The 57,671-nt window shown below is 50.6% G+C and carries 53 protein-coding genes, 1 pseudogene and 1 riboswitch (1 of these 55 running past the window's edge); of the genes and pseudogenes, 38 read left to right on the forward strand and 16 right to left on the reverse strand.

Annotation, left to right across the window (positions count from 1 at the left end):
- Positions 1–856, forward strand: a pseudogene (locus AC50X8_RS29350) (hypothetical protein); the annotation flags it as partial.
- 78 nt (positions 857–934) lie between these two features.
- On the opposite strand, the gene AC50X8_RS29355 reads toward AC50X8_RS29350, so the two are convergent.
- On the reverse strand, positions 935–1,966 hold the full coding sequence (locus AC50X8_RS29355) for a hypothetical protein (protein WP_494883083.1): 1,032 nt from the start codon (positions 1,964–1,966) through the stop codon (positions 935–937).
- Between the two features lie 225 nt (positions 1,967–2,191).
- Positions 2,192–2,454: riboswitch (cobalamin riboswitch) on the forward strand.
- A 282-nt stretch (positions 2,455–2,736) separates the two neighbouring features.
- On the opposite strand from AC50X8_RS29355, the gene AC50X8_RS29360 reads away from it, so the two are divergent.
- The 14 genes from AC50X8_RS29360 (at position 2,737) to yajC (ending at position 16,011) form a co-directional block, all read left to right on the forward strand.
- Positions 2,737–4,311: an ABC transporter substrate-binding protein gene (locus AC50X8_RS29360; RefSeq protein WP_494883085.1), complete on the forward strand. Its 1,575-nt coding sequence runs from the start codon at positions 2,737–2,739 to the stop codon at positions 4,309–4,311.
- A 19-nt stretch (positions 4,312–4,330) separates the two neighbouring features.
- Complete coding sequence (nikB, locus tag AC50X8_RS29365; protein WP_056039947.1) at positions 4,331–5,260, forward strand: nickel ABC transporter permease; 930 nt, start codon at positions 4,331–4,333, stop codon at positions 5,258–5,260.
- A gap of 15 nt (positions 5,261–5,275) precedes the next feature.
- Complete coding sequence (gene nikC / locus AC50X8_RS29370) at positions 5,276–6,103, forward strand: nickel transporter permease (protein WP_494883087.1); 828 nt, start codon at positions 5,276–5,278, stop codon at positions 6,101–6,103.
- Between the two features lies 1 nt (position 6,104).
- Complete coding sequence (locus tag AC50X8_RS29375; RefSeq protein WP_494883089.1) at positions 6,105–6,881, forward strand: ATP-binding cassette domain-containing protein; 777 nt, start codon at positions 6,105–6,107, stop codon at positions 6,879–6,881.
- Entirely contained in the window at positions 6,878–7,732 is an 855-nt protein-coding gene (locus tag AC50X8_RS29380; protein ID WP_494883091.1) for an ABC transporter ATP-binding protein, read from the forward strand. Before AC50X8_RS29375 ends, AC50X8_RS29380 begins: the two co-directional genes overlap by 4 nt.
- An 85-nt stretch (positions 7,733–7,817) precedes the next feature.
- Positions 7,818–8,534 carry a BofC C-terminal domain-containing protein gene (locus tag AC50X8_RS29385; protein WP_494865644.1) on the forward strand — a complete coding sequence of 239 codons (717 nt, stop codon included), beginning with the start codon at positions 7,818–7,820 and terminating at the stop codon, positions 8,532–8,534.
- A gap of 178 nt (positions 8,535–8,712) precedes the next feature.
- Positions 8,713–9,216: a crossover junction endodeoxyribonuclease RuvC gene (gene ruvC, locus AC50X8_RS29390; protein WP_494883093.1), complete on the forward strand. Its 504-nt coding sequence runs from the start codon at positions 8,713–8,715 to the stop codon at positions 9,214–9,216.
- On the forward strand, positions 9,213–9,851 hold the full coding sequence (gene ruvA / locus AC50X8_RS29395) for a Holliday junction branch migration protein RuvA (RefSeq protein ID WP_056039954.1): 639 nt from the start codon (positions 9,213–9,215) through the stop codon (positions 9,849–9,851). Before ruvC ends, ruvA begins: the two co-directional genes overlap by 4 nt.
- Before the next feature lie 20 nt (positions 9,852–9,871).
- Positions 9,872–10,876 carry a Holliday junction branch migration DNA helicase RuvB gene (gene ruvB / locus AC50X8_RS29400; protein ID WP_056039956.1) on the forward strand — a complete coding sequence of 335 codons (1,005 nt, stop codon included), beginning with the start codon at positions 9,872–9,874 and terminating at the stop codon, positions 10,874–10,876.
- A gap of 1 nt (position 10,877) precedes the next feature.
- Entirely contained in the window at positions 10,878–11,345 is a 468-nt protein-coding gene (locus tag AC50X8_RS29405) for a thiol-disulfide oxidoreductase DCC family protein (RefSeq protein ID WP_494883099.1), read from the forward strand.
- Position 11,346: 1 nt separating this feature from the next.
- Positions 11,347–13,443 carry a SpoIID/LytB domain-containing protein gene (locus AC50X8_RS29410; RefSeq protein WP_494865640.1) on the forward strand — a complete coding sequence of 699 codons (2,097 nt, stop codon included), beginning with the start codon at positions 11,347–11,349 and terminating at the stop codon, positions 13,441–13,443.
- Positions 13,444–13,453: 10 nt separating this feature from the next.
- Positions 13,454–14,500 (forward strand): tRNA preQ1(34) S-adenosylmethionine ribosyltransferase-isomerase QueA, encoded by a 1,047-nt coding sequence (gene queA / locus AC50X8_RS29415; protein WP_494865638.1) that lies wholly within the window; start codon positions 13,454–13,456, stop codon positions 14,498–14,500.
- 38 nt (positions 14,501–14,538) lie between these two features.
- A complete protein-coding gene (tgt, locus tag AC50X8_RS29420) occupies positions 14,539–15,675 on the forward strand; it encodes a tRNA guanosine(34) transglycosylase Tgt (RefSeq protein ID WP_494865652.1) in 1,137 nt (378 codons plus the stop codon).
- A gap of 15 nt (positions 15,676–15,690) precedes the next feature.
- A complete protein-coding gene (yajC, locus tag AC50X8_RS29425; protein WP_056039968.1) occupies positions 15,691–16,011 on the forward strand; it encodes a preprotein translocase subunit YajC in 321 nt (106 codons plus the stop codon).
- 155 nt (positions 16,012–16,166) lie between these two features.
- Here the strand turns inward: yajC and AC50X8_RS29430 are convergent, their stop codons facing one another.
- Complete coding sequence (locus AC50X8_RS29430; RefSeq protein ID WP_056039970.1) at positions 16,167–16,559, reverse strand: TIGR04086 family membrane protein; 393 nt, start codon at positions 16,557–16,559, stop codon at positions 16,167–16,169.
- Positions 16,560–16,692: 133 nt separating this feature from the next.
- Here AC50X8_RS29430 and AC50X8_RS29435 point away from each other — a divergent pair, with 133 nt between their 5' ends.
- Positions 16,693–18,030: an ArsB/NhaD family transporter gene (locus AC50X8_RS29435; RefSeq protein ID WP_494883103.1), complete on the forward strand. Its 1,338-nt coding sequence runs from the start codon at positions 16,693–16,695 to the stop codon at positions 18,028–18,030.
- A 197-nt stretch (positions 18,031–18,227) separates the two neighbouring features.
- The gene (locus AC50X8_RS29440; protein ID WP_494883171.1) at positions 18,228–18,992 is read left to right on the forward strand and encodes a DUF421 domain-containing protein; all 765 of its coding nucleotides are present in this window, start codon (positions 18,228–18,230) and stop codon (positions 18,990–18,992) included.
- Positions 18,993–19,073: 81 nt separating this feature from the next.
- Here AC50X8_RS29440 and spoVB read toward each other — a convergent pair whose 3' ends face one another.
- A complete protein-coding gene (gene spoVB / locus AC50X8_RS29445; protein ID WP_056039972.1) occupies positions 19,074–20,639 on the reverse strand; it encodes a stage V sporulation protein B in 1,566 nt (521 codons plus the stop codon).
- A 160-nt stretch (positions 20,640–20,799) separates the two neighbouring features.
- On the opposite strand from spoVB, the gene AC50X8_RS29450 reads away from it, so the two are divergent.
- From AC50X8_RS29450 to dtd, 8 genes are all read left to right on the forward strand, one after another.
- The gene (locus AC50X8_RS29450) at positions 20,800–21,039 is read left to right on the forward strand and encodes a post-transcriptional regulator (RefSeq protein ID WP_494883105.1); all 240 of its coding nucleotides are present in this window, start codon (positions 20,800–20,802) and stop codon (positions 21,037–21,039) included.
- A gap of 82 nt (positions 21,040–21,121) precedes the next feature.
- Positions 21,122–22,354 (forward strand): protein translocase subunit SecD, encoded by a 1,233-nt coding sequence (gene secD, locus AC50X8_RS29455; RefSeq protein ID WP_046229348.1) that lies wholly within the window; start codon positions 21,122–21,124, stop codon positions 22,352–22,354.
- Positions 22,344–23,264 carry a protein translocase subunit SecF gene (gene secF, locus AC50X8_RS29460; protein WP_074904695.1) on the forward strand — a complete coding sequence of 307 codons (921 nt, stop codon included), beginning with the start codon at positions 22,344–22,346 and terminating at the stop codon, positions 23,262–23,264. Before secD ends, secF begins: the two co-directional genes overlap by 11 nt.
- Before the next feature lie 26 nt (positions 23,265–23,290).
- On the forward strand, positions 23,291–24,214 hold the full coding sequence (locus AC50X8_RS29465) for a cation diffusion facilitator family transporter (protein ID WP_494883107.1): 924 nt from the start codon (positions 23,291–23,293) through the stop codon (positions 24,212–24,214).
- Between the two features lie 31 nt (positions 24,215–24,245).
- A complete protein-coding gene (gene recJ, locus AC50X8_RS29470; RefSeq protein ID WP_494883109.1) occupies positions 24,246–26,279 on the forward strand; it encodes a single-stranded-DNA-specific exonuclease RecJ in 2,034 nt (677 codons plus the stop codon).
- Between the two features lie 55 nt (positions 26,280–26,334).
- Positions 26,335–26,847 carry an adenine phosphoribosyltransferase gene (locus AC50X8_RS29475; protein WP_056040144.1) on the forward strand — a complete coding sequence of 171 codons (513 nt, stop codon included), beginning with the start codon at positions 26,335–26,337 and terminating at the stop codon, positions 26,845–26,847.
- A 242-nt stretch (positions 26,848–27,089) separates the two neighbouring features.
- Positions 27,090–29,270: a RelA/SpoT family protein gene (locus AC50X8_RS29480; RefSeq protein WP_056040147.1), complete on the forward strand. Its 2,181-nt coding sequence runs from the start codon at positions 27,090–27,092 to the stop codon at positions 29,268–29,270.
- 415 nt (positions 29,271–29,685) lie between these two features.
- Positions 29,686–30,132, forward strand: coding sequence for a D-aminoacyl-tRNA deacylase (gene dtd, locus AC50X8_RS29485; protein ID WP_494865630.1), 447 nt, complete (start codon positions 29,686–29,688; stop codon positions 30,130–30,132).
- Between the two features lie 149 nt (positions 30,133–30,281).
- Here dtd and AC50X8_RS29490 read toward each other — a convergent pair whose 3' ends face one another.
- Genes AC50X8_RS29490 through AC50X8_RS29500 form a run of 3 tightly spaced genes read right to left on the reverse strand, consistent with a single transcriptional unit; the run spans position 30,282 to position 31,896 of the window.
- Positions 30,282–30,548, reverse strand: a complete 267-nt coding sequence (locus AC50X8_RS29490) for a hypothetical protein (protein ID WP_494883111.1) — start codon at positions 30,546–30,548, stop codon at positions 30,282–30,284.
- A 49-nt stretch (positions 30,549–30,597) separates the two neighbouring features.
- The gene (locus tag AC50X8_RS29495) at positions 30,598–31,278 is read right to left on the reverse strand and encodes a hypothetical protein (RefSeq protein WP_494883113.1); all 681 of its coding nucleotides are present in this window, start codon (positions 31,276–31,278) and stop codon (positions 30,598–30,600) included.
- 18 nt (positions 31,279–31,296) lie between these two features.
- Positions 31,297–31,896 (reverse strand): M57 family metalloprotease, encoded by a 600-nt coding sequence (locus AC50X8_RS29500; RefSeq protein WP_494883115.1) that lies wholly within the window; start codon positions 31,894–31,896, stop codon positions 31,297–31,299.
- 250 nt (positions 31,897–32,146) lie between these two features.
- Here AC50X8_RS29500 and AC50X8_RS29505 point away from each other — a divergent pair, with 250 nt between their 5' ends.
- The 4 genes from AC50X8_RS29505 to AC50X8_RS29520 all read left to right on the forward strand — a co-directional run bounded on the left by AC50X8_RS29505 (position 32,147) and on the right by AC50X8_RS29520 (position 37,075).
- Positions 32,147–32,320: a hypothetical protein gene (locus AC50X8_RS29505; RefSeq protein WP_200931660.1), complete on the forward strand. Its 174-nt coding sequence runs from the start codon at positions 32,147–32,149 to the stop codon at positions 32,318–32,320.
- 776 nt (positions 32,321–33,096) lie between these two features.
- Entirely contained in the window at positions 33,097–34,347 is a 1,251-nt protein-coding gene (gene hisS / locus AC50X8_RS29510) for a histidine--tRNA ligase (RefSeq protein ID WP_494883121.1), read from the forward strand.
- A gap of 84 nt (positions 34,348–34,431) precedes the next feature.
- Positions 34,432–36,243: an aspartate--tRNA ligase gene (gene aspS / locus AC50X8_RS29515; RefSeq protein WP_200931661.1), complete on the forward strand. Its 1,812-nt coding sequence runs from the start codon at positions 34,432–34,434 to the stop codon at positions 36,241–36,243.
- Positions 36,244–36,319: 76 nt separating this feature from the next.
- Positions 36,320–37,075 (forward strand): tRNA threonylcarbamoyladenosine dehydratase, encoded by a 756-nt coding sequence (locus AC50X8_RS29520; protein WP_056039991.1) that lies wholly within the window; start codon positions 36,320–36,322, stop codon positions 37,073–37,075.
- Between the two features lie 83 nt (positions 37,076–37,158).
- Here AC50X8_RS29520 and AC50X8_RS29525 read toward each other — a convergent pair whose 3' ends face one another.
- Both AC50X8_RS29525 and AC50X8_RS29530 read right to left on the reverse strand, forming a co-directional pair.
- The gene (locus AC50X8_RS29525; protein ID WP_494883123.1) at positions 37,159–37,917 is read right to left on the reverse strand and encodes a response regulator transcription factor; all 759 of its coding nucleotides are present in this window, start codon (positions 37,915–37,917) and stop codon (positions 37,159–37,161) included.
- A 24-nt stretch (positions 37,918–37,941) separates the two neighbouring features.
- Positions 37,942–39,873, reverse strand: a complete 1,932-nt coding sequence (locus AC50X8_RS29530; RefSeq protein ID WP_494865616.1) for a cache domain-containing sensor histidine kinase — start codon at positions 39,871–39,873, stop codon at positions 37,942–37,944.
- 184 nt (positions 39,874–40,057) lie between these two features.
- Here AC50X8_RS29530 and AC50X8_RS29535 point away from each other — a divergent pair, with 184 nt between their 5' ends.
- From AC50X8_RS29535 to AC50X8_RS29555, 5 genes are all read left to right on the forward strand, one after another.
- Positions 40,058–41,464, forward strand: coding sequence for an ABC transporter substrate-binding protein (locus AC50X8_RS29535; RefSeq protein WP_494883127.1), 1,407 nt, complete (start codon positions 40,058–40,060; stop codon positions 41,462–41,464).
- 54 nt (positions 41,465–41,518) lie between these two features.
- On the forward strand, positions 41,519–42,394 hold the full coding sequence (locus tag AC50X8_RS29540; protein ID WP_056039999.1) for a carbohydrate ABC transporter permease: 876 nt from the start codon (positions 41,519–41,521) through the stop codon (positions 42,392–42,394).
- Entirely contained in the window at positions 42,391–43,212 is an 822-nt protein-coding gene (locus AC50X8_RS29545; protein ID WP_056040001.1) for a carbohydrate ABC transporter permease, read from the forward strand. Before AC50X8_RS29540 ends, AC50X8_RS29545 begins: the two co-directional genes overlap by 4 nt.
- 74 nt (positions 43,213–43,286) lie before the next feature.
- A complete protein-coding gene (locus AC50X8_RS29550) occupies positions 43,287–44,129 on the forward strand; it encodes an AraC family transcriptional regulator (RefSeq protein ID WP_494865609.1) in 843 nt (280 codons plus the stop codon).
- A gap of 77 nt (positions 44,130–44,206) precedes the next feature.
- Positions 44,207–45,559, forward strand: a complete 1,353-nt coding sequence (locus AC50X8_RS29555; protein ID WP_494883129.1) for an alpha-L-fucosidase — start codon at positions 44,207–44,209, stop codon at positions 45,557–45,559.
- Here the strand turns inward: AC50X8_RS29555 and AC50X8_RS29560 are convergent.
- From AC50X8_RS29560 to AC50X8_RS29570, 3 genes are all read right to left on the reverse strand, one after another.
- Complete coding sequence (locus AC50X8_RS29560; protein ID WP_494883131.1) at positions 45,537–45,707, reverse strand: hypothetical protein; 171 nt, start codon at positions 45,705–45,707, stop codon at positions 45,537–45,539. The two genes, AC50X8_RS29555 and AC50X8_RS29560, sit on opposite strands and share 23 nt — an antisense overlap.
- Positions 45,708–45,735: 28 nt before the next feature.
- Positions 45,736–46,389: a FusB/FusC family EF-G-binding protein gene (locus tag AC50X8_RS29565; protein ID WP_494865603.1), complete on the reverse strand. Its 654-nt coding sequence runs from the start codon at positions 46,387–46,389 to the stop codon at positions 45,736–45,738.
- A gap of 285 nt (positions 46,390–46,674) precedes the next feature.
- Positions 46,675–48,369: a hypothetical protein gene (locus AC50X8_RS29570; protein ID WP_494883133.1), complete on the reverse strand. Its 1,695-nt coding sequence runs from the start codon at positions 48,367–48,369 to the stop codon at positions 46,675–46,677.
- Positions 48,370–48,681: 312 nt separating this feature from the next.
- Here AC50X8_RS29570 and AC50X8_RS29575 point away from each other — a divergent pair, with 312 nt between their 5' ends.
- Together AC50X8_RS29575 and AC50X8_RS29580 are read left to right on the forward strand one after the other, a co-directional pair.
- Entirely contained in the window at positions 48,682–49,770 is a 1,089-nt protein-coding gene (locus tag AC50X8_RS29575) for a Gfo/Idh/MocA family protein (RefSeq protein ID WP_494883135.1), read from the forward strand.
- Positions 49,751–52,330, forward strand: coding sequence for a glycoside hydrolase family 95 protein (locus tag AC50X8_RS29580; protein WP_494883137.1), 2,580 nt, complete (start codon positions 49,751–49,753; stop codon positions 52,328–52,330). Before AC50X8_RS29575 ends, AC50X8_RS29580 begins: the two co-directional genes overlap by 20 nt.
- A gap of 199 nt (positions 52,331–52,529) precedes the next feature.
- Here AC50X8_RS29580 and AC50X8_RS29585 read toward each other — a convergent pair whose 3' ends face one another.
- The 3 genes from AC50X8_RS29585 to AC50X8_RS29595 all read right to left on the reverse strand — a co-directional run bounded on the left by AC50X8_RS29585 (position 52,530) and on the right by AC50X8_RS29595 (position 53,768).
- Complete coding sequence (locus AC50X8_RS29585) at positions 52,530–52,943, reverse strand: cupin domain-containing protein (RefSeq protein WP_494883139.1); 414 nt, start codon at positions 52,941–52,943, stop codon at positions 52,530–52,532.
- A gap of 60 nt (positions 52,944–53,003) precedes the next feature.
- The gene (locus tag AC50X8_RS29590) at positions 53,004–53,273 is read right to left on the reverse strand and encodes a carboxymuconolactone decarboxylase family protein (RefSeq protein WP_494883173.1); all 270 of its coding nucleotides are present in this window, start codon (positions 53,271–53,273) and stop codon (positions 53,004–53,006) included.
- Between the two features lie 291 nt (positions 53,274–53,564).
- Positions 53,565–53,768, reverse strand: a complete 204-nt coding sequence (locus AC50X8_RS29595; RefSeq protein WP_494883141.1) for a DUF2188 domain-containing protein — start codon at positions 53,766–53,768, stop codon at positions 53,565–53,567.
- 126 nt (positions 53,769–53,894) lie between these two features.
- Here AC50X8_RS29595 and AC50X8_RS29600 point away from each other — a divergent pair, with 126 nt between their 5' ends.
- Both AC50X8_RS29600 and AC50X8_RS29605 read left to right on the forward strand, forming a co-directional pair.
- Positions 53,895–55,214 carry a replication-associated recombination protein A gene (locus AC50X8_RS29600; RefSeq protein ID WP_056040013.1) on the forward strand — a complete coding sequence of 440 codons (1,320 nt, stop codon included), beginning with the start codon at positions 53,895–53,897 and terminating at the stop codon, positions 55,212–55,214.
- A 153-nt stretch (positions 55,215–55,367) separates the two neighbouring features.
- Complete coding sequence (locus AC50X8_RS29605; RefSeq protein ID WP_494883143.1) at positions 55,368–56,273, forward strand: fumarylacetoacetate hydrolase family protein; 906 nt, start codon at positions 55,368–55,370, stop codon at positions 56,271–56,273.
- A 97-nt stretch (positions 56,274–56,370) separates the two neighbouring features.
- On the opposite strand, the gene AC50X8_RS29610 is transcribed toward AC50X8_RS29605, so the two are convergent.
- Both AC50X8_RS29610 and AC50X8_RS29615 read right to left on the reverse strand, forming a co-directional pair.
- Complete coding sequence (locus AC50X8_RS29610; protein WP_494883145.1) at positions 56,371–57,456, reverse strand: copper resistance D family protein; 1,086 nt, start codon at positions 57,454–57,456, stop codon at positions 56,371–56,373.
- Positions 57,453–57,671 carry the final stretch of a copper resistance CopC family protein gene (locus AC50X8_RS29615; protein ID WP_494883147.1) on the reverse strand. The gene runs 384 nt beyond the window's last position, so the window shows 219 of its 603 coding nt (coding positions 385–603); its start codon lies beyond the right edge, outside the window; the stop codon is at positions 57,453–57,455. The genes AC50X8_RS29610 and AC50X8_RS29615 overlap by 4 nt, the downstream gene beginning before the upstream one ends.

Below are 57,671 nucleotides of genomic sequence, written 5' to 3' on the forward strand. Positions count from 1 at the left end.
GGCAGAGACGCAAGGCTACGGCTATGGCGGAATGGTATCGCCGGCAGAGACGCAAGGCTACGGCTATGGCGGAATGGTATCGCCAGCAGAGACGCAAGGCTACGGCTATGGTGGAGCCGTATCGCCAGCAAGCACGCAAGGCTATGGCGGAATGGTATCGCCAGCAGAAACGCAAGGCTACGGCTATGGTGGAGCCGTATCGCCGGCAAGCACGCAAGGCTATGGCGGAATGGTATCGCCAGCAGAAACGCAAGGCTACGGCTATGGTGGAGCCGTATCGCCGGCAGAAACACAAGGCTACGGCTATGGTGGAGCCGTATCGCCGGCAGAAACACAAGGCTACGGCTATGGTGGAGCCGTATCGCCAGCAGAAACGCAAGGCTACGGCTATGGTGGAGCCGTATCGCCAGCAGAAACGCAAGGCTACGGCTATGGTGGAGCCGTATCGCCAGCAAGCACGCAAGGCTATGGCGGAATGGTATCGCCGGCAGAAACGCAAGGCTACGGCTATGGTGGAGCCGTATCGCCAGCAAACACACAAGGCTACGGTTATGGCGGAATGGTGTCGCCAATCGGCAACAACTGCAACGGCTATCCCGTCTCAGCATTTCCTCCGTTCCCGCCTTACGGATATTATCCTATGCAAACCGCAGGAGTTGAGTCACAAAAGCCATGCAATTGCGGCTGCAAGGATAAGCGCGAAGAGGATGAGCAAGTAAAAGAAACAACGACAATCAATGTGAAAAACGGCAAAAACAATGCGCAGCGCAAATCCAATAAAAAAGCGGTAATTCGCACCGTTGCCCCTCGTTCTAGAACGAGCAAGCAAAACAGCAGCCCTTGGATTAGCCGCTAGTTTTTAAATTAATAAGTTAATAGCAAAGCACCTTTTCTTCATAACGGAGAAGAGGTGCTCTCTGATTTGTTAATAAATCTAACCATCCTTCAACTGATCTACAATCTCCTGCAGCAAAATCTTTTCCGTCTCCTTCAATTTTTGCAGCTGCTCCATTTGCTTGTACAACGTATCCGAGCTTCGAGTAAGCCAATATTTTAAGATGGAATTTCTTACAGCCAGTGCAGCAGCCTCCAGCTTTTTCCATCTGCTTAAAATTAGATTATCATCAATCAAATGATGGTTATTAATCATGTAGTCTAATCGCATAGTCATGCATTTCTTATGGTCGTAAAGCAGGTGGAACGATCTAATATCAAATACTACCTCTTCTTGAGCCAAATATTTTAAATATTCGGAGGCCTTGTCGTATACATTAATACCGAAGGTTAGCCCGGGGGTGCCTAAAGCTTGGTTATAATGTTCATCCGTATGTGCCCTAGACGAGAGGTAGGCGTTCATCGTATTTTTCACATAGGTTAGTGAAAAAGTATAATTGTTATTTTCGAGCGGCTTCAATAAATAAAGATGGTCTTTAAAATCATGGGCATCGATTTCTAATATATGAAATGCTCTATGAAAAGCTTCGTAATCACAGGTGATATTCGTTGAATATTTTCCGTTGGCATTATTGTCACAAAAGTACAGCTTTTTATTTGCATCATCATACCCATTTATCATGACTTCATGTGGGGATTTTGCCGAAATTTCATACTCTTTAATATGAAAACGATCGATCATAACGATTACATAATAGCCGCCATCAATCGATGCTTTAATAAAATCAAACAGCTCGTTATTTAAAATCGTTGAGCTTTGCCTGTCTAACGCTATCCGCTGAAAATCAATAAAAGGGCAGTCATAAAACTCAACCATTTTATCTCTATAATAACCGTTGAAGAAAAAGGTATATAATTGGTTTGGATCAGGAATATCGAATAAATTAATATAATTATTCATAAACCATAATTTTTTCGAGTCCACACGCGAGATAATAGAATAAAAATCACTGTAAAACCAATATGAATCAATAATTTGCTTTTCTTCAACTGGAAGGATTTTCACCGTCACTGTGATCATTCCTTTTCTATTTGATTAGGTTATCTATTGGATTAATTTAATAAATAAGCTCATCATGCGTGAAGTAATTTCAATATAACATTACTGGAAAAAATATGAAAGTTTTATGTTGAAAACACTTTCATTTTCGAATTAAAGCCATTGACAGATTCCCGCTTCCTCCCTATGATTAAGAATGGATTACGGACAGGACGGGCTTATGAGCCTGCAAAACTTCATACTTGAATGAAAATAGGTGCGAAATGTTGGCTGGAACTTATACGTCTTCGTTCGCTTAAAAGGGAAGTTCGGTTAAAGGCCGACACGGACCCGCCACTGTAAAGGGCAGCAGCTTACACAGGCTGCGCTCCCCTCACAAATAAGCCACTGGCTGATGAGCTTCTTTTCGTCGCAAGACGAATAGCAGATGCTTACCCTAGCTGGGAAGGGAAGAGAGGGAGGCCCCAAGTCAGGAGACCTGCCTGTTTTAACATCACTGTTTGACCTACGGTGCTTAGGGAGGTGGTTGGTTATGCCCATTTATTGCAAAATGTCTAACGATTATTTGTTGCTTCATGGCGAGCAGACGCAGATAAGGTTTAGTTATTTAACATAAAAGCATTTCTGACTGCTTTTTAAGGGTCGGGGATGCTTTTTTTAAATATAGAGAAAAGATATGATTTTTCTATCCTTTCTCTATATTTCTACGCGAAACGGTAGCTTTGCCGCCACAGGACGGCTTTCGGCCGTTTACGCTTACTAGAAGGGGAGACAAAAGAAAAATGAACCACACGAAGAAGCCACTTAGCTTGTCACTTGGAATGATGATCGTTTGCTTGATGCTGGTCCTTGCAGGATGCAGCACGAATGCTGGCCAAAACGCAGAGCAGGGCACGGATGCTGCCTCGGGAAACAACGCTGCTGCCGCTAAAAAAACACTAACAATGGCGTACACTTGGAACCCTGCAGGCGTTGATCCGCATGGCGACGATAGCTGGGATGTTATGCGCTCGGGCGCAGGGGAAACGCTGATTAAATTGAATGAGCAGCTGCAGCCATCCGCTTGGCTCGCGAAGGAATGGAAGCAGGAGGATGCTAATACGTGGACGTTCAAGCTGGAAACGGGCGTAACGTTCCACAACGGCAAAAAAATGGATGCTGAAAGCGTAAAAGCATCGCTGCTGCGTTCCATTGCGAACAGCCATTTGGCGAAGGATTTGCTTCTGGTTAAAGATATTGAAGTGCTTGCGCCTGACGAGCTGAAAATGATTACGACACAGCCGAACTCGGCGATCATTTCCAGCTTGGCTGATCCAAGCACGATTATTCTTGATGTTGACAGCATGAAGGAAGCGGGCAGCTACCCGGCCATGACGGGAGCTTTCAAAATCAAGCAATTTACGAAAGACGTATCGCTTGTTGTTGAGCGTTATGATGGCTATTGGGGGGAACCCGCAAAGCTTTCAGAAGTGACGATGAAGTTTGTAACCGATGGCAACACGCGTCTGATGGCGCTGCAGGCTGGTGAAGTAGATGTCGCAACGGACATTCCGATTGACAGCATTGAGCTGGTAGAGAAGGACAGCAAGCTGGAAGTGCTGTCTGCCCCATCGGTTCGTACACATATGGTATTATTTAATATGAATTCTGCTTTGTTTAAAGAAAAATCGAACCGCGAGGTTGTAGATCAAGCGATTCCGCGCGAGGCGATTATTGAATCGGTTATGCGTGGTTACGGCACGAAAGCGAAAAGCCCGTTCCCGGAAATTTTGCCATTCGGCAAAGTGGCGGAGCAAGCAGCAGGGGAAACGACGGAGCAATTGCTGACCGCTGGCGGCTGGCAGAAAAATGAGGAAGGCATGTGGGAGAAGGAAGGCAAGCCGTTCGAGGCGACGCTCCTTACGTTCCCGCACCGCCCAGAGCTGTCGGTTATGGCAGAGGTTATTCAAAATCAACTGCTTAATGAAGGAATTACCGTGAAAATACGCAAGGTTGAAAATATTGACGCTGAGCTTGCGAAGTCCGATTGGGACCTTGCGATGTACAGCATGCTGACGGCGCAGACGGGCGATCCGCAATATTTCTTGAACATTTTCTATCAAGCTGCTAGCGAATCGAATGTCAGCCATTATGAATCGAAGCCGCTTGAGACGGTAATCGATAAGCTTAACGATACGGCGGATACCGATGCGCGCAATGCGCTTGCGATACAGGCCCAAGATATTATTAATGCTGATTTGCCGCAGTCGTTTATCGTACATCCTGACAATGTATTTGGCGTGAAAAAAGGGGTAACGGGCTTCATACCGCATCCGATCGAATATTATTATGTGACGGCTGAAGTCGATATCCCTTAAGTAAAGGGTGAACTTAAGTATGCTTCGTTTTTGGCTAGAACGCGTCGCGCAAATGCTGCTCGTCATTTTTTGCGTAGCGACGCTTACCTTCATATTAATGCGGGTATCTCCAGGCGATCCGGCGAGAATTTTGCTGACCACGCATAATATCCCGGCCTCGCAGGAGGCGATTGACGCGCTCCGGGAGGAAATGGGACTGACGGATTCCTTGTGGAGTCAATATATAGGCTGGCTAGGCGATGTATTTACATGGCAGTGGGGGACATCTTATATGTCCAAGGAGCCGGTTGCCGGGGAACTGCTCAAAAGGCTGCCCGCCACACTGGAGCTTGCTTCTGCTGGCGCATTGGTCATGCTGCTGGCAACGTGCCTTATAGGCATGGTGACCGCAATCTTTTCAACAGGGCTGCTGGACCGGATAGGCCGAATCCTTGCGCTGCTGGGCGCCTCGATCCCCTCCTTTTGGCTCGGTTTTTTATTGATTTATTTTTTCTCGGTCCGGCTAGGCTGGCTGCCTTCCATGGGACGCGGGGGCTTTGCTCATCTCCTCATGCCGGCGGTTACGCTTGGCCTAGGGCTTGGCGCGGTCTATGCCCGGGTTTTGCGGACGAATATGCTGGAGATGAACAACCAGAACTTCGTCAAAGCATCGCGTGCGAGAGGCTTATCCAAAGGAAGAATATTCATTTTTCAAGTGTTCAAGCATGCCTTTTTGCCGATCTTATCGATGCTGGGGACAAGCTTTGCTTTTATGCTGGGAGGCAATGTGATCGTTGAGACGATCTTTTCCTGGCCCGGTGTAGGCAAATATATTATTGAAGCGATAACGGCGCGGGATTATCCGGTCATTCAAGGTTATGTCGTATTCACCTCCTTCTTGTTTGTCGCAATCCATTTGGCGGTGGAAGTTTTTTATGTGCGCTTGGACCCGCGGCTGCGGGCAAGCTAGGAGGAACTCTTTTTTATGCGGACCCTTTTTCAAAAAAAGAATACAAGCTTGCTGCTTGGCATCGGCCTGTTTGCAAGTATTGTGCTGCTGGGCTTGCTGGCCCCGTGGCTCGCGCCTCATAATCCGCTTCAGGTGAATCTGCCGAATCGGCTTCTGGCGCCGAGCGGCGAATATCCTTTTGGCACCGATCATTTGGGGCGCTGCATTTTATCGCGCATTTTATATGGGATTCGGACGACGGTTACGATTGCTTTTGTCATTTTGGGATTGAGCTTATGCATTAGCTTGCCGATTGGGCTGTTAACAGGCTATTTTGGCGGGCGCACCGATCATTTTTTTATGCGGCTGATGGATGGCACGCTCGCTTTTCCTGATTTTGTACTGACAATTGCCATTGTGGGCATACTCGGACCCGGGTTTGCGAATATGATCATCGCGATTGTCATCGTGAGGTGGGCCAATTATGTCCGGCTCATTCGCGGGCTCGTGCTTAAGGTGAGCAAGGAGGATTATTTAATAACAGCCCGCATGTCCGGCAATTCGCATCTGCGGATTATGCGCCGTTATATTTTGCCGCAGATTGCAGCGCCGATCGCTGTGTTCAGTACGCTTGACATTGGAAAAATCGTGCTGCTCATCGCCGGGCTATCCTTCCTCGGGCTGGGCGTTCAGCCGCCTACTCCTGAATGGGGCGTCATGCTGCATGATGCTACACGTTATTTTCAGCTGGCGCCGCATGTTATGATTTATCCGGGGCTTGCCATCGTAAGCTTCGTATTATCGTGCCAATTAATTGGCGACCGGTTTAAAGAGCAGAACGCTGACGTTCCGAAGGAGGTGTAAGATGGCGGCGAACACTACCAACATTAACAACAGCGCCAACCTTAACGATACCCCGCTGCTCTGCGTTCAAAATATAGAAATTTCCCGGCAGGAAGCTGGAAAATGGCTGCCTATTATCCAAAATGTATCCTTGGAGCTTCATGCCGGTGAAATGGCTGCGCTTGTAGGGCCGAGCGGCTGCGGCAAAAGCATGACTGCCCATGCGCTTGTCGGGCTGCTGGAAACCGGGCTGCGCCTGACAGGCGGGCATATTTTTTATAAGGAGGATGATATTTCCCGTTATGATGAGCGTCGCTTGCAGAAGCTTCGCCGTGAGGAAATCGCCCTTCTTATTCAGCATTCGCTGAGCGGCCTAGATCCGATCCGCACGGTGCGCAGGCAAATGGTCGAGACGTTGAAGCTGCAAGCGAAGCGTTCGCGCAAAGAAATGGAAGCGTATTTGGGCACGATGCTGGAACGGATTGGCTTTGCGGACCCGGCAGCGATTTTGGACGCATACCCTTTTGAACTGAGCGGAGGCATGCGGCAAAGGGTGCTGCTTGCAATGATGCTGAGCACGGAGCCGGCATTGTTTATTGCCGATGAGCCGACGACGGCGCTGGATGCACTCAATCGCGACCGAGTGTTAGCTTTGCTGAAGCAGCTGCAGGCGGATTTCGGCTTGACGGTGCTGCTCATTTCGCATGACGAGCAAAGCGTCCGCAAATTCGCGGATCGTGTCATCACGATGCAGCCGGGCGGGATGGCTTCAGTCCAAGCGAAAGGAAGCGTCCTATGATTGTGTTGGAATTGCGTCAAGTGACCAAGGCGTTTCCGCTGCGGCTGCTGAGAAAGCGAAGAGGGCTTAAGGCGAAGGACAGCAGCACGGCCGTTCAAGCTGTGAAGCAGGTTGATCTCGCGCTGCATCGCGGAGAAACGCTTGGGCTTGTTGGGGAAAGCGGCAGCGGGAAAAGCACATTAGCAAGGCTCATTATGAAGCTGGAAACGCTAAGCTCCGGGCAAATTTTGCTCGGCGGACAGTCTATTCATGGACATCATATGAAGGATTTGCAGGTATACAAAAGCGTACAGCTTGTCCTTCAGGACTCTGCATCCTCCTTGCATCCCCGGATGCTTGTTAAAGAGGTGCTGGCAGAGCCAATGCGCAATTTTGGAGCTAAGCATCCGCTGGAAATTCGGGACTTAAGCAAACAGCTCATGCGCGCCGTTGGCCTGGACGAGAGCTTTCTAGGCAAGCTGCCGCATCAGCTTAGCGGAGGGCAGAAGCAGCGCGTATGCATCGCGAGAGCGCTGGCGGTGCGCCCGGAAGTGATTATTTTTGACGAGTCGTTAGCCAGTCTCGATCCTTTATCGCAGACTTCTATCGTGGCGAAGCTCCAGCAAATTCAGCGGCAGCAAGAGCTGGCCTACTTGTTCATTACGCATGATCTGGCGCTTGCCCGTCAACTGTGCGACCGGATCGCCGTCATGTATCAGGGCGAAATCGTGGAAACGTTTAGTGAATGGGAGGAAGGCAAGCTTAAGCATCCTTACACCCGTGCTTTATTTGCGACGCTAGAGGAGCATGTGGACGATAGCTCAGTTGAAAACGCGGAGAAGGAACTGCCCTATGAGCTTGTAAAAAGCTAGCCCTCCTTCGGTGTTTCTCTTACGCGCATAATATTGGAAACTCAGTGGAACCCTATGCAATAAAAAGGTACAAAGGGGTTCAAACATGATGCTAATGAGCTTATGGAAGCAGCTAAAAAGAAAGCTTCGCCGCCGTCCGCTTTGGACGCTAGGCAGTATCGCCTTGCTCGCCGTCACGCTAGCGGGTACTGTCTGGCATCCTGCGAAGGCGGCTGCGGCCATCAACCTGGCAAGCGCCGTCGCCAATTTTGCCGATTCAGCGTCTGGCGCTAATCCCGTAGGCGTAGGAGCAGCATCTAGTGCAGGAGCCGCCAGCGGCCCCTCTTCTGAGCTGCTGCGCGAGCTGCGGGAGCAGCAGGAGCCAGTCAGCGTCATGCTGCGCCGCTACTATCTATGCGGCGAGGAGAGCAGGCCGCTTGGGCGCATGACTTCTCTCCAGCTGATCCGGCTGCTCGAGGCGAATGGCGAATGGCATGCAAGCTTCGATAAAAAAACGAGCCGGGTGCTGGTTGAGCAGACGGTGGATGAGTTTTCGAAGCATTGCCAGAATGAAGCGTATATGGGCGTGGACAGGCAGGGGAATTTATCGCTGTTTGAGGGGGCCCCCCAGCAGGAGAAGGTGCTAAGAACTTTTTTTCAACTGGATATTCGGTATTTGGAAAGCAGCTTGCCCCGCGACAAAGTAGAGCAGCTGACCCACGGCATTAAAATCAATGACATCGAAGAGTTTAACAGCGTCCTGTCTACCTTTAGCGACTATGAGCTGGGACATGGCAAACCGGCTAAACGATCCGCTTATTAGATGAAAATAGCAGCCCGGAGGACGTTCTTATAGAGGACGTCCTCTTCTTGTTGTATAATGAATGATGGTGTAAAGAAAATCGGCTGCTCCTCGACACTTTCCTCAAACGCATGTTCTCATCCTTTCTGTCTTTTGGTATAATAGGAGAAATAAACGGCAGGAATAAGGAGTTGGCGGTTTGCGCGTTCTTGGCATAGATCCCGGTATTGCGATAGCGGGTTTTGGTTTCATTGATAAACAGGGTCATAAGCTCAAGCCTGTTCAGTATGGCTGTATTCAGACGGAGGCGCATACGGCGCCCGAGGAGCGGCTCATTCAAATTTATGATTCGGCTGTTGCCCTAATGGATAAGTATAAGCCCGATTCGGTTGCAGTGGAGAAGCTGTTCTTCAACCGGAACGTTTCAACGGCGTTTGCGGTTGGTCAGGCGCGGGGGGTTATTATTTTGGCGGCGGCGCAGCGCGGGCTTCCGGTTGCGGAATATACGCCGCTGCAAGTTAAGCAGGCTGTTGTAGGCTACGGCAAGGCGGAAAAGCGCCAAGTGCAGGAGATGGTCAAGATGTTCCTGAATTTATCGGCCATTCCGAAGCCCGATGATGTGGCGGATGCGCTGGCAGTGGCCATTTGCCATGCCCATTCGGCAGTTTTAGTCCAAAAAATTAATGAGGCGGGACGATCATGATTGATTTTTTACGAGGTATAGTGTCCCATGTTGAGCTGGAGTATGTGGTGCTGGATGTACGAGATGTCGGTTACCGGGTGTTTACGCCGAATCCCTATGCGTTAGCGAAAAGGGAAGAGCCTGCAACCCTATATATTCATCATTCCGTTCGCGAGGATGCGATTTTGCTGTACGGGTTTGCAACGCGCGAGGAACAGACGCTGTTCCGCAAGCTGCTGGAAGTATCGGGCATTGGGCCGCGCGTGGCGCTGGGCATACTCGCAGGAGGCAAGCCAGAAACCGTTATTGCTGCCATTCAGCAGGAAAACATTACGTTTCTTACGAAGCTGCCGGGCATTGGCAAGAAGACGGCGCAGCGGATGATTTTGGATTTGAAGGACAAGCTTGCAGGCATCGCAAGCGATGCGGCAGTGCTGTCGGCGGCGGGCGCTTACCTGGAGCCTGATTTATTCCAAAGCGGAAGCGGGCAGGGAGCAGGCACCGCTTGGGAAGAAGCGCGTGAGGCACTCGCAGCGCTTGGTTATACAGCTGCGGAGCTTGACCGGGCATGGCATGGCTTGCAGCAGACGGTGATTCCAGAGGAGACGGTTGATTCCCTCATGAAGCGCGCTTTGCAGCAGCTGTTTAAAGGTTGACGAAAAGGAGCTGAGCACGGATGGACGAAAGAATTATTTCCGCCAACCTTATGATGGATGATCAGGCGGTGGAGCTAAGTCTGCGTCCTCGTTATTTGGCTGAATATATCGGTCAATCGAAGGCGAAGGAAAATTTAAAAGTATACATAGACGCGGCAAAGCTTCGCAAGGAAGCGCTCGATCATGTATTGCTTTACGGGCCGCCCGGACTTGGAAAAACAACGCTGTCGAACATAATCGCCAATGAGCTTGGCGTAAACCTGCGTACGACATCGGGACCAGCTATTGAGCGCCCAGGCGATCTCGCTGCCCTGCTGACGAATTTGCAGGAGGGCGACGTGCTGTTTATCGATGAAATCCATAGGCTGCACCGTACAGTAGAAGAAGTGCTTTATCCGGCAATGGAGGATTATGCGCTCGACATTATGATCGGCAAAGGGCCAAGCGCAAGATCCGTACGGCTTGATTTGCCGCCTTTTACATTAATTGGCGCAACGACAAGGGCGGGGCTGCTTTCCGCTCCGCTGCGGGACCGCTTCGGCGTCATCAGCAGGCTGGAGTTTTATACGGTTGATGAGCTTGCTTATATTATTTCGCGCTCGGCGGAAATTTTCGATATTTCCATCGTGGGCGAAGCATCTCAGGAAATTGCGCTGCGCTCCCGTGGAACACCGCGAATTGCCAACCGCCTGCTCAAGCGGGTAAGGGATTTTGCCCAGGTGCGTGGCGATGGCATTATAACAGACGAAATAGCAAGCTCGGCGCTGGAGCTTCTGCAGGTTGATCCGATGGGACTGGACAGCATCGACCATAAAATGCTGCATGCAATGATGACGACATTTGCCGGGCGTCCAGTAGGCCTGGATACAATCGCGGCTACAATTGGCGAGGAAAGCCAGACGATAGAAGATGTATATGAGCCATATTTAATGCAGATTGGCTTTCTCCAGCGTACGCCACGCGGACGTATGGCGACCGAGCAGGCGTATCGCCATATAGGCATTCCATACCCGGAGAGAAATTAGAATGGCTGGCGCGGGGAAGCATTCAGCAGAAAAGCTGTTTATCGTCTATGATGGCCAGTGCAATCTATGCATTGCAACGGTTGCAAGGCTCAAGGAGCTTCCGTCGCGGGCCCATTTGCAATTTGTGCAAATTCAGCAATTGGAACAGCCGGGAACGGTGAGCGTTCCTGGCATTCAGCAGGTGAGCACGCAGCAGCTTTATGAGAAAATGCATGTTGCGGACAGCAATGGCATGTTATATGCCGGAGCAGACGGCGTTATACGCGTGCTGCGCACGGTTAAAGGGCTGGGAGCGCTCGCCCTGTTGTACCGGATCCCAGGCATGCGGCGAATAGCAGATGCTATTTATCGCATCATTGCGGGCCGACGTTACGAATGGTTTGGCAGAACAGAGCAAAGCTGCTCGGTGGATGGCTGCGAATGGAAGCCGCCAATGCAGAACAATAATCACCCAGAAGGGGGAAGGTGAGATGAACGCCCGCTTTTCGATCAGACGGCTGTCGCTTCTAACTTTAGCTGGGCTAATGCTCATTTCGATGTGGCATGTACAGCCTTCTCAAGGAGCCGTACCTCAGCTTGATTCGATAAGAGTCGCTATATTTTTGCAATTTCCGGGGAAATATTCGGTGAATACAGCCGCAGCAACACTCAGCTCGGCAGGCGGCTTGTCCATTGGAATGAAGCAGCCGTCCGGCGCGGAGGAATGGCTGCGGGAGGCAGGCAATGTACAGGCCCGCTTTGCCAAGGACGATTATAAGGTCAAGGTGCTGGAAACGACCAGCTTCGAGACGGCGCTTAGCGCTTATAAAAGAGTGCAGACGGCGAAGGGCAGCGGTTTTATTACTTCCTTAACGAAGAAAAGCAAGACGGTATATCAAGTAACAGAAGGTACCTACAAAACCGTTGAAGAAGCAAAAACTGCGCTAAGCAAATGGAAGTCAGACAGCGAGTTAACGAAGCTGTCCGGCGGTTCGCAGCCGGAGCTGCAAGGGCCGCTTCATCTGGAAAGCACAGGCTATGCTTCTAAAGCTGAGGCTGTTAAGGCATCGTCATCATTTGAGGCAGCGGGAATTGATACGTATATCGCTGTGCGCAAGCCAGCCAGCGGACTGCGTTATTCGGTTATGGTAGGTGCTGCTGCCAGCAGTGCTGATCTAGACCTCATCAAGGTAGCGTCTGGAGCATCTGGCGTCAGCCTGCTGCAGGCTGACGCCAAATCGCCTTATCTGCTGCTGAAGAACGACCATACGCTGACAGGCAAGTCGGGAAGCTCACTTACGATGTATACGTTCCCTGTAACAAGCGCCAAAGTATGGGTCGAGCCGGCAGGCAAAGAAACGATCAAACTGACGGAGCGTTACAGCCGTACGTATCGCGGTGCTTTTGAGTTTAGTGATTTTAATGGGAAGCTTGCAGTCGTAAATGAACTTCCGTTTGAGCAGTATTTGTATTCCGTTGTAGGTGCGGAAATGGTTGCGACTTGGCCGCAGGAGGCTTTGAAGGCTCAGGCGGTAGCCGCTAGAACGTATGCGCTCTATCAAGGCACGGGCTTTCAAATCGCCCATGTAGTCGATAGTGTGAGCAGCCAAGCCTATGCGGGAACAAGCACGGAGAAGCAATCCACGATTCAAGCGGTAGACGCGACGCAAGGCGAGGTCGTGCTTTATAAAGGCAAGCTGATTGAGGCGCTTTATTCCTCCAATGGCGGCGGGGCTACAGCGGATGCCAAGGAAGTATGGGGCAATGCCGTTCCTTATTTGACGAGTGTCAAAAGCCCGACGGACAGCTCGGCGGAAAAAGGGCTGTACAGCTGGTACCGCGTCGTGCTCCCAAGCGGCTTGACCGGCTATATTCGCGAAGATTTGCTTACGGCAACGAGCGAAACGAATCCCGCAGGAATTAAGTTGATGAAGGTGAATACGGACGGCGTAAAGGTGCGGAAAATACCGCTCATCCAAGATGATGTGCCGTTGGTTGGCCAAGTTAATGCGGGTGCAAAGGTAGTCGTCTTGGAAAAATCAGTGCAATCCGGTCCGATGTCTTGGGTACGAGGACCTTTCAGCTCAGAGGAGCTGGTTGCTTCACTCAAGAGCGTCACCACGATAGCCGGTCCAATTACTTCGCTCCAAGTGAGCAAGACAGGACAGTCGGGTCGGGCTACGGAAATGCTGGCGAACGGCAAAAAGCTGGAGGTCAAATATCCGGATATGCTGCGGACGGCGCTGGGAAGCCTGCCGAGCACCTTGTTCCAAATTGACGAGACAGCACGCGTGAACGTACTCGGAGCGAATAAGAAAACGACAACAAAGCCTGAGAGTGCAGGTGCGATCTATACGATTGGGGCAGGCGGCGAAGTGAAGCAAATGGATGCCAAGCTGTATATTATGGGCAGCAAGGGCAAGATTCGTGAAGCGACGAAGACGCCGAGCTTCCGTTTCATCGGTACAGGCTTCGGCCATGGCATCGGTTTGTCCCAGTATGGGGCGCTTGGCCTTGCCGAGCAAGGGTATGACTACTCTTATATTCTGAAATACTATTATAATGATGTAACTATCGCTAAGGAATGATGACTGACAGATGAACGTAGAAATGTTTGATTTTGAACTGCCGGAGCATTTAATTGCTCAGACCCCGCTGCAGCAGCGCACTTCATCGAGGCTTTTAACGCTGGACCGCAGCAATGGCGCGGTGAATCATGAAAGCTTCACCGATCTGGCACAGCATTTGCATGCCGGCGATGTGCTGGTGCTTAATGACACCAGGGTACTGCCTGCTCGTTTAATTGGCGCGAAGGCGGATACAGGGGCGAAGATTGAGCTGCTGCTGCTCAAGCAGCTGGAAGGTGACCGCTGGGAGGCGCTCGCGAAGCCTGCCAAACGCATGAAGATCGGCGCAGAGGTATGGTTTGGCGATGACGGCAGCGGCCAGCCGCTGCTTCGTGCCTTTGTTGAAGAAGAAGGCGATATGGGCGGCCGTACGATCCGGTTTGCGTATACGGGCATTTTTCAGGAGCTGCTGGAGCGGCTTGGAGAAATGCCGCTTCCGCCTTACATTCGGGAACGTCTGGAGGAGCGCGAGCGCTATCAGACCGTTTATGCCAAGCATGATGGCTCGGCGGCAGCCCCGACGGCTGGACTGCATTTTACAGCTGACTTTTTGCAGCAGCTTGCGGATAAAGGTGTGCGCATTGCTTATGTGACGCTGCATGTTGGGCTTGGAACGTTTCGGCCGATGTCGGTAGACGTAGTGGAAGAGCATGTGATGCATTCGGAATATTACGAGCTTAGCGAGGAGACCGCGGCGCTGCTGAATCAGGCGAAGGTCGAGGGCGCACGCATCGTTGCTGTAGGGACAACCTCTGCAAGGACGCTGGAAACCGTTGCGGCGCGCTTTGAGAAGGAAGCGATTCAGGCATGCAGCGGCTGGACTGATATTTTTATTTTTCCGGGCTACTCCTTCAAGCTCGTTAATGCGCTGCTAACCAATTTCCATTTGCCCAAGTCGACGCTGGTTATGCTCGTCAGCGCGCTTGCTGGGCGCGATGCGGTTATGAGCGCTTATGCAGAAGCGATTCGTGAGGAATACCGCTTTTTTAGCTTCGGTGATGCGATGTTTATTTATTAATAGTGGAGCAACAAAATTAAAGAAGACAGGAAGCGTGAATTGTGGCTGTAACCTATGAATTGTTAAAAGTGTGCAAGCAGTCTGGAGCGCGGCTTGGCCGCGTCCATACGCCCCATGGCGTTATTGAGACGCCGGCTTTTATGCCAGTGGGAACTCAGGCGACGGTAAAGACGATGAGCCCGGAAGAGCTGAAAACGATGGATGCTCATATTATTTTGAGCAATACGTACCATCTGTTTTTGCGCCCCGGACATGATTTGATTGGGCGTGCAGGCGGATTGCATAAGTTTATGAACTGGGACCGTCCAATTTTGACTGACAGCGGCGGTTTTCAGGTGTTCAGCTTGAGCGAGATGCGTAAAATTACGGAAGAAGGCGTCCAGTTCCGCTCCCATCTGAATGGAGACAAGATGTTTTTGTCGCCGGAGAAGGCGATGGAAATTCAAAATACGCTTGGCTCGGATATTATGATGGCATTTGACGAATGCCCGCCATACCCAGCTGAGCATGCTTATGTGAAACAGTCGCTTGAGCGCACGACACGCTGGGCGGAGCGCTGCCTTGAATCCCATGCGCGTCCACATGATCAAGGGCTGTTTGCAATCGTCCAAGGAGGCATGTACGAGGACCTGCGCATCCAGAGCGCGAAAGATTTGACTTCCATGGATTTCCCGGGGTATGCTATTGGAGGACTAAGTGTCGGTGAGCCGAAACACTTGATGTATCAAGCACTTGAGTATACGGTACCGCTGCTTCCAACCGGCAAGCCAAGGTATTTAATGGGAGTTGGTTCGCCCGATGCGCTGCTGGAAGGCTCCATTCGCGGCATCGATATGTTCGACTGTGTGCTTCCTACGAGAATTGCGCGCAACGGAACAACGATGACAAGCGAGGGAAGACTCGTTATTCGCAATGCCAAGTATGCAGAGGATTTTGGTCCACTTGATCCGAAATGCTCTTGCTACACATGCACGAATTATTCACGCGCGTATATTCGCCACTTGATGAAGGCCGATGAAACATTCGGTATGAGATTGACGACTTATCATAATCTACATTTCCTGCTTCAACTCATGAGGGATGTGCGTCAGGCGATTACCGAAGATCGGCTCCTTGATTTTCGCGATGAGTTTTTTGACAGCTATGGGTTGCGGGATAACGATAAGGGATTTTAGAAAGGGGGGATTTCAATGTCACTATGGTTAGCAGATGCAGCTGGAGCACCAGCGAATAGCATTTGGGGCATGGCATGGCCGATACTACTTATGTTTGCCGTGTTCTATTTCTTGCTTATTCGTCCGCAACAGAAGAAACAAAAGCAGCGTACAGCGCTGTTGTCGCAATTGAAAAAAGGCGATAAAATTTCAACAATCGGCGGTATGCACGGTACAATCACGGAATTGACGGATGACACAGTCGTACTTCGCGTCAATGATACGGTTAAGCTGACGTTTGAACGCAGCGCAATTAGCTCGGTCGTTAGCAGTGCGCCTACGATTTCGAAAGATTAGTAGGATAGCTCCAAAAAGCCTGCGCCTTGAAGGTTAATCCTTCAAGACGCAGGCTTTTTTTATATGAGTATGTAGAAGCCTTCTTTAGGCTAAGCTGCTTCTATTTTTCCCCGTTAGCGCTCCTATGCCGTCTGAAAATGATGCCGGCTGCCGAATTACTTTTTAAGATTGACGCCAATAACGCCCCCAAAAGCGCCAAGCAGCAAAGTAATGCCAAGGACAATGGCGGTATGCAGAGAAAATCCGGCATCGGCAGCCAGAAAGCCAATCAGCAATATGGTCAAACCATAGAGCAGGCCAAGCAATCCGCCCTGATACCAGCCTTTCATGCCGGATCGCTTGCCGGACGTTAATCCGCCCGCAAAAGCGGATACGCCATGAATACATGTTGCGAAAGTCGGCAGGCTGCTTTCCTTCATATTTCCAAAATGCAGCAAAAGCGAGAGCAGCAATGCGCCTAAAGCAAGCCAAATGATGGCATACAGGAGACCCGCCAGCATAGGGGAAGCGATCTGGGGAGGCCGCGGAACATGTTTAATGGGATTCATCGTTTTCCTCCTTTAAATTCCTTTTACTTAAACCATATGGCCAGGCTCTGCGGAATAGTACAGGCAAGCGGAAGGGTGGACGAAATTCTATCCAATTACGTATAATGTGAGGGATAAGAAAGGGTGAAGCGAGATGGAAACCAAGGCAGCAGGAATGCTTTACAATCCGGCGGCTTGGCAGGTTATCGCGGTAGCAGTTATTTTTTTGGTAACCTATGCCTTTGTCATTACGGATAAAATCAATCGGGCAGTGGCGGCGCTTGCAGGCGCATTTCTCATATTGGTGCTGGGCATATTGGACTTGCGTTTTGCCTTTACGGAGGCGGTCGGCTGGCGGGTCATTATGCTGCTCATCGGCATGATGCTGCTTGTCGGCATTTTGAACCGGGCAGGGGTCATTCCATACATAGCGATCAAGCTGGCCCAGTGGGTCAAAGGAAGCTCGTGGAAAATCTTTATACTGCTCATTGCCTTAACCGGCATTAGCTCGGCTTTTCTGGACAATGTAACGATTATGCTGCTCGTCATTCCGGTAACAATGTCGATTACAAAATTGCTGAAGCTGAATCCTTACCCTTTTATTTTTGCAGAAATTGCTGCTTCCAACATCGGTGGTGCTGCTACTTTAATCGGTGATCCGGTTAATATGATTATTGGCTCTGCGAACAAGCAGTTGACGTTTAATGCCTTTATCGTCCATTTGGGACCTGTATCATTGTTTATATTGATCGTTACGATAGGCTTGTTTTTGTTCGTATACCGCAAGCATTTTAAGCCTACGCATAAAAGCAAGGAAGCAAGCGAGCTGATGAAGCTTTCCGCCAGCTCCTACATTAAAAATCGCCCGCTGATGATCAAATCGGTCGTCGTTTTTTTGCTAACCATTATTGCCTTTACGCTCCATTCGGCATTAGGCATTGAGCCGGCGGCTATCGCGCTTGGCAGTGCGGCACTGCTCATGGTCATAGGTTTGAAGCGCAAGGAAGCAGAAATTGCCTTCCGCATGGTGGATTGGGGTACGATATTATTTTTTATCGGCTTATTTATTATGGTAGCGGGACTTTCGGCAACGAATTGGACCAACCAAATCGCTTTGGTTGTGCTGCAAATGACTTCCGGTAATGTTGATATAGCGTCATTGCTGCTATTGTGGATTTCCGGTGTAGCCTCCGCCACGATGGATAATGTGCCGTTTGTAACGGCAATGGTTCCCGTTATTCAAGCGATGGGTGCTGAGCTGGGACTGAGCGCGGGTCAAATGGAGCCGCTGTGGTGGTCGCTGTCGCTTGGCGCAAATCTCGGCAGCAACGGCACGCTCATTGGCGCTTCCGCAAACGTAATTGCCGCAGGCCTTGCTTTGCGGGAAGGCAAAAGCTTTCATTTTAGAGCCTTTCTTAAAGTAGGTGCGCCAATTGCGCTTATGTCGCTGCTCGTCTCTACGGCTTATGTGTATTTTATTCTGATCCCGTAATTTTATGTTTTCCCGCCTTTACCATAAATTCGTGCCTGGCCGTTTCGTATGAGGGAGATGGCGGCAGGTGAGAATACGTGTACAGACCGCTCAGGCCAAAATGCAGCAGGCGCGAGCGATGAAGGAGGCGGGACCACTTGGAATTTCTGACCCTTGTGCTGCGTACCGTATTGATTTATTTCATCGTATTTCTCATCATGCGGTTTATGGGAAAACGGGAAATCGGCAAGCTGTCGGTTTTTGACCTCGTTATCTCGGTTATGATTGCGGAAATAGCTGTGATCGTTATAGAGGATTTGGATCGAACGATGTGGGAAGGCATTGTGCCGATGGTTATTTTAATGCTGGTGCAGGTGGGAATGGCTTTTGTGGCGCTGAAAAATCGCAAGCTGCGGCAGCTATTTGACGGGAAGCCAAGCGTTATTATGGCGAAGGGCAAGCTGAATCGCGATGTCATGCGCAAGCAGCGCTATAATCTGGATGATTTTATGCTCCAGCTTAGAGAAAATCAAATTACAAGAATCTCGGATGTGGAATTTGCGATTTTGGAAACGAGCGGCAAGCTGTCGGTCATTCCTAAAAGTACAGAAGGGTCCCCGGAAGAGATAGCGGAAGAGCGTTTGAATGTGGAGGAACAACGGAGCAGGGGCGGACACGAGCTGCAGCAGCAGGCGGAAGAAGACAGTAGGGCTGAGCATAATTCGGATTTGGCGGGCAAGCTGTCTATGCAGCAAAATGCTAAGGTCATTCCGCCCAAATATCGTTTTGAGATTTTGCCTATTCCGCTCATTATGGATGGCAAAGTACAGGATGAAAATTTGGAGAAGCTGGAGAAAACCCGTTTTTGGTTGAAAAATGTCCTTCAGGATGAAGGGGTAACCGACTTTAAGGAAGTATTCCTTTGTACAATAGACCATAAAGGCAAGCTGTTTTTGGATAAAACGAAAAAGCCGCGAAAGTAGTTTGGGAGCAAGGAGGTCCCAAACCGCTCGCGGCTTTTTTTAACGGTACGAATTTATTAAAACATTACCGCAGGCTATGGTCTAGGTTCGTGAAAACCAATGGCCGATTTTGGGCAAGCGGGTGAGGTCATGCCGGTCAATAATGTTCGTCCATACCATGAGCGCCAAATATACAATTGCGCCGCAAGCACAGGCAACAAGCAAATTCACCCATTCCGCAGCTACGGGCTCCCGGTTCATAACGAAGCGTGCTGCGGCCCCCATTACAACCATAGCAGAGATGACCTTCATAAAATCACGCAGCTTCATCCGGAAGCCGATCAGCTTGAGAACGCTAATGCCATGCAGCGCAGTGACTAGCACGATATTCAAATTAATCGCAATTAAAGCGCCATATATGCCAAATTCGGGCTTGGAGGCGAGATATATAATGAAGACCAGCTTAATAGCAGCTCCAATAAACGTGTTCATAAGCGCTTTGCCCGGTTTATCGAGCGCCTGAAGAGTTGCTTGCAGGGGAGCCTGCAAATAAATAAAAAGGCCGACAGGAGCAAGCAGCTGCAGCATCGGTGCAATCTCGCTGTGGTTGTACAGCATCCGGCAGATCGGCTCGGCGAATAGGCCGAGAATGACGACGAAAGGCGCTCCGGCGACAAGGGCCAGCCTCATCGATTGGTGCAAGCGCTTATGGATCGTAGCCATATCGCCGCGTGACGCTGCTTCAGAAAGCGACGGAATTAGCGAGGAGGCGAGGGAATAGGTCAAAGCGGTTGGCAGCAGGATGAGCGGGATGACCATTCCTTGCAGCGCCCCGTACTGTGCCGTAGCAATGCCTGTAGCAATGCCTGCCGTAGCAAGACTGCGAGCGGTGAAAATAGATTCGAGCAAATAGGAGAGCGAGCCGACAAGGCGGCTGGCTGTAACCGGTATGGATAGGCTAAGCAGCTTGCCCATAATGGGTCCCTTATCAGCAGCTGTTGATGGCATGCTTGCTTCAGACAGCAGAGCGGGAGTCCTTTTTTCCCTCGCATATTTCCACAGCAGGACGGCTAGGCCGCCGATTTCACCGACCACGACGCCAAGCATGGCGCCAGCCGCTGCCCATTCCAGCCCTTTGGGCATGAGAAGCATCGCGAAGCTAAGCGAGAAAATAATTCGCAGCACCGTCTCCACAATTTGGGAAGCGGCGGAGGGAATCATATTTTGCTTGCCCTGGAAGTAGCCGCGAAATACAGATGAGACGCCGACGATCAGCAGCATCGGCGTCATGAACAGAAATGTGCGCTGCACACGCTTGTCCGGCAGCAAATGCGCAGTAATCCAAGGCGAGAACAGCAGCAGCAGGCTGGTCAGCGTGATGGCAAGAAAAATCGTAAGCAGCAGAGCACTGCGGAAAATATGGCGGACCCGCCCCTCATCTCCGTTTGACTGGGCTTCGGCAATCCATTTGGCAACGGCGAGCGGAATGCCGCCGGTAATTATTGTCAGCATAACCGCCAAAAACGGATAGCTCAGCTGATACAGCCCCACGCCTTCGGCGCCTATAATGCGCGGCAGCGCAATGCGCGGGACGAAGCCGAGAATTCGATTGATGACGCCTGCTGCAAGTAAAATCATGGCCCCTTTTATAAACGTTTGCTTGGTCATACTCGCCCCTCATTCCATTAGCCGTATTGTTGCAGTATCATAGTTATGCACGGCATGTCCGAATCATGATTGGATAATGAACATCGCTTTATGTGCAGGAATATGTGCTATGGACAGCGAATAGTAGCAGTCAAGGCAAAAAAGCAAGGGAGGCGCGGCTATGGAGGAACAGGACCTGGTTCAGGTAATTGAGCAGCTGTGCAACAGCAAGGCAGAGGAGTTTCAGCTTATTGGCTATGAACATGCAAGTGGCAAAGACATTTGGGCATGCGTAAGCGCTGGATATAAAAAGAGCGGGCAGCCGGAGCTGCACAAGCTGGTCAACGACATTTTATCGCTGAAGGTGACGAGCTTTATGAACTTTTTGACGATTAGCGCCTACCGGGGAACCCATTTCTAAGGGAAGGGTTTCTTTTTTTTGACTCAAAAATTGCTCGCAAGTATAATAGGAATATTGAGATCATAAGGGGGACTTAGGAAATATGAACGGGAAAAGATTATTTGCCTTCCTTGGGATCGTTGTCATCATGTTTGGCGTGATCGCTTGGACGAGCCCATCGCTGGTAAACGGCATTCGGCTGGGCCTTGATTTGAAGGGCGGATTCGAGGTGCTTTATGAAGCAGAACCGCTTGCAGCTGGCGATAAAGTAACGCCTACTTTGCTGAAGGATACGGCGAAAAGCCTCGAGGCTCGGGCGGACAAGCTGGGTATTTCCGAGCCGGAGATAACGACAGAAGGAACAAACCGCATTCGCGTCAAGCTTGCAGGCGTTACGAATGAGGATGAGGTAAGAAACATTATCAAGAAGCCGGTTAATCTGACCTTTAGAGCACCAGATGGCACGGTTGAGCTTCAAGGTGATGATTTTGTGCAAAATGCAGCTACGGTCGAATATGATTCACTGAACAATCCGGTCGTTTCGATTAAGCTGAAAGATGCGAAGAAGTTTGAGGATGTTACGACAAGACTGACGGGCAAGACGCTTGCGATTTATCTCGACGATGAAATGCTGTCGAATCCGAACGTCAACCAGCCAATCAGCGGCGGAAGCGCGCAAATTAGCGGCAATTTCACGCTTGATGAAGCGAATGATTTGAAAGATACGATTAATTTGGGCGCATTGCCGCTTAAGCTGACAGAGAAATACACGCAAAGCGTTGGCGCAAAGCTTGGACAGCAGTCGCTTGAAGATACCGTTCGCGCCGGCGTTATCGGCTCGGCGATTATTTTGGTGTTCCTGATTATTTTGTTCCGTATACCGGGCGTTGTAGCGGGTATTACGGTCATTACATTTACATGGATGCTGGTACTCGTATTCGAGATGCTGAATGTCACGTTAACGCTGCCGGGTATTGCCGCATTTGTACTCGGGATTGGGATGGCGGTCGACGCGAATATCATTATGTACGAACGGATCAAAGAGGAAATCCGCAGCGGCAAAAGCTTGCTTTCCTCCCTTAAAGCAGGCTCCAAAAACTCGTTCCGTACGATTATGGATGCGAACATTACGAACATGATTTCCTGCGGCGTGCTTTATTACATCGGAAACGGTGCGATCAGAGGCTTTGCACTGACGATGATTTTGAGTATTTTGGTCAGTATCGTTACAAACATTTTCTTCTCACGCCTACTGATACATTTGCTGATTCGCAGCAACCTGTTTACTAAACCTAGCTATTTCGGCGTGAAGGAGGCGGACATCCGTGAACTTTAAAACAACAGTGCATTTTGACTTTATCAAGCATAGCAAAAAGTTTTTCATGGCTTCTATTATTTTGACGGTTTTAGGGGTTATCTCGCTGTTCCTGTTCAACCTGAACTATGGCGTCGATTTTAAAGCGGGTACGAATATGGATATCGCAGTCGGCAAAGCTTTGACCCAAGCGGAAGCGAAGGAAGTTTTGGCAACAGCTGGCGTTACGAACGTTACACCGACTGTTGGCGGCACGAACGGCGATCGCGTTTCAGCTCGTTTTGAAGAAGTATTGGAGCAAACGAAGGTCACGGAAATTCAAAATGCGTTTAAAGCAAAATTTGGCGATCAAGTATCGGCAGAGGTCAACGTAGTATCCCCGGATATGGCGCGTGAGCTTGGCTTCAAGACGATTTATGCCGTTATTATTGCAAGTATTGCGATTATGATTTATGTCATGATCCGTTTTGAATGGCGCTTTGCTTTAGCGGCGAACATTGCGATTTTGTATGATGCTTTTGTCGTAGTCGCTGTATTTTCGATTTTCCGTCTGGAAGTCGATCTGCCGTTTATTGCCGCAGTATTGACGACAATCGGTTATTCGATTAATGATAAAATCGTTATTTTCGACCGAATTCGTGAAAATCTTCGTTTTGGCAAGCTGAAAACGCGTGATCAGCTCGCAGATATGGTCAATCAGAGCCTTTGGCAGACGATGGCGCGTAACATTTATACGGTACTGGCCGTACTCGTTATCGCGGTTTGTTTATTCCTTTTCGGAAGCGAGTCGATCAAGCTGTTCGCCTTGGCGAAAATTATCGGTCTGACAAGCGGCGCATACTCGTCGATCTGTATTGCGAGCCCGCTCTGGCTTCTTCTTAAAAGCAAACAAAAGCCTAAAGCAAAGCAGCCTGCCAAGACTGCGGTCTAACAGCGTAGAAGGAGGCAGTCATGACAATGAACCAACGATATACAAAAGCAGAGCCGGCCAGCTGGTCAGGAATTTGGGGTAATGCGGCGTTGGCGTTGTTGAAAGGGGCAGCAGGCTGGCTGTCCGGCAGCAAAGCATTGCTTGCGGATGGTTGCCGATCGGCAGCTGAGGCGGCGGCTATTTTTGCGGAAAAGGTCGTTTCGCAGCGTAATGAAAGTGGCAGCGAAGCCCCTTCCAGCAGCGCTGCTGCTGGAAAGCATAAGGAAACACGGAAGACAGAAACCGTCATGAATGTCGTTTTAGCGGCAGCCTTGCTCCTTATTGGCTTGGAAATTGGCATTTCGGCTGTTCGGGACATTGCAGAGGGCATTAGCAAGCCGCCTCATTGGAGTGCGCTTGTCGTTCTGGCTGGCTGCCTGCTCGTGAAGGAGCTCGTCTGGAAACAGCGGGAGCATGGCAGCAGCTTGTATGCGACACTTGCTGTGTTCATTGGTGCAGGAGCCGCGTGGCTGGGCAAGCTGATTTCGCTTCCGGTGCTTTATTATTTTGATTCGGCAGCTGCTATCGTCATATCGGTTATCGTCATGAACGGCGGCTATCGCATTATTGTGCCTTCCCCTCATAGAGAGGAAGCTGCCGCAGAAGTATACAGCGAAAATACCGAGGAGCTTATGCAGCTCGTTCAACGGGTGGAAGGCGTCGTCACCGTACAGTCGCTGCATGCTCGCGAGCGGGGCCATTACGTCGTTGCGGAGGCGGTTATTAGCGTTAATCCGCGCGTGACTGTGCTTGAAGGGCATGAAGTGGCGAAAAGAGTGAAACGACTGCTGTTGACACGCTTTACCCACCTAACGGACGCAACGATTCATGTCGAGCCTTATGACCCAGGTTATCCTTATAAATCCAATCACGATCCGAATCAGGAACATATGCCTACGCTGCTTCAATAGCGCAGCGCGGCAGAAAGGAGTTGAAGTCGGCGTGATTCAAGCAAAAACACGTTGGAATCTTGCACCTTGGGATGAGCAGGCAGACGCGGCGGCGAAAGAGCTTTCGACAGCTCTTAGCCTGTCACCGCTTGCCGCCAAGCTTTTGGTGCAGCGCGGCTACAAGGAGATCGCACAGGCGGAGCAGTTTTTAAGAGGCGGCTCTGAGCATTTGCATGACCCGTATTTGCTGAAAGATATGAGGGAGGCTGTCGCCCGTATTCGGGAGGCGGCCTCAGCTGGCGAAAAGATACGTATTTATGGCGATTATGATGCCGACGGCGTATCCAGCACCTCGCTGCTCGTACATGTGTTTCGCGAGCTTGGCCTTCATTTTGATTATTATATTCCTCATCGTGCTCTAGAAGGTTATGGATTAAACAAGGCGGCGCTGGAAAAGGCGGCCGCCGAGGGTATCCGCTTAATCGTAACGGTTGACACCGGCATCAGCGCCTATGATGAAATTGCCTACGCCAAGGAGCTTGGGCTTGATGTCGTTGTCACCGACCATCACGAACCGCCAGCACGTATTCCGGATGCCTGCGCCGTAGTTAATCCGAAGCGGCATGATTGCACTTATCCTTTTGAAGGGCTGGCAGGCGTTGGTGTCGCATTCAAGCTGGCGCAAGCGCTGCTGGAACGCCCGCCTATGGAGCTGACAGACATTGTCTGTCTCGGAACGATTGCGGATTTAATGCCTTTAACTGGCGAAAATCGGATTTTAGTCAAAAGCGGGCTGGAACGGCTTCGCCAGACGACGAATACCGGATTTCTAGCGCTGGCTGAGTCGACGGGCATCGAGCTGCCGTCAGTTACTTCCACGACAGTTGCTTTCGGCATGGCACCGCGCATTAATGCGGCTGGCAGGCTCGATCATGCGCGGCGCGCTGTAGAGCTGCTCATAAGCGACAACTACGACGAGGCTATATTGGCAGCAACTTCGCTCGATATGCTCAACCGCGAGCGGCAGCGCATCGTGGAAGGCATCGTCAAGGAAGCGGAGGAGCAGTGGGCGCAGAAGCGAGCGCAGGCTGCGGATGCGGGCGAGGCGGAACCGGCGGTTATTGTACTGGCGGGAGAAGGCTGGAATGTTGGCGTTATCGGCATTGTGGCTTCCAAGCTGCTGGAGCGCCATTACAAGCCTGTAATTATTCTCGGTATTGATGGGGAGAGCGGCATGTGCAAGGGCTCTGCGCGCTCCATTGACGGCTACGACCTGCATGCAGCACTTACCGCCTGCGATGAGCTGTTGGACCATTACGGCGGCCACCAAGCGGCGGCAGGCATGAGCCTGCATCGTGACCAGCTGGCTGAATTTGAACGTAAGCTTGGCGAGCTTGCTTTGGAATGGCTCAGCGAGCAGGATTGGATTCCAAAAACGGGCATCGATCTGCAGTGCAAGGTTGAAGAAGCTAATTTGCAAACGATCAATGAGCTAGCGCAGCTGGAGCCGTTTGGTGCGGGCAATCCGTCGCCGCGCCTGCTCTTTCAGGGAGCAGCTCTTGCAGACAAGCGAACGATGGGCAAGGAAGCGAAGCATCTTAAGCTGACCGTGAAAAGCGGGCAAGCTGTACTGGAAGCGGTAGGCTTCAGCATGGGAGCTATTGCCGACCGACTGCTGGCGAGCAGTCCTGTCGATCTGGTAGGCGAGCTGTCCATCAATGAATGGAACGGCCAGCGCAAGCCGCAGCTGCATATTCATGACCTGTTCAGCGGAGGCGCGTATGCAAAGTTCCCTGAGCGTGAGCATTTCGGTCAAGTGTATCAACTGCTGCGTAGAATGAAGCAGGCACCGCTTGAAGGGCTTGCGAAGCGCCTGGCGGAGATGAGCGGCTGGCCGCAGGAAATGACCGAGGTTATGCTGCGCGTATTTACCGAGCTTTCGTTTATCCGCATCGAGGATGGTTTGGCGATCGTTGCAGAAGCGCCGGAGAAGCGGGAGTTAAGTACAGCGACTGCCTATCAGGAGGCAAAAAGTAAAGCCGAACAATTGCAATCTCCATTGGTTGCAGCTACAATATTGGTTTGACAACACCAGAATGGCGACAGACAGAAGGGACGAATAATTAATGAGCGAGTCACAAATTAATTTTAAAGATTACATTCGGGTCATTCCCGATTTCCCACAGCCAGGCATTCGCTTCAAGGACATTACTACTTTGCTGAAGGATGGCCCGGCTTACCGAGCTGCCATTGAAGAAATGCGCAAAGCGGTTGAGCATTTGAAAATCGATGTCGTTGCAGGACCAGAAGCGCGCGGCTTCGTTATTGGCGCTCCGCTTGCCCTTGCACTCGGCGTAGGCTTTGCGCCTATTCGCAAAAGCGGCAAGCTGCCAGGCGAAACGATTGAAGCAAGCTATGACCTGGAGTATGGTAAAGATGTGCTCGCTATGCACAAGGACGCCATTCAGCCGGGGCAGCGCGTACTGATTGCCGATGATCTGCTTGCAACAGGCGGCACAATCGCAACTTCCATTAATTTAATTCGCCAGCTTGGCGGGGAAATTGTTGGTTCGGCCTTTCTTATCGAATTGTCTTATTTGACAGGCCGCGAGAAGCTTGGCGATATGGACGTCGTTTCTCTCATTACTTACTAGCCATTATTTGAAGGATGAAATAAAATCGTTTGAACGTTTAAGCCAACCAGCTGCTGCTGGTTGGCTTTCGCCCTATAAAGTCCCATTTTACCGGATACAATATTAATATTTCCATGACTTAAATCGACACTTCAATCGACAGCATAGTTGACGTCATGCTATGCTTACAGGCATAATATTAGAAAACTCGGAAAATGCGCGAAGGGGAGCCGAAGCAGGGCTCATTTCGGAAAGGGATGTTCATGGGCATAGAGCAGTTAATTGAAAAGGCATCGGCCTATATGAAGGAACAGGACTTATTACGCATAAGGGAAGCCTATCATTTTGCAGATCAGGCTCATCATGGACAAGTGCGGAAATCAGGCGAACCTTACATTTTACATCCGATTGCTGTAGCAGATATATTGGTGGATATGCAGATGGATGTGCTGTCCATTATTACAGCTTTGCTGCATGATGTGGTTGAAGATACGACAGTCGATTTGGAGACGGTACGGGCGAAATTCGGCGAAACCTGCGCAATGCTGGTTGACGGACTGACGAAGCTGGAGAAAATCCGTTTTCGTTCCAAGGAAGAACAGCAAAACGAAAATTATCGGAAAATGTTTGTGGCGATGGCGCAGGATATCCGCGTTATTTTGATTAAGCTCGCCGATCGCCTGCATAATATGCGGACGCTGAAATTCCAGTCGGAGGAGGCGCAGCGGCGCATCGCGTATGAGACGCTGGAAATTTTTTGCCCCATTGCGCATCGGCTCGGTATTTCCGCGATTAAGTGGGAGATGGAGGATATTGCGCTTCGGTATTTGAATCCGCAGCAATATTATCGCATCGCCAACTTGATGAAGAAAAAACGGGCGGAGCGCGAGCAGTTTATTGCCGATGTCATTGACCGCATTGAAGAGAAGCTTGGCGAGATGGGCATTGAAGGCGATATTTCCGGGCGCCCGAAGCATTTGTACAGCATTTACAAAAAGATGACCGACCGCAACAAGCAGTTTAATGAAATTTATGATCTGATGGCGATTCGGATCATCGTTGAGAACATTAAGGATTGTTATGCGACGCTCGGCATTATCCACACGCTGTGGAAGCCGATGCCGGGACGGTTCAAGGATTATATCGCGATGCCGAAGGCGAATATGTACCAGTCGCTGCATACGACGGTTGTAGGGCCCAATGGCGAGCCGACCGAAGTGCAAATTCGGACATGGGATATGCATCGTACTTCAGAATACGGGATTGCGGCGCATTGGGCGTACAAGGAAGGCACGGTCGTGCCAAACCGCAACTTTGAAGATAAAATGTCTTGGTTCCGCGAAATATTGGAGCTGCAAAATGACGCACGCGACGCATCCGAGTTTATGGAATCGCTGAAAATGGATTTCTTTTCGGATCTCGTCTTTGTATTTACGCCGAGCGGTGAAGTCATTGAGCTGCCAGCCGGCTCTGTGCCGCTGGATTTTGCTTATCGCATTCACACGGAGGTTGGCAATCGCACGATTGGCGCCAAGGTGAACGGCCGTATTGTGCCGCTTGACCATAAGCTCAAAACCGGTGATATTATTGAAATTCTCACCTCTAAGCATTCATACGGACCGAGCCAGGATTGGGTGAAAATTGCACAATCGTCGCATGCCCGCAGCAAAATCAGGCAGTGGTTCAAGAAGGAGCAGCGCGAGGAAAATGTGGCGAAGGGCCGCGAGGCTGTCGAGCGTGAGCTCAAGCGCCTTGGTCTGGAGCCTTCGGCTTGGCTGACCGAGGACAAGCTGCAGGAGGTTGCGTCGAAGTTCTCCTTTAACGATGTGGAGGATATGCTGTCCGGCGTTAACTTTGGCGGCGTGACCGCTGCGCAGATTTGTACCCGTCTAACGGAGAAGCTGCGCAAGGAAGCCGAGAAAAACAATACGATTGAGCTCGGTACGGATAAAGATGCGAAATCGGGAGGCAGCCGTAAAAATCGCCAACACCATGGCGTAACGGTACGAGGCATCGACAATTTGCTCGTTCGCTTCGCCCGCTGCTGCAATCCGGTGCCAGGCGATGCTATCATTGGCTACATTACGCGTGGCCGCGGCGTCTCGGTGCATCGAATGGATTGCCAGAACATTCCGTTCGGCATGGACGGTGAGGAAGCTGATCGCGTCATAGAGGTGGAGTGGGAAGAATCGGTCGAGGCCAATTACAGCGTCGATATTGAAATTACCGGCCATGACCGCAATGGTCTGCTCAATGAAGTGCTGCAGGTCGTATCTGGCAGCAAGACGAATATTTCTGCAGTGACCGGCCGTTCCGTGAAAAATAAAATGGTCATGATTCATATGACCGTGCTGATTAAGAACGTTGAGCATCTCTCTTCTGTGGTGGAGAAGATTAAACGGGTACAGGATATTTATTCCGTCCAAAGGATTATGAATAACTGAGTTTGCTGTAAAAGCCTTGGTGGGGAAGGGCGGGGGATCGCTGCGTGAAAGGTTTGGGTTTCGGTCGCCATTGCTCCTGAATTTCATCGAATTTACCGTTGCACGGTAGAAATTCAGGAGCAAAAGCGAACGCTCCGCTCCTCAATCCCAAACCTTTCACTCCACTCTCCCCCTCCTTTTCCCCGAAAAGGTTTTAAAAGCAAGTTTAGCTATTTGCCAGTAGGCAACAAGCTAAACTTACAAAGTCATGAACCCCCTGCCCTGATTAAATCTTAATAGGGCAGTTAAACGGGAAAACATTTAATACGCTCGCTTCTTAAACTAAGTCGAAAGCAATAGCATAGTCGGAAGCATTAGCATAGAGATGGCGGCGTATTTTGCCGCCTTCTTCTTTTTTAGAGAGAGGATGTAGAGCATGAAGGTTGTTATTCAGAGAAGCAAGCAGGCGAGCGTGACCGTCGAAGGAGAAGTAACAGGGGCAATTAACTTTGGATATGTACTGCTCGTTGGGATTACCCATGAAGATACGGAAGCCGACATCAAATGGATGGCCGATAAAATCGCGGGCCTGCGCATTTTTGAGGATGAGGCCGGAAAAATGAATTTATCCATCGTCGATAAGGGTGGCGCTATTTTGTCGGTATCGCAGTTTACGCTGTATGGAGACAGCCGCAAAGGCCGGAGACCGAACTTTATGGCTGCTGCCCGCCCAGAACAAGCGGAGCCGCTCTACGAGCAGTTTAATGCCTATCTTCGCCAGCAGCACGGGCTGCAAGTGGAGACGGGGCGTTTTGGCGCTATGATGGACGTGTCGCTCGTCAATTGGGGTCCTGTTACCTTGATTTTGGACAGCAAGGAATAGATCCACAGAACCGCCAGCCGAATTTCACTTGGTATGGCGTACATATAAGAAACTTATCCAGTCAGTTCCTAGACAAAAAAAAGGCAGCCAACATATTCGGCTGCCTTTTTACGTCCTTCAAATTAGCTATGAAAAGGGCAATTGCTGGTTTATTTTTTAAGACGGGCAAGCTTTTCTTCAACATTGAATTTTTTCATTTCCTCATCATTGAAAGGGTAAGGAGATGCTTTGTCGGCAAGCCATGTAAAGGTCATTTTGCTCATGATAACTACTGAATTGGCATTGCTTTTTATAACGGTCGGGAAGAAAATTGCCGCAAACATTTGAATAATGATGGGCATAATTCTCTCCTGCTCTGTTAGTCCAACGATTTCGCTTACAGTACGGATTAGCTTCTTAATACCCTGGTTTTTCATGAACTCACGATTTCGAAAATTTTCTCTTTTGTCATATTCTCCACAACTTCTACTTGCTTTCCGCCTTCGCGGCGACTTGTGCTTTAATTTCTGCAAATAATCCTTCTTTAGTTAAACCGGTTATTTTATCGATATGGGCTAGTTCGATCTGCTCAGTCTGAAAATGAATTGTGCCACTCTGTTTAGTCGTTAAAGCCAGTTCTTTGTTTTCTGTATTCACTTTCAATGCAACGTTGCCAGCAGAATCCACTTCTACTTGAAAAGGTACGGAAGACGGGCCGAATACATCTTTCGTATGTGCTTTTTTCAAAAACAGCACATACGTTTTATCAAAATCAGGTTTGCTGTAGTTGGGCAAATTGAGAGTGGCTTCATAGTCCACATCGTTTAACGTATGTTTTAACAAGACGGTATGCGGAATGGAGACATTAATCGTGCCCTTGGCATCGCCCAGCAACGATTCATCCACTACAAACGAATATACTTCGCTAAGATGATTTTCCCCCATATCCCAATTTTCTATAAACTTCTCGTAGTGGCCGGATACCACGTAAACGGAATTATGAACTAACCCTGCAACATCCCCGCTTACGGCATAATCGGGAGAATAATTTACATGAAACGTGCCGGGCGAATACTTCTCCTTCGCTGTAAATAGCAGCACCCCAGCCACAAGTGCTAAGCATAGCCCTGCAATTAAGAGCATCCTGAAATTGAATTTTTCGGTCATTTTAAACCCTCCCTTAATTTATAGTGGGTAAAGCGCGTTTAGGCCGTTTTTATCATCGGTTTGAGGTGTGTAGATGGTCTCGCGATCTCTGCTTGAGTTCATAATAGCCTTTACAAGGAGTGGCGTATGACCGAGACCGAGCGCATGGCCTAATTCATGTCCTGCAGCGCTTCTTCTCGTATTGGATTGATTGGCTACAGCCGGATTTCCTATATTGATATCGGCGGTAAAGTAACTAGTTGAAGTTGTACCCGGACTCACATAAGTGATGCATACGCCAAACATCGAAGGATCATCGACATTTTGGGTGCCAACCTTGCTTAAGGTTGAAGTATTGAGCGCCGAAAGATTAAATTTAATTTTGCTTTGGGCACTATTCCAATCAGCAGCTGCTGAATCAAACGCAGCTTTATAAGCTGTATTTGTAGTTGCGTATTTCACATAAACGTTGTAAGGATTATTGGCGGATTTGGGCCATTTGTGCCCGGTAAACGTATAAGCGAACGCAGATGACGTAAAAAGAAGAGCCAGTAGCATGAAGGGTATGGCGGTTAATAACGATTTTTTTCGCATATTTAATTTCTCCCTTTTTTTGATTTTTTGCTGCAAATCACTCAAGCTCGTAGCATAATGACGATCGAAAAACAGGATATGTTTCAATTTATGGATGTATTTTCAAAAAAATGAGAGGGGAAAGGTTTAATGCTTATTTTCGCTCGATTGGAGAGCAAGCAATAGCGTCAAGATGAAGATTAGGTCAGATGCCTTCTGGATACAATAGGGGAGAGAATGGGCGCGCTTAGCGCATTCGGCAGCGATTGGCCGCGGCCGGAGGCCTGTTTATTTTGTACCGGAGGCGAATGAACACATGCATCAATCCCGCAAGGAGCAAGGGCTGGAGCGGATTAGCCGCAAGCTGCTCCATGCCGATCGGCATGAAGCGATAAGGCTGTCACAACTGGAGGAAGACATGGAAGCGGCAGAGGAATGGGCAGGATTTCCGTCTGCTGCTGGCAAGCGAAGCGACTTAAAGGACACGTAATAAAGCGCAGCGTGGAAACAGCGGCTCGCATATGCTGACGGAAAAGCGGGAATAAGGTCGAAATAGCCGGAAATAAAACGCTTTCTAAACTGTAATGTTACTGTAATCAAACGATAACGCTATTTTAACATCGCAAGCCTATAATAGACCTCGACCCCCTTTTTTAAAATATAATTTACTTTTGGACCTGCAATGTGATTGCAGGTTTTTTTCTGCCTTCTGGCGGTCTTGCCGCTGTTCCTATACAATCGGGCTGATTAGAGCTGAATCGCATCTTGACTTTCTGACCACGCCCAAGTAAAATGAAGCATCAGCACCATTCACTATAATGATTTCATGATGGAACAAAGTAATCCATGCGCATATATGCAGAGAGGAATGCCTTAGGCTGCAAGCATTCTTATAATGGCGGGATGAACAGACTTTCCGGAGAACAGACGGTGAACGTTAGCCTGCTGGGGCTTAAGCTCTAGGCAAGCGATTGTTTCAGTAGCCGTACTGCGGGTGACGGGCGTTAACCGTCTTCAAGCGAGCTTCTGCCTTCTGGCAGCTGCCTCGGAATGTGGGTGGTACCACGGGAGCTATACTCTCGTCCCTGACAGCAATATTTGCTGTTCAGGGGCGGGAGTTTTTTGCTTTAAATATAAGACGTTATAAGTTTCATACTTACCACTGGCTTATATTTCACCGCAAAATGAACCCTGCCGTCATTGCACGGCGCGCACCATTTTGCTTGTTCTCATCGTTTTTTAGCAGCAGGTTAGGAGGAAAATGACATGGCATTTCAAAAATTACCAGGCACGCAGGATATGCTGCCAAGCTCAATCGACAGCTGGCAGTTCGTAGAGCAGAAGGCACGCGAAATTTGCCGACGCTTTAATTTTCGCGAAATTCGCACGCCGATCTTCGAAGCGACCGAGCTGTTCCAGCGCGGCGTAGGCGAAACGACGGACGTCGTGGAGAAAGAGATGTATACGTTCACGGATCGCGGCAATCGCAGCGTGACGCTTCGTCCAGAGGGCACAGCCGGGGTCGTTCGGGCCTTCGTTGAAAATAAACTGTATGGCGAGCCTGATCTGACGAAGCTGTATTACATCGGCCCTATGTTCCGCTATGAGCGCCAGCAAGCCGGGCGTTACCGCCAGTTTCACCAATTCGGCGTAGAGGCGATGGGCTCGGTTAATCCGGCACTTGATGCTGAGGTTATCGCTTTGGGCTATACGTTTTATACCGAGGTTGGCCTTAAAGGGGTGCGCGTCGAAATCAATTCCGTCGGAACGCCGGAAGTAAGGCTTGCCTTCCGCGAGCGGCTGCTTGCTTTCCTCGAACCGAAGCGCGAGCTGCTGTGCAAAGATTGCCAGTCGCGGATGGACCGCAACCCGCTGCGTGTGCTGGACTGCAAAGTCGACCAGAAGCATTTTGAAGGCGCTCCGTCGATTTTGGACAGTCTGGATGAAGAATGCACAACGCATTTTGTAAAGGTTAAAGCGTATTTGACGGCTATGAATATTCCGTTCGAAGTCAATTCGAAGCTGGTGCGCGGACTGGATTATTACACGCACACCGCCTTTGAATATAAAGCGGAGGGCATCGGTGCCATCGATACGATTGGCGGCGGCGGGCGCTACAATGGGCTCGTTGCTGAAATTGGCGGACCGGATCAGCCGGGCGTTGGGCTTGGCCTTGGCCTGGAGCGGACGATTTTGCTGCTTGAGCATCAGAAGACGGAAGGCATTAAGGAAGCGAGCCAGGTCGACGTTTACGTCATCAGCCTTGGCGAGGCAGCAGAGCGTGAGGCGACGAAGATCGTACACGAGCTGCGTGCAGCAGGCTTGCGTGCTGACCGTGACTACACGGACCGCAAGATGAAGGCACAGATGAAGTCTGCGGACCGCTTCAAAGCACGTTTTACTGCCATTCTTGGCGATGACGAGCTGGAGCGCGGCGAAATTGCGCTGAAAAATATGGAAAGCGGCGAGCAGCGCACCGTAGCCATCAGCGAGCTGGCAGCAGCGATTCAAGCTTAGAGACTGCGACGAAATAAAGGACCGCTAATTTCCTCGCAGCTCCTTCGTTCACTAAATCTTTTAAATAAAAGGAGCATAACCATTATGTTGAAAACACATCCATGTGGAAAATTAACAAAAAGCGATATTGGACAAACGGTCATTTTGAACGGCTGGGTACAGCGTCGTCGTGACCTAGGTGGCGTATTGTTTATTGATCTTCGCGACCGTACAGGTATCGTTCAAACAGTATTTAACCCTGATTTTTCCGGCGATGCGCTGGCGATTGCTGACCGTGCCCGCAACGAGTTCGTGCTTGCTGTTCAAGGAACAGTCGTTGAGCGTGATCCAGAAACCGTTAACGCGAACCTGGAAACAGGCGAAATCGAAGTGCGCGTTGAAAAAATCGAAATTATGAACGCGGCAAAAACACCGCCATTCCCAATCGAAGACGGCGTCGAAGTTGACGAGTCGCTGCGTTTGAAATACCGTTACCTCGACCTGCGTCGTCCGGAAATGCAAAAAACATTGCTGCTCCGTTCGAAAGCAGCGAAAATTTTCCGCGACTTCCTTGATGGAGAAGGCTTTATTGACGTTGAAACGCCAATTTTGACTAAGAGCTCACCAGAAGGCGCGCGCGATTATTTGGTGCCGAGCCGCGTGCATGAAGGCGAATTTTTTGCCCTGCCGCAATCGCCGCAAATTTTCAAGCAATTGCTAATGGTCGGCGGCATTGAGCGCTATTATCAAATCGCTCGCTGCTTCCGCGATGAGGATCTTCGCGCAGACCGTCAGCCTGAGTTCACACAAGTCGATATCGAAACGTCCTTCCTGTCGCAGGATCAATTGCTGGGCATGATGGAGCAGCTTGCTGCAAGATTGTTCCGCGAGACGGTAGGCGTGGAGCTTGCGCTTCCGTTCCAGCGCATTACGTATGAAGATGCCATCAACAAATATGGCTCCGATAAGCCTGACCTGCGCTTCGGCATGGAAATTCAAGATATTACCGATATTGTCGCGACAAGCGAAGTGAAGGTATTCGCAAGCGTAGCAGCATCCGGCGGCGTCGTGAAGGCGTTCAATGCCAAAGGCTGTGGCGGCTGGAGCCGTAAAGAGCTTGACGATTTGCAGCCGTTCGCTGCTCGTTATGGCGGTAAAGGCTTGGCTTGGATTACGGTGAAGGATGGCGAATGGCGCGGTCCAATCGTGAAGTTCCTCAAACCAGAGGAAATCGCGGCGCTGACTGAGCGTTTGCAAGTAGAAGATGGCGACTTGCTCACATTTTCTGCTGACAAGAAAAAAGTCGTTGTTGATGTCATGGGCAACCTGCGCCTGAAAGTGGGCCGCGAGCTTGGTCTGATCGACGACACTAAATTTAAATTCGTATGGGTCGTAGACTTCCCGCTGCTTGGCTGGGATGAGGATGCACAGCGTTATGTAGCCGAGCATCATCCGTTCACACGTCCGCATGAGGATGACCTGCACCTGTTTGATACAGATCCAGGCAAAATCCGCGCTCAAGCTTATGATATCGTCTTGAACGGTTATGAAGTAGGCGGCGGCTCGATGCGTATTTACAAGCGTGAAGTACAGGAGAAAATGTTTGCTGCACTCGGCTTATCTCTAGAAACAGCGCAAGAGAACTTCGGATACCTGCTGGATGCTTTCGAATACGGTACGCCTCCGCATGGCGGAATCGCGTTCGGCTTCGACCGTCTCATCATGCTGCTGGCTGGCCGCACAAACCTGCGTGAAACGATTGCATTCCCGAAAACAGCGAACGCAACCGATCTGCTGTGCAATGCGCCGTCCGAAGTTGAGCTGTCCCAATTGGAGCAGCTTCATATCCGTACAGTGCCTAAGCCTGCGAAACAGCCTGCCCCAGCAGGAGCAGCACCAGAAGCACCTCAAGCTTAATGGAGCGGGCGGACGAAACAGCCCGCCTTCCTATGTAGTTGCTTGGAATAGATAACGGAAGGGACGGCGATTTTAGATGCTGCACCAATTTTCACGCACGGAGCTGGCAATTGGGCCGGAAGGCCTTGAGCTGATGAAAGGAAGTACGGTAGCGGTGCTCGGCATCGGCGGCGTCGGCGGAATTGCTGCTGAGGCGCTGGCCCGTACAGGCATTGGCCGTATTATTTTGGTCGATAAAGATGTTGTCGATATTACGAACGTCAACCGCCAAATCCATGCGCTTACGACGACCGTTGGCGAGCCGAAGGCCGACTTGATGCGCGACCGCATTAAGCTCATTAATCCGGAATGCGACGCGGTATCTCTCCGCATGTTTTATACGGAAGAGACGTATGAGAAATTTTTTGAATACCCGATTGATTATGTCATTGATGCTTCCGATACCATTTCGTACAAAATCCATTTGATCAAGCAGTGCCTGGAGCGCAAAATCCCGATTATTTCGAGCATGGGCGCCGCTAACAAAATGGACCCGACGAAATTTGAAGTTGTCGATATTTCCAAAACCCACACCGATCCGATTGCCCGCGTTGTGCGCCAGAAGCTGCGCAAGGAAGGCATTAATAAAGGCGTGAAGGTCGTATTTTCCTCGGAGACGCCGAAGAAGCCGCGTCAAGATGTGACGCAGCGCATCGTGCCCGAGAACGCGCCGGAAATTCGCAAAGCCCAGCAGCCGCCAGCGAGCAACGCCTTTGTTCCTCCTGTAGCGGGGCTGATCATGGTCAGCGTCGTCGTGCAGGATCTGCTGGCGAAGGCAGATATTACCGTATAAATAGTCGCGGCTTACAGCCCAAAAAAAAACCAGAGCGGATATGCCTAGGCATATTATTGGCTCTGGTTTTTTTGTTTGGATCCTTATTTCTGAAACTCCTTCGGTGTAAAGCCCGTCATCTGCTTGAAGATGCGGCTGAAATAAAATTGGTCGCTATAGCCGACCTGTTCACCGACCTCCTTGACGGAGAGATGGGAGTGATTGCGAAGCAAATATTTCGCTTCGTTGATGCGCAGCGACATCAAGTAGCGGGAAGGGGGCTCCTCCGTATGCTTAATAAAAATTTTGCTCAAGTAGGACGCCGTAAAATTGAAGCTGCGGGCAATTTGCTCCAGGCTGAGATCTTCGCTATAATGCTCGCGCATAAAGTTTTGCACCATTTGCACCAATTCCTCCGTATCCGCTCCGCTTGGCTGAAGGCTTTTCATCTGGGTTTTAAAATCAGTCCGTTCCGCCTCAATTAGCGTCTTTACGCGATTGTATACCCGCGAAAGCTCAGTGGTCGCAATCGGCTTCAGCAAATATTCAATGACATTGTACTGAATCGCTTGCCGTGCGTATTCAAAATCAGCGAAGCCGCTCGTAATGATTTTGCGCATGCGCGGATAATAGCAGTGGATAGACTGAATGAGCTCAATGCCATCCATGACAGGCATCCGAATGTCGGTAATGAGCAAATCCGGCTGCTCCCGGTTCACAAGCTCGAGCGCCTCTTTGCCATCTTGGGCGGAGCCGACAATTTGAATAGCCTCATCCAGACCTTCGAGCTTGCGCACCAGCGTACCTCGGATGATATCCTCGTCTTCGGCAACAACGACTTTAATGACGTTTGCTTGAGCCATAAGCGAATGCCTCCCTTTGCCTAGCTATAGTTTGCCGCCGATTCTAATAGCCGCCCCGCCTTCGGGGCGATTGTGAATCTGAAATACAGCTGCATCTCCATATGTGAGCTTCATTCGAATATAAATGTTCAGCAGCCCCATGCCGCCCAGCTTGAGCACGGGCACGACATGCGTCTCATCAACCTCGCGAATACGCGCAAATAAATGCGCCAAGCTTTCTTCCGAAAAGCCAGGGCCGTTATCTGCCACCTCCAGGTGCCAATCCTCGCCTTCGATTTTGCCAGAAATGCGAATTTGCCATGGCGGCTCATGCTGCGTCCCGAACTTCAGCGCATTTTCAACAAGCGGCTGCACGACCAGCTTAGGGATGCGCAGCTCCCGCATGCGCTCGTCCACCTCCATTTCATAGTGAAGCTTCTGGCCGAAGCGAATTTGGTTAATATCCAGAAACTTGCCTGTATGCAGCAGCTCATCCTGCAAGCTCACAATGGCTGCATCTGTGGAGAAATAGCGCAGAAAATCGGACATGTTTTCAGTCATAGCAACAATTTGCTCATTCATATTTTCTTCGGCCATCGCATGAATGGTCGCGAGCGTGTTATACAGGAAATGGGGGTTCATCTGGGATTGCAGCGCAACGAGCTTCGCCTGCATTTCCTGCGACTGGGACAGCAGCAAATCGTCCATCGATTCCTTCAGCCGCGAGCTCATGCGCACAAAGGAAACATGCAGCTGGTCCAGTTCATTGAGCCCGCTGCCGAGCGTCTGGGCGGCTACTCTGCCGGTTCCTAGATCCTCCAGCCGCATGCCGCGGATCGAACGGTGGATTTTCAAGATCGGATACGTAATCCGTTTGGATGCCGCATAGGAAAGCATGATCGCAAACAACAAAATGACAAAGGCGACGAGGACAGTCTGCTTGGCGAAAGCGAATACAGGGACGAGCAGCTTGCTCTCGGACACGATAATGAGCGTATTCCAGCCAGTCAGCTCCGAGCGGTGCAGCGACAATAGCTCCTTTGCCCCCGTATTGGGATTAACGAAGGACAAATAACTGCCCTTGCCCTGCGTCTGCGAATTGGTTTTGCCTGCCGTCAAGCTGGTGTAAGCCGCGTAGTGCTGCTTATCCGCCTGCAGGGGATAAATGATATCGCCATTGTCATTGTATACGAGTACCTGCGCACCGTAAGGATTTTCCCCCGTAAAAGCAAGGATGCTGCTGAAAATTCGATTGTAATATTGCTTCACTTCAACAATGCCGGTTGGATCATTGTAATTGTCATAAAACTGGCGGAACAGCGAGACTGAATATTGCATGTCGCTAGATGAAATATAACGGGACATTTCCTCATCGGGTACGGGCAGCGAAATGATTTTGCCATTTTGCATCGCTACAACCGCTTTAAACCAAGGCTTGGTCGCCGGATCGTAGGTGCGTTCGCCATTGTCAAAGCCATTGCCATACATTTTGTTTTTAAAATCATACAAATACAGCTGCTCCACCGGGCGCGAAGGGCCAATAGCCGCAGTCAAAATTTCAGCCAGCGCCTTGGCATTTTCAACTGATTGGCTTTTAGAGACGCTCGGAAACGATCCGCTGCCCATGCCGCCGGAAAGGCCTAACTTTTGTTTATCGCTCTCCCTATCGGTATCCGTATCACTACCATCTCCCGTCTGTGTTTGATCGGGCAGCTCTGAGGTGTAACGCTTGAAATGATTTTTGACCAAATTGGAGTACATGACATTGAGCGAAACATCATTCATTTTTTGAATTTCCGAATCGATATGCTCTTGCATCGAGCGGCCCATGCTGGCAAGCGAATCGGTTGCATTTTGCTTGAGCAGATTAGAGGACCAAAGGCAAAGCCATACGACTAGCACGGTAAACACGATGAAAATAATAAGAGAGTAGGTGGAGAACAGAACAGCTTGAATCGTTTTGAATTTAGTAAGCATCACTACCTCCAGCCGTTCACGCGCACCGTTGTTGCTTTCATTTTGCTGCTAGGCGGGCATTTTGTCAAAGACTTTTTGTAAGCGCTTCATAATTATTTGGCGAGTGGTAAAATAAGTGCATAAAACGCCCCTGTTTTATCCATGGCACATCAAAAATCGGAAATCTATAATGAGGAAGCAGGAAATGAAAACGCATACAGCTGAGCATTCAACATTAAAGGGGAGCGATATGATGAAAAAATCGATGTGGCTGTTAACGGTTATTGCTTTGGTTGCGATTATAGTTGCGGGCTGTGGGGGCGGCAATTCGGGCTCTGGCGGAAATGCATCATCCCCGGCAGGCAGCGCGAACAGCGGCACAGGCAATACGGGAGGGACGAAGCAAAATATTACGCTTACCTACTTGGCCAGCCAAGGCTGGATAAAGGATGCGGAAATGCAGCTCGCCAAAAAATTTGAAGCCGAGACCGGCATTCGAATCGATTATCAAATTGTTCCTTCCGATCAATATTTCAATGTGCTCAAAACAAAGCTGAACGCTGGCGAGGCGACCGACCTGTTTGGCGGGCAAAGCGGCAAAAGCGAAATCAGCCTCAACTATAACGTCGAGAAAAATGCCGTTGATTTGAGCGGGGAAGAATGGGTGAAGCGCGAGGACCCGCTCAGCATTGAGCAGTTGACGCTGAACGGCAAAGTTTACGCCCAGACGATTTGGGATACGGGAAGCAGCTTCGTTATTGCGTACAATAAAAAGATTTTTGAAGCGCATGGCCTTTCCATTCCAAAAACATACGAGGAGTTCAAGGCGCTGTCCCAGAAGCTGATGGATGCCGGCATTACACCGCTGTATGAGCCGATTGCTGACGGCTGGCATCATGTCCTGTGGTTCGCCGAGCCGGGACCGCGCTACGATGAAGTAACGCCGGGCTTATACGATGATTTGAACGCGAATAAGAAGAAGTTTGTGGACGATCCGACGATGAAGCTGGCTCTAACACAGTTTAAGGAAATGTATGACCTTGGTTTTATGGGCGACAATGCTTTTTCCGATACAGGGGCGGATTCGGCTGTGAAGATGGCCAGCGGCAAATATGCAATGACCCTTGCGGCCCAAAGCATCGTCAACGATATCGAGAAGGCAGACCCTACTGTCAAAGCGGATCAATTCGGTTATTTTGTCATTCCGCTCGCGGACAATCAAATTTATTACATTAATCCAGGCGGCCCAAGCAAATTTATTTATTCCGGATCGAAGCATATTGAAGAAGCGAAGCAGTACCTCGCGTATTTGGCGCAGCCGGAAAACTTGCAGTATATGCTTGACAATGATTCGACGATTTCCAATCTGAACTTCCCAGGGCTGAAAGACAAATACAATGAAGAGCAGAAGAAGCTGATGGCGACGTATACGAAAAAAGGTACGGATATTCAGGATTACGTGAACTATGTCAACCCGCAGTGGATGGATATGGGCAAAGATTTGGTTGCGATGCTGGGCAACGCGATACAGCCGGAGGATGTGCTGAAAAGCATCGACAAGCGCCGTGCCGATATGGCGGTTGTGGCGAAAGATCCGGCATGGGCTAAATAGGAGGCGGCTGCCACCGCTATAGACGACAAACGAGTGAGTGGGGATGAATGCTGCATGAGAAATAAAATTTATCCGTTTTACTTTGCTGTGGGCACAGTCGGCGTTTATTTTATCTTTTTCGTCGTACCAGGGCTGATGGGCTTCTATTATTCGCTGACGGATTGGAACAGCTATTCGGATACGATTACCTTCATCGGATTGGACAATTTCAAGACGCTGTTTTCGTCCGGTGAAAATTATGTCAGCTACATTATCAATACGTTGAATTTTACCGCATCGACCGTTATTTTAAAAACGGCTATTGGCCTGCTGTTCGCCCTTATCCTGAATGAAGGCATCAAGCTTAAAGGCTTTCATCGGGTCATGATTTTTATGCCATCGATCGTGCCGATGCTCGTCGTCGGCCTGATCTTTAAGTCGATTTTGAATCCGGCGACGGGGCTGCTGAATGAAGCGCTCAGATGGCTGGGGCTGGATTTTATGGCGCAAAAATGGCTCGTTGACGCCAATTGGGCGTTCAAATCGATTATTGGCGTTGATACGTGGAAGGGCGCTGGCTACATTATGATTATTTTGCTGGCGGGCTTGCAGTCGATATCGCGAAGCTATTATGAAGCAGCTGAAATCGACGGGGCGAACAGCTGGCATAAATTCAAGTATGTGACACTTCCGCTGCTCATGCCGGCGCTTGTCGTGACGACAGTGCTGAACTTGCTGCATGGCCTGAAAGTATTCGAGGCGGTTTACGTTTTGACGAACGGCGGGCCGGGCTATGCAACAGATGTGCTTTATACAGCGATTTTCAAAGAATTTTCGATGGGCCGTTATGGGGTTGGCACCGCGCTGTCCTCGCTGCTCTTTCTATTCATGACGATTGTCGGTTATTTTGTCATCCGCTTGATGGCCAGAGAGGAGGGGCGTGACCAATGACCCCGAAGTTCATTCAAAAGCTGGCGCGCAACGGCATCGCTTGGCTGCTCAGCCTGGTTACTTTTTTACCGCTGTATTTAATCATTGTCAATTCGCTGAAAGATCAGATGGGGGCAAGCTCCATGAGCATTGCGCTGCCGAAGGCGCTGCATTGGAGCAATTACGCCATCGTAGTGGAGCAGGGCAAGCTGCTGCAATCTTTTTTGAACAGCCTGCTGTATGCGGTCGGTTCAACGGTGCTGGGCATCGCGCTCGCTGCAATTGCCGCTTATATTTTTGCCCGCAATCAGTCGCGGTTGAACCGGTTTATGTATTTCTTCGTTATTTTGGGCATTGCGATGCCGATTAATTTTGTGACATTGACGAAGGTGATGCAGTTCACCCATTTGATTAATACGCAGCTTGGCATGGTCATTTTGCTTGCCGTCATGTCGATTCCCTTCAGCGTTTTTCTTATTTATGGCTTCGTTGGCTCGGTGCCAAGAGAGCTGGATGAAGCGGGCATTGTTGATGGCTGCTCGCCGCTGCGCCTGTTTTACTCCATCGTAGCTCCGCTGCTGACGCCCGTTATTGTTACGGTCGGCATCTTGAATTTTATGGGCGCGTGGAATGATTTTGTACTGCCGCTCTATTATTTGAATGACTCGAATATGTGGCCGATGACGCTTGCCGTTTATAATTTCTTCGGTCGTTTTTCGGTGAATTGGAACCTCGTTTCCGCTGATATTGTGCTGACAACTTTGCCGGTCATCATCATCTATTTGCTCGGTCAAAAATATATCATTTCCGGCATGACCTCCGGCTCGGTAAAAGGCTGATATAGGCTGTGCCATGGCTCGGTTGACAGATTGAAAAGGCAAGCAGGCTAAGAGAGGCTGAAGGAGGGGGAGCTATGTTTTTCCATGATCTGAAGCTGGAAAGGGAGCTGAAAATCGAGCACCGCATCGATAGTGTCGTAGAGCATGAGCTGCATATGCATGATTTTCTCGAAATAAATGTGCTGCTGCATAACAAGTCCCGCTTTCAGCTTTTGGATCGGGAATACACGGGTGATGCCGGGGACGTGTTTCTGTTTCGGCCCTATGCCCCGCACTATAATTTGGCGCAGGAGGCAGACAAGCCGATTGAATGGATTATGGTGCTGTTCTCGCCATCCATCGTCCGAATGATTCCAAATGGCTATCGCCTGCTGTACCCGTTCTATACCGAGGGGGCTTGTCCGCTTATTCCGGCCAGTTCTGCCTATGCCAAGGGCATTCAGGCTGCTGCCAAGGCCGCCTATGAGGAGCAGGTGAGGAAGGAGCCGGGCTGGGAGGCCGCCCAATTGATGCGGTTTATCGATATTTTGGTTCATGTGTTTCGCTATGCGGTTGCCTGCTCGGCTGGGGAAGGCGAGCGGGCTGAGGTGGACGAAGGCGTCGTATCGGCGGTGGAGCATATTTTGCGCCACATTACAGAGGACATCGATGTCAGGGATTTAATAGAATTGTATGGCCGGGGGAAAACGTATTTTTATACTCATTTCAAGCAGGCGGTCGGCGTGACGCCTAATCAATTTATTCATCGGCTGCGCCTGCAAATTGCGATGCATCTGCTGAAGACGACGAGCAAGTCGATTACGGACATTGCCTTTGAGTGCGGCTACAATTCCATTCATTATTTCAACAAGCATTTCAAGCAATACAGCGAGGTTTCGCCGCGGGAATTCCGCAGAGTGGCGAAGCAGGCGATGTAGCGGCTAGATAAAAGAAGAAACAGCAAGCAGGGCTTGCGAACAAGGCATATAAGCGGCTAAGGGAGGAGCGTAAGAAGATGGCGAAGGGAACGGAGAACATAGAAGGAATACAAGCAAGCGGGGGTGTGCCTTCACAAACAGAGCTTGACAGCGCACAGCGCGCAAAGTGGTTTACCCATGACCGCTTCGGCATGTACATCCATTGGGGGCTGTATTCGCTTGGCGCGAGGCATGAGTGGATGCGGTCCAGAGAGTTTCTCAGCAATGAGCAATATGAAAAATATTTCAAGCATTTTGATCCGGATTTATATGATCCGGAGCTATGGGCTGAGCTTGCCGCGGAAGCGGGCATGAAATATATGGTCGTCACCGCCAAGCATCATGAAGGTTTCTGCCTGTGGGACTCGAAGCTGACGGCTTATAATGCCGTGAACAGTCCGGCCAAGCGGGATTTGCTGCGGCCGATGCTGGATGCTTTTCGCGAGCGTGATATTCGCACGGGCTTGTATTATTCGCTGCTCGACTGGCATCATCCGCATTATACGGTCGATGTGAAGCATCCGCTGCGCTATAATGAGGCGTTTCTGGAGCAAAGCAAGGAGCGGGATTTTGCCAAATATGTTGAGTTTCTGTTCGGCCAGACGAGGGAGCTGCTCAGCGAATATGGCAACATCGATGTGCTGTTCTACGACTTCTCCATTGCCGCCGAAGCGGGCTTTGAGGGCAAAGGCAAGGAGGCATGGCAAAGCGAGCGGCTAGTCCGCATGATTCGTGAGCTGCAGCCGAATGTTATGCTCAATGACCGCCTGCAAATAGCGGGAGATATTACGACGCCGGAGCAATATCAGCCGCGGGAGTGGATTAAAGTGAATGGGCAGCGTGTCGTCTGGGAAGCATGCCATACGTTCAGCGGCTCATGGGGCTATTACCGCGACGAGGAATCGTGGAAAAGCACCGATATGCTCGTGCAAATGATGATTGATACGGTAAGCAAAGGCGGCAATTTGCTGCTGAATGTCGGGCCGACAGGGCGAGGCGAATTCGATGAACGCGCGGTGGAGCGCTTGAAGGGAATTGGCGCCTGGATGCGGCGGCACAACCGTTCCATCTATGGCTGTACGGCAGCGCCGGAGGAATATGCTTGTCCGCAGGATTGCCGTTTTACGTATAACCCATCGACGAATCGGCTGTATTTGCATATTTTCAGCTGGCCGTTCAAGCATTTGCACCTATACGGCTTCTCGGGCAAAATTGCCTATGCCCAGCTGCTCCATGATGCTTCGGAAATCCGGATGGTCCAGGGCGAGCAGGAAATGACGATGGAGGCGGGCGCCTTTAACGAAGGGCGGGCTGCCGATACGCTTACATTGGAGCTGCCAGTGAAAAAACCGAACGTCACCGTTCCGGTCATTGAACTGTTTTTAAAATAATCACATCGGCCGCTGACAAGATGCCTGCATAGGTATTCACCGTCAGCGGCCCTTGCAATTCCGCTTTCATACAAAAAGCGCGTACCGATTGAGTATCGGTACGCGCTTTGAAGCCGTTACATGGCCGGACACTGTCTGCTGTGTTCATGTCAAACAGCGCAGCACCATTCCGCTATTTACCCAACTACCGCCTCAATAAATTTTTCAAGTGCGGTCGTATCGGTAATATTGTTGTTGCAGTCATGGCTTTTGGCGCACATGTAGTTACCAACAGCTTTGTAGTAGTCGGGGGATGCGCCTGCAGGCCTTTTTTTCGTTATGGCTGAAAATAAAGCAAGCTCCTCAAACCGATTGCACACAAAGCAATAGTTTTTCTTGTTCGTCGGGTTGTAGCGTCCTTCGACGCCGACGAACTGACCATTTACCGGATAAACGATAAACAGCTTGTTGCTCGCGATATCGATCCAGCTTAAATAAGTGACATAGCGATAGTCGATAGCGGCTAGATCGGGCAGCTTGAGCTTTTTATTTTTCGGAAAAAGCTTCTGGATTTGCTTGGCCGTAATGGTCGGAAACTCCGTTAAATAGCCTTCCAATTCCCGCAAATACTTGGCAAAATCCTCTTTCGTCCGCAGCGTCGAGACGGCTTCAAGCATTTGCTTCTGCTCGGCGGCTGCGTCCGGGAACATTTCCATAATTTTAGATTCGGTCGTATATTTAACGGACTCCAAAATTTTACGGTCGGCAACTGTGCCAAGCGCATGCTGCAAAATGCCGGCTTGTTTTTTAATCACATTATATTGATGGTTTCTAATAAATGGTTTACTCATTTAGGTTCAGCCCCTTATTTGTTTTGATCATGCAGTAAATAAGGTGCAAAGCCAAGTATTAGAAACGACATAAGCGTGGCTAGGCGATAACGTATCCGTTATGAGTGCGCCCATGCAAAGTATCGCTTCCAAAACCAGCTCTGCAGTGGGCTGTGCCAATCCGGCAATCTCTAATTGCCATCCATACCGACCTCCTTTTCATTGAATTACCGTTTATTATAGTCAAAACAGCCCCGCTTCTCAATAGCAAATCCCATTCACAGCATGCTTTCAAGCTGCTTTGCGCTACCCATTAAGCTCGAAATCCAGTGTAAATCCGCCGTGATCCCCTTTGTGAAAATGAACCTCCTTATTCCCGAAGCGCTGAACCCAGCAATCGGGCCGTCCGAGAAACGGGCGGGCGAGCTCCGCCGTTTCGTCGCTGAGAAAGTCAGCCGTCGGCAGCCAAGCGCCGCCGCCGGGGAAGGTGCAGCGCTGCTTCCACGCTTCGGGCAGCAGCCACAACGCGACAAGGACGACCGCGCCTGCGAGCTCGGCGCGCCGCCTCATGGCGCGAAGCGTGCCGGATGACAGCGAGCTTCCGGCCGCAATAATGAGCTTGGCGCCGGCAAGCTGCGGCTCGGCCGCGAATTCATCGTAAACGAGCACATTGTTCAGCGGGAAAAATAATGGATGAACCGCAGCGGTTCCATCCCTGTTTGCAGCGGTTGCGGTTGCGGCTGCTGCTGGTGCTGGTGGAAGCGGCGCACCCTCCCATAGCGGGAATTGCTCTTCAGCGATAGCAGCCTTCAAGCGATGGCGCGGGAACGTATAGCCGGGAATGTGCATACAGCTGCCATGTGCCGGAATGGTGCGATGGCTGAGCAAATGCCATACGTGAAAAATGCTCTGGCTTTCCTGCGGCATGGCAGCAGCCAAGCTGCCGAAGGGTCGCTCATTTTGGCCATAGTTGCTGTCGTCGGAGTGAATGAAGGCAATGTCGGCACTGGCATCCATGTGGCTGTAGGACAGCGGGTGGGCAGGGACAAATTCCTGCCTGAACTGCTGCCAGACGTCTCCAAACGCAGTTTGCTGAAAGCTGTGTCCGTCGAATCGCATCAGCGCATCAACATTTTCAACAAATAAATGGGTAGGACTCATTAAATAGCCCATTTGGAGAGCGGAAGCAAACTCCTCCGGCGAATGGCCAGGAAAGCCCGGCGTGCGGATCGGCCATTCGCCGGCATCTGGTCCCCATAAATCGGCGCACAGCCACAACGGGCGATGGTATTGTTTGGCTGCACCTAGCGCCGTGGCGAGTTGGAGCGATTGGAACGACTCCTTCATTATTTTGGGGCAAAGGGCCATCCCTCCCCGCGCCTGGGCGTGGAACAGCACGGGAAATACCTGCTCGGAAATGAGCGGCACATTAGAAGTGACAGGTGAGGGGCTTGGCACTTGTACCTTGCTCACAATAGAGCGGACATGGGCATCGCGCTTCGCAACCGCAGCGGTCAAGGCTTCCCGCAAAGCAGCGACTTTTTCCTGCTCCCCTGCTGGGCTGCTCCAATGCGGAAACCAGCCATCCTTGCGATACTGCGCCGCATTGATCTGCAAATGCTCAGGCTCATCGTAGAGCAGCCCAATGAGCAGTCCGCTTGCCGCTGCCAGCCGGATTTGGTCGTCTGGAATATCGTAGCGGTTCGTTCCCTCTTCCCACGGGCCGTTAATGTTGCCATACTCATTGCCGAGGCAAAGCTCCATTCCATAGGCGAGCATGTCAGCGAGCAGCTCCTGCTGGCCCTCAAGGCCGGGAAACACATGATGCACGTAAAAATCGGCCTGCAGCTGCTTAAGCTGCTCCATAAAAGCCTGCCTTCCTGGTGGAGGGTCCTGTGAAGGATAGATTTGTCCTGTTCCCGTGCGCATATAAAGCTCTGAAGCCGTCTGCGCCCAAGGGTCCTGCCAGCCGATGACCGTTCCTTGCATGCCGAATTTCATGAGCCCAATTCTCCTTTACTTGGATGTCGGATTTTTTGCTGGCTCCATTTTAACATGGCGGAGGAAACGCTTTCTTTGCTAAAAAGGCAGGCTGGTTTGCAATCTTGTTCATAAAGCGTGGGGCAGAAGGGTTGGCTCAGGCTAAAGGGAGGAGGCAGGCCGATTTTTGAACAAAATCGCAAATAAACGTCCTTGTCCAGACAAGTAAGCTGCAAGGCGCTTCGCTATACTTGAGAAGAAGCGGGAGCTGCAGCGTACACGCCATCAGCAGCCTTTTACCATTTTACAAAAAGCAAAGGATGCGTGAATGAGATGACTAAACAGCGTTATCGGTTAGGTGTAATTGGGCTTGGGGAAGGACGCAGCATTATGTCGGCGGCGCTGGCGAGCGAGCGGTATGAGCTGGTGGCGGTATGTGATTTAAATGAGGAGCTTTGCCAGCAGCGGGCGGAGGAATTCGGCTTTCATGGCTGGACAACCAAATATAGCGATTTATTGGAAAACCCCTTAATTGACGTCATTGCGATATATACGCCAGACCAGCTGCATTTGACGCATATCCGCCAAGCACTGGAGGCGGGCAAGCATATCATCTGCACGAAGCCGCTGCTGCCTTCCTTGGAGGGCGCGCAGGAGCTGCTGGCCATCATGAAAGGGACAGACAAGCGTTTATTTGTAGGGCAAAGCTCGCGATTTTTCGAGCCGATGCTTCATCAGCGCAGCGATTACGAGCAGGAGCGGCATGGCGCACTCCAAATGGTGGAGGCGCAATATATAACCGACGGACGCTGGTTTCTTGAAAAAGATTGGAGCCGTCAAAAAGGCTTTAGCTGGATGTACGGCTTTATGATCCACGCTGTTGACCTCGTTCGCTGGTATTTGCCCGGCGTAACGGAGGTTGTGGGCTTCGGCCGCAGCATAGATGCTAGCGGCGAAAGCGGCAACGGCACCGTCGATACTTGGGACTCAATGCGTTTTCTGCTGCGGGATGGGCAGGGACGAATGGCGCAAATTTCCGGCAATTATACAATGCCGACTCTAGGGCAGGCGGTCGAGCCATCTATAAGCTGCGTGCTGCGCGGTACGAATGGCATTTCGCGTGCGGAATATCCGAACTTAAGCTACCATACGCATTTTGCTGAGCAAGGCACAGCCTCTTATTCGTTTGAAGACAAGCATGACTACTACTTCCGCTTTGAAGGCAAAAGCCATCATGCAGGCGAGTACCAAAACTATATTGAATATTTTGCGGATTGTTTAGACAGCGGCGAGCTTCCGCTTCCAGATGCTTCAGAGGCGATACACACGCTTGCCCTGATGGCAGCAATGGAACGCAGCGCAAGCGGCGGCGGCCAGCTTGTACGCATTCAGGATATAAAGGATGAATTCGGTATTGTTTAGCAAGCTTTCAGGCTTCATATTGGGGCCGGATGGGGAGGGGAGCAGCATGAAGCTGACGTATGACAAGCCGGCAAGCATTTGGACGGAGGCGCTTCCCGTCGGGAACGGGCGGCTTGGCGGCATGGTTTTTGGCGGTGTTGATGCGGAGCGCATTCAGCTGAATGAGGATACGCTTTGGTCGGGCAGCCCGCAGGATTGGAATAATCCGTTAGCGCTGGCGGCTTGGGCGGACATACGCCGCTGCATCAAAGAGGGCGATTACGAGGAGGCTGAGCGAATAAGCAAAGCTTCGACGATGGGGCCTTATACGCAAAGCTATATGCCGCTAGGCGATATTCAGCTTCGCTTTTATCACGGGCAATTGACGGAAGAATATAGGCGCGAGCTGGATATGGCAAACGGTATCGCGAGAACGATATATCGAATTGGCAAGGTTGTTTATACACGGGAAGTATTCGCTTCGCATCCCGATCAGGTAATCGTTATCCACCTGACCGCAAGCGAGCCTGGGAAGCTGAGCTTCAAGGCAAGTCTCAGCAGTCCGCTGCGCAGCCGCTCCGCTTCTGTACGTGACGGTTTGCTGCTTACCGGTTATTGTCCGGAGCAGGTTTATCCGAATTATTATGAGACGGATGAGCCGATTCGGTACGGGCAGCCGGATACGACGAAGGCTATGCGTTTTGCCGCGCTCCTAGGCATTCGAGCCGCTGGGGGCTCGTGGTCGGCGGATGCGGATGGGCTTCATGTGGAAGGGGCGACAACGGCGACGCTGTATGTCTCAGCGGCAACCAGCTTTAATGGCTATGACCGCTGCCCAGGGACAGAGGGCAAAGATGCTGAGCTGACGGCGGGCGCCTATTTGACAGCGGCTGCGGAGAAGCCATTCGAAACGCTGCTTCGTGCGCATGGTGACGATCACCGAGCATTATTTGGCAGAGTTGCTTTTCAGCTAGAAGGCTCCAGCTTGCCCGAAGACTTTCCGACGGATCAAAGAATCGCCGAATATGGCGCAACTGACCCCCATCTCGTAGAGCTGCTGTTTCATTACGGACGTTATTTAATGATCGCAAGCTCCAGATCAGGCACGCAGCCGACGAATTTGCAAGGCATATGGAATCAGGATGCCCGGCCGATCTGGAGCAGCAATTATACGCTCAATATTAATACGCAAATGAATTATTGGCCTGCGGAGCTGTGCCATTTGGCCGAATGCCATGAGCCGCTGCTTGACTTTATTGCCGATTTGTCCGTAACGGGGCAGGCAACCGCAGCGGTTAATTATGGCTCCCGGGGCTGGACCGCCCATCATAATTCGGATATATGGCGGCAATCCGCGCCTCCAGGCGATTACGGGCATGGCAATCCGTTATGGGCGAACTGGCCGATGAGTGCCGCTTGGCTCTGCCAGCATTTATGGGAGCATTATCGCTTTGGCGGGGATATCGGCTACTTAGCGCAGCGAGCTTACCCCGTTATGAAGGGCGCGGCCCAGTTTTATTTGGATTGGCTGGTCGAAAACGAGCAGGGCATGCTCGTCACTTCCCCCTCCACCTCGCCGGAGCACCGCTTCCGGCTGGAGGACGGACGAACGCCAGCACTGAGTGTTGCTTCAACGATGGATATGAGCCTCATTCGCGAGCTGTTTGAGCATTGTTTGGCGGCCCATGAGCAAATTTGTGCTTCTGCGGCAGTCGAAAGAGCAAGCTGCTATGAATCGGAATCGGAATCGGAACAGGGGCAGGAGCAGGAACAGGAACGGAAACGGGAATGGGAACCGGATGTGGAATCGGAATATGAATCCGTAGAGGAAGGGCACTTTTTGCAGCAATTAGAAGCTGCTCTGCCTAAGCTGCTCCCGGCAAGCATTGGCAAGCATGGCCAACTGCAAGAGTGGTCCCAAGACTACGAGGACGAGGATCGTTTCCATCGTCACGTATCGCATCTATATGCGGTCTATCCGGGTGATGGCTGGTCAGCGGAAAGTACGCCGGAGCTTTATGAAGCCGCCCGCATCGCCTTGGATCGGCGGGGCGACGGGGGTACAGGCTGGAGCCTCGGCTGGAAGGTCAATCTATGGGCGAGGTTCGGAGATGGCAATCGGGCGTATGCGTTAATTAAGCGGATGCTCACGCTTATCCCGGATGATGGGGTGATGGATTTTGAGCGGGGCGGCGTGTATGCGAATTTGTTCGATGCGCATCCGCCCTTTCAGATTGACGGCAACTTTGGCGTAACAGCTGGAATGGCCGAGCTGCTCGTGCAGTCGCATGCGGGCAGGCTGCATCTGCTGCCAGCGCTGCCGGACGCTTGGCCAACCGGCAGCGTCAGCGGCCTCCGCGCCCGCGGCGGCTTCGAGGTCGCCATCGCCTGGCGTGATGGCAAGCTGCAAGCGGCAGAGCTGTTTGCCCACCGCAGCGGCCCATGTGTGCTGTATGCAGGTGCAGCGCTGCGGATTCAGCCGCAGGGCGAAGAGGGCATGCCGGAGGTGGAGGAGCGTACGCCGCTGCAGTATTATTTTCAGGCGGAGCAGGGGAGAACGTATGTTATTCATCCGTTATGAGCTGGCGAATAAGCGGCATGAAGAGGTTGCTGTGATTATCATAGATAACCTTAGCAATAGAAAAGATGTACAAGCGTGTAACCGCTTTGTGCGTCTTTTTTTTTGTGAAAAGCTCAGCATGCATAAAGAATATAAAGGATGGCTTACTGAATTAACTTGAGCGGGTTACCGACAATATGCTTTAGAAATCAGCCGGTAATTATAATTGGTCATACGCCTCATCCGTTACGGGTTCCAACCATTCGGTCTCGCCCATATGGATATTGGTGCTTATCGCAATATGTGCAAACCAGCTATCCGCTGTAGCTCCATGCCAATGCTTCACATCCGAAGGAATCTCCACGACATCCCCTTCACGAATGACTTGTGCTGGCTTGCCTTCTTCCTGGTAGTAGCCTGTGCCGCCAGTTACAAGCAGAATTTGTCCGCCTGCATGCTTATGCCAGTTGTTTCTTGCACCTGGTTCGAACGTTACATTGCCAATCGGGCAATTGAGGGGAGAATCAGCAGGAACTAGCATTTCGAGCCAAGCTCCTCCAATAAAATAGTTATTCGTGATTTTTTGACCTTTCGGGAAGATGACACTTTCAGCTAAATCCTTTGCTTGGGTCATTTTTTTTATGCTCCTCGTCTCATTCATTTAGTTGTTGAGTAGGGCGAATCATCCATTTCGTTATTTCTCTTTCGAAAAGACTTCTTTAGCCACCATTATGGCAGACATCGCCTTTGGCCATCCAGCGTAAAAAGCAAGATGTGTAATGACTTCTTTAAGTTCTTCTTCCGATAGCCCGTTTTCCTTTGCTTTGTTAAGATGAAATCCTAATTGTTGCGTATTGCCTCCCGTAATTAAAGAAGATACAGTAATTAAACTGCGTTCACGAGGCGAAAGCTCCTTACGCTCCCACACATCACCAAATAAAACATCATCATTTAATTGAACCAGCTTTGGTGCAAAATCAAGATCATTTTCTGGGCGGCTGTAAGTTCTTTTTCATCTGGCATTTTATAGGCTCCTTTCGCTTGATGGTTTGTATGCATGGCTTGTTGCATTGTTGCAAATTTTGCGGAAATGTATTCATGAAGCTTTTTATTAACACGACGAAATTTATAATGTACATTGATATAATAACGAACACCCGTCTATAATTATAAACACTTGCAGAAAAAGAGCGCAATTGTTAGATTAGAGCGATTTGTTAATTACTGAACAGATGTTTTAAATTTGTTTATTTACTTAATCATGGCTACGTCTTTTTTTGCGTATTTGCTTGTCGCGGTTTTCGCCCCATTCTTTGGCCTGCGACGTTGCAATGGCAATCGCTCTACCTTCTTCATAGCCATCCTCCAGCAAAGCGTTGGCGATTTCAATCGCCTTGTTTCGAACGGGAGCCATAAATTTTTTGAGTGAATCAGGATAGTCTTCTTTTGTCCATGGCATAGCGCATCCCTCCTTTTGTAATGAATACCCATGTTCTAATAGGGATTACACAGCGATGAAGCCAGTGGCGCAATAAAAAGCGAATATGCTATGATCGATAGGAATAGGGAAGAAGGTTGTGAGCATATGGATTTATTTTCTTATCAGGAAGCGGAGACGCCGCGGGCGAGGCTGCTAGCCGACCGGATGCGGCCGCAGACGCTGGATGAATATATTGGGCAAGAGCATATCATTGGAGAGGACAAGCTGCTGCGCCGGGCGATTGAAGGGGATCAGGTATCGTCCATTTTGCTGTACGGCCCGCCGGGCTGCGGCAAGACGACGCTGGCCAACATTATTTCCAAGCGGACAGCGGGCGAGTTCGTCAAGCTGAACGCCGTTGACGCTTCGGTGAAGGATGTACGTGAAGTTATTGAGCAAGCCCGTTTAAGCAAGACGATGTATGGAAAAAAAACCATTTTGTTCCTCGATGAGGTGCATCGCTTCAACACGGCAAGACAAGATGCGCTGCTGCCAGCGGTTGAGCAGGGGATCATTATTTTTATTGGCGCGACGACGGAAAATCCGTTCCATCATGTAAATGGGGCGCTTCTGTCGCGCTCGACGCTGTTTCAATTGGAGCCGCTCGGCCCGCAGCATGCGCTGGAATCGATGAAGCGGGCGCTGGCCGATAAGGGACGCGGGCTGGGCTTCATGGAGCTGCACTGCGACGAGGAGGCGCTGGCGCATATTGCGAATATGGCAGGCGGCGACATTCGCCGCGCCTTGAACGCGCTGGAGCTGGCCGCGGTGACGACGCCTTCTGAGCCGGATGGCTCGGTACATATTACGCTGGAGGTTGCGCAGGAATCGATTCGCAATCGCGCGGTCAAAGCCGATCAATCGACGCAATACGATGTGCTGTCTGCGTTTCATAAAAGCGTTCGCGGCTCCAGCGATGCGGCGCTGTTCTGGTTTTTGTACGCGGTGGAGAAGCTTGGCATGGACCCGATGACGTTTATCCGCCGGCTGATCGTCGCCTGCAGCGAAGACATTGGACTTGCGAATCCGCAAGCGATGGTGCAGGCGGTAACGGCGATGGACGCCTATCACAAAATCGGCTGGCCGGAGGCGAAATACAATGTGTCGCAAGCGATTTTGTTCGCGGTAGAAAGCCCAAAATCAAATGCGACGGCGCTGGCCATCGGCAAGGCGATGACGATGATGGAGGGGCTTGGCGCAGCCGAGGTGCCGCTGCATTTGCGCGATACCCATTATAAAGGCTCGGCGCAGCTTGGCCACGAAGGCTACAAGTACCCGCATGATTATCCGGGGCATTATGTGCAGCAGCAATATTTGCCGGACAAGCTGCGGGAAATGAGCTTTTATCAGGCAACCGAGCAGGGCATGGAGGATAAAATCCGGCAAAACCAAGAGCTGCGGAAACGTCCGAAGGGGAAGAAATAGCCGCTTGAGGGACAGAATGGCAACCTTCTAATGCCAGCCAATGAGGTCTACACTTTACGCGGGTGCGACCAAGACGAAACGGCAGAAACCTTTTTCTGGGCCGCCGACCCGGATCCCGCAAAATAACACCAAACTAAGGAGCTGTATAAACCTATGAAGCTGTTAACATTCACGGAGCAAGGTGCAAAGCGTTTGGGAGTAAAGACGGAGCAAGGCATTCTCGATGTGGCGGCAGCCAGCGTAGCTTGTAAAGGCAGTGCATCCGTACCTCAAAATATTCATCAGGTCATTGAAGGCGGGGCGGAGGCCGTTGAAGCCCTTTACCGTCTGGAAGGCGAAGCGATAAGCCGCGCAGCGGAGCTTGGCCCGGTATTTCTCGATGAAGCGGAGCTGACGTTTGCCCCTGCTGTGACAAGCCCTGGCAAAATCCTTTGCATCGGCCTCAATTACCGCAAGCATGCGGAGGAGTCCAATGCGGCCATTCCCGAGGTGCCGATTTTGTTCAGCAAATTCAACAATACGCTCGCTGCCCATGGAGAAGCAGTGCCGCTTCCTATTGCCTCCAAGAAGGTGGATTATGAGGCGGAGCTAGCGATTGTCATTGGCAAAGAAGCGAAGCATGTGACGGAGGAGGAAGCGCTCAGCTACGTATTCGGCTACTGCGCTGCCAATGATTTGTCGGCTCGCGATTTGCAAATGCGGACAGGCCAGTGGCTGCTGGGCAAAACGTGCGACAAATTTGCGCCGCTCGGCCCTTATCTCGTAACAGCGGACGAGGTCGGAAATCCAAATGAGCTGGACATGAAATGTATCGTAAACGGCGAGGTGCGCCAGCATTCGAACACGAGCGATATGATTTTCAGCTGCAAGGAAATCGTCAGCTATGTTTCGCGCCATATGACGCTGTTGCCGGGCGATGTCATCTTGACGGGTACGCCTGAAGGCGTCATGCTCGGTTATCCGGAGGACAAGCAAAGCTTCCTCAAGGCAGGGGACCGCGTTACAATCGAAATTGAAAAGCTCGGCAGCTTGACGAATCTTATGATTCGGGAACAATAATGAATGCAATAAAAAAGCAAGGAAGCCTAGGCTAATGCCGCCAGCGTCCTTGCTTTTTTTGCTATAAAAATGATAAGTGCTTCTCCAATCCATTGCTTCAGGCAATGGCAAACATGAGTGCGCCGTAGCCAAAGGCAGCAGCCAGCAGCCCCATCGCAAAAGCAGGCATCAGCTGTTCGCTGCGGTACATCCGGAAAAAGCCGACAATCATAACAACAGCTGATGCAAGCAGCAGCCAGCTATCAAGTCCAAGTGAAAAATGAAGCGTAATATCAGGGCTGAAGCTGCCTTTATAAATCGTTGTGAACAAAGGAGAAGGAGCTGTTGTTTGCAGCGTCTCCTTTACCTCATGCGGCGGAGCCTGTTGGCCTAGCACGCTTGTGGCGATAAAAATCAGCAATGCGACGATGCTTTCTGCCTTAAACCAAGGGAGCGGGCGGAAAGCGGCATTTTGCTTAAGCTTGTTTTTGTAGCCAAAGCCGTTCGAATACGCCAGCAGCAGCAGCGGCAGCAGCAATAAATGCTTGATCAACAGCATTTGCCCATACGGCAGCATCCAGGCGTTTACGTATTCCGGCGTCGTAAAGGTCATCAATGTAATGCCCGCTGAAATGGCTACGAAAAAACAGCCGAAGGCGAGCGTTGAGAACCAGGATAAAAACGGCTCCCAATGGCTTTCATCTTTCGAAAACAAGCTTATCGTAATGACAATGCCGAGCCAAATCGTGACGGCTATAAAATGGGCACTGTGAATGACAATCCCTTTCAGCCCATACAGCGACGAGGCGTGGCTGGCATAACCGAGCCATACGGCAAGCAGCAACGTTATGAACAGCCCAACCTTCGGCATATGGCGGTCCTGCCGGAAGGACTTCATTCCGAGCAGGACCGATAGGCCGAGGGAGCTAAGCAGCGTCCAGATTAAGGCTTTGCCCGCTACGGCATCAAGCAGCAGGCTTTTCATCATTTGCCCATAGCTGAGTTCAAAATCTGCTGCGAAAGTGCGTGCCGTTTGATCAAGCGGGACAAACGAAAGCACAGGAATAGCGAGCGCGCAGGCAAGCAGCAAGCGATCAGGGACAATAACCTGCGGACGCTTGCCCTCCGGCACGAGACGCAAAGTAAATGCGCCCATTAACAACGCAAAGCATACATATAGAAGCGTCTCGCTCAAATAAATCATTTTTTACGTCTTCTCGCAGCGGCAGCGATCACGGCAATGAGAAGAATGACGACGACAATGATGATAACGCTCGTTGTGGAGCTGCTAGCTTTTCCCTCCGTTTGGGTGGCGGCGTCTGTTGCCGGCACAGCGCTTGCCGCAGGACTTGCCGTTTCAAGGGCAGGTGACTCAGTTGCCGCTGCATCAGGCGTTGACGAGCTTTCAGGTGAAGGGGA

Source organism: Paenibacillus sp. JT22N15 (genome assembly GCF_059383755.1).

Coding starts and splice junctions, on each gene's coding strand:
- AC50X8_RS29360 (WP_494883085.1), top strand. CDS start 2,737: ATGAACCACACGAAGAAGCCACTTAGCTTGTCACTTGGAATGATGATC.
- nikB (WP_056039947.1), top strand. CDS start 4,331: ATGCTTCGTTTTTGGCTAGAACGCGTCGCGCAAATGCTGCTCGTCATT.
- nikC (WP_494883087.1), top strand. CDS start 5,276: ATGCGGACCCTTTTTCAAAAAAAGAATACAAGCTTGCTGCTTGGCATC.
- AC50X8_RS29375 (WP_494883089.1), top strand. CDS start 6,105: ATGGCGGCGAACACTACCAACATTAACAACAGCGCCAACCTTAACGAT.
- AC50X8_RS29380 (WP_494883091.1), top strand. CDS start 6,878: ATGATTGTGTTGGAATTGCGTCAAGTGACCAAGGCGTTTCCGCTGCGG.
- AC50X8_RS29385 (WP_494865644.1), top strand. CDS start 7,818: ATGATGCTAATGAGCTTATGGAAGCAGCTAAAAAGAAAGCTTCGCCGC.
- ruvA (WP_056039954.1), top strand. CDS start 9,213: ATGATTGATTTTTTACGAGGTATAGTGTCCCATGTTGAGCTGGAGTAT.
- ruvB (WP_056039956.1), top strand. CDS start 9,872: ATGGACGAAAGAATTATTTCCGCCAACCTTATGATGGATGATCAGGCG.
- AC50X8_RS29405 (WP_494883099.1), top strand. CDS start 10,878: ATGGCTGGCGCGGGGAAGCATTCAGCAGAAAAGCTGTTTATCGTCTAT.
- AC50X8_RS29410 (WP_494865640.1), top strand. CDS start 11,347: ATGAACGCCCGCTTTTCGATCAGACGGCTGTCGCTTCTAACTTTAGCT.
- queA (WP_494865638.1), top strand. CDS start 13,454: ATGAACGTAGAAATGTTTGATTTTGAACTGCCGGAGCATTTAATTGCT.
- yajC (WP_056039968.1), top strand. CDS start 15,691: ATGTCACTATGGTTAGCAGATGCAGCTGGAGCACCAGCGAATAGCATT.
- AC50X8_RS29430 (WP_056039970.1), bottom strand. CDS start 16,559: ATGAATCCCATTAAACATGTTCCGCGGCCTCCCCAGATCGCTTCCCCT.
- AC50X8_RS29435 (WP_494883103.1), top strand. CDS start 16,693: ATGGAAACCAAGGCAGCAGGAATGCTTTACAATCCGGCGGCTTGGCAG.
- AC50X8_RS29440 (WP_494883171.1), top strand. CDS start 18,228: ATGCGGTTTATGGGAAAACGGGAAATCGGCAAGCTGTCGGTTTTTGAC.
- spoVB (WP_056039972.1), bottom strand. CDS start 20,639: ATGACCAAGCAAACGTTTATAAAAGGGGCCATGATTTTACTTGCAGCA.
- AC50X8_RS29450 (WP_494883105.1), top strand. CDS start 20,800: ATGGAGGAACAGGACCTGGTTCAGGTAATTGAGCAGCTGTGCAACAGC.
- secD (WP_046229348.1), top strand. CDS start 21,122: ATGAACGGGAAAAGATTATTTGCCTTCCTTGGGATCGTTGTCATCATG.
- AC50X8_RS29465 (WP_494883107.1), top strand. CDS start 23,291: ATGAACCAACGATATACAAAAGCAGAGCCGGCCAGCTGGTCAGGAATT.
- AC50X8_RS29480 (WP_056040147.1), top strand. CDS start 27,090: ATGGGCATAGAGCAGTTAATTGAAAAGGCATCGGCCTATATGAAGGAA.
- dtd (WP_494865630.1), top strand. CDS start 29,686: ATGAAGGTTGTTATTCAGAGAAGCAAGCAGGCGAGCGTGACCGTCGAA.
- AC50X8_RS29490 (WP_494883111.1), bottom strand. CDS start 30,548: ATGAAAAACCAGGGTATTAAGAAGCTAATCCGTACTGTAAGCGAAATC.
- AC50X8_RS29495 (WP_494883113.1), bottom strand. CDS start 31,278: ATGACCGAAAAATTCAATTTCAGGATGCTCTTAATTGCAGGGCTATGC.
- AC50X8_RS29505 (WP_200931660.1), top strand. CDS start 32,147: ATGCATCAATCCCGCAAGGAGCAAGGGCTGGAGCGGATTAGCCGCAAG.
- hisS (WP_494883121.1), top strand. CDS start 33,097: ATGGCATTTCAAAAATTACCAGGCACGCAGGATATGCTGCCAAGCTCA.
- aspS (WP_200931661.1), top strand. CDS start 34,432: ATGTTGAAAACACATCCATGTGGAAAATTAACAAAAAGCGATATTGGA.
- AC50X8_RS29520 (WP_056039991.1), top strand. CDS start 36,320: ATGCTGCACCAATTTTCACGCACGGAGCTGGCAATTGGGCCGGAAGGC.
- AC50X8_RS29525 (WP_494883123.1), bottom strand. CDS start 37,917: ATGGCTCAAGCAAACGTCATTAAAGTCGTTGTTGCCGAAGACGAGGAT.
- AC50X8_RS29530 (WP_494865616.1), bottom strand. CDS start 39,873: ATGCTTACTAAATTCAAAACGATTCAAGCTGTTCTGTTCTCCACCTAC.
- AC50X8_RS29535 (WP_494883127.1), top strand. CDS start 40,058: ATGAAAACGCATACAGCTGAGCATTCAACATTAAAGGGGAGCGATATG.
- AC50X8_RS29540 (WP_056039999.1), top strand. CDS start 41,519: ATGAGAAATAAAATTTATCCGTTTTACTTTGCTGTGGGCACAGTCGGC.
- AC50X8_RS29545 (WP_056040001.1), top strand. CDS start 42,391: ATGACCCCGAAGTTCATTCAAAAGCTGGCGCGCAACGGCATCGCTTGG.
- AC50X8_RS29550 (WP_494865609.1), top strand. CDS start 43,287: ATGTTTTTCCATGATCTGAAGCTGGAAAGGGAGCTGAAAATCGAGCAC.
- AC50X8_RS29555 (WP_494883129.1), top strand. CDS start 44,207: ATGGCGAAGGGAACGGAGAACATAGAAGGAATACAAGCAAGCGGGGGT.
- AC50X8_RS29560 (WP_494883131.1), bottom strand. CDS start 45,707: ATGAACACAGCAGACAGTGTCCGGCCATGTAACGGCTTCAAAGCGCGT.
- AC50X8_RS29565 (WP_494865603.1), bottom strand. CDS start 46,389: ATGAGTAAACCATTTATTAGAAACCATCAATATAATGTGATTAAAAAA.
- AC50X8_RS29570 (WP_494883133.1), bottom strand. CDS start 48,369: ATGAAATTCGGCATGCAAGGAACGGTCATCGGCTGGCAGGACCCTTGG.
- AC50X8_RS29575 (WP_494883135.1), top strand. CDS start 48,682: ATGACTAAACAGCGTTATCGGTTAGGTGTAATTGGGCTTGGGGAAGGA.
- AC50X8_RS29580 (WP_494883137.1), top strand. CDS start 49,751: ATGAATTCGGTATTGTTTAGCAAGCTTTCAGGCTTCATATTGGGGCCG.
- AC50X8_RS29585 (WP_494883139.1), bottom strand. CDS start 52,943: ATGACCCAAGCAAAGGATTTAGCTGAAAGTGTCATCTTCCCGAAAGGT.
- AC50X8_RS29595 (WP_494883141.1), bottom strand. CDS start 53,768: ATGCCATGGACAAAAGAAGACTATCCTGATTCACTCAAAAAATTTATG.
- AC50X8_RS29600 (WP_056040013.1), top strand. CDS start 53,895: ATGGATTTATTTTCTTATCAGGAAGCGGAGACGCCGCGGGCGAGGCTG.
- AC50X8_RS29605 (WP_494883143.1), top strand. CDS start 55,368: ATGAAGCTGTTAACATTCACGGAGCAAGGTGCAAAGCGTTTGGGAGTA.
- AC50X8_RS29610 (WP_494883145.1), bottom strand. CDS start 57,456: ATGATTTATTTGAGCGAGACGCTTCTATATGTATGCTTTGCGTTGTTA.